Here is a 54,344-nt window from a genome sequence, read left to right on the forward strand (position 1 = left end):
CCCCCATCCCCGACCCTTCCCCCATCGAGGGGGAAGGGAGGGCGATCTTTCATGGGCAGGGGTTCTGCCGCTGTCGCGCGACGTGCCTGCTTCGACATTAGCGGCGAACTTGTTGTGCGCGGGCGGAGGCGCGACGCCGCCGAGGGGCGAGCGGTTGGCGGCCCTTCAGTCGCGGCTGGCGGCGGGAGAAGACTTCACCGCCGTCCTGTGCGGCGCTCGCGTCGAGGCGTCCGGCGTCCGCATTCAGGCCATGCGCGAACCGGGAGAGTGGAAACGCCGCCCGCCTGCGTCTCTGGCTCTGGCGCCGGGACGGCCCGCCGTCTGGGACGGGCGGTTCGAGATCGTGACCGATCAGCCGGACCTGCGCGTCGAGGCCGCCGCCGGGCGTCTGGCGCAACTCTCCGAGGCTGAGCGCGCCGTTTTGGCCCCGCTTCCGCCCGCCGCGCGCGCGGCCGCGCCTGTGCTGGTCGACCCGGCGGGGCGCCCCGTTTTGGCCTGGCGCGCGGCCGGTGTCCGGGCGCTGGCGCCGCGCCGTCTGGCGCTGGCTCTGGCGGCTTTCGGGGACGAAACGACGCAGGAAGACGGACTCTTTCAAACCCTTCATGGCGAAATGCCGCCGTCTGACCTATTTTCAGGGGAAGACTGCTGATCGACAGGCCGGGCACGGCCCTGTCGAGGAACCGAGGACCGAATGAACCTGCGCAATTTCGCCATCTGGGGCGTCATCCTTCTGGGACTGGTGACGGTCTACGCCGCGATCAGCCAGAACGGCGGCGCGCCCGCCATGCCGGGCGCCAAGGGCGCGGCCGCCGCCGGTCGCCCCGACCCCATCACCTATTCCCAACTGATGACCGCTGTTGAGCGTCAGGAGATCAAGTCGATTGTCGCGCGCGGCGAGACGATCACCGGCGTCTTCAAGAACGACGGCAAATTCACCGCCGTGACCCCGGTGCCCAACGCCGAGCTGGTCGAGCAGATCCGCAAGTCCGGCGTCGAGGTCGAGACCAAGAGCACGCGCCAGCCGTGGTGGTCGGGCCTGTTGGGCCTGCTGCTGCCGGTGGCGCTGATCATCGCCTTCTGGTTCTTCATCATGAACCGGATGCAGGGCGGGGCGAAGGGCGCCATGGGCTTCGGCAAGTCCAAGGCCAAGCTGCTGACCGAGCACAAGGGCCGCAAGACCTTTGACGACGTCGCCGGCGTGGACGAGGCCAAGGACGAGCTGCAGGAGGTCGTCGACTTCCTGAAGGACCCGGCCAAGTTCCAGCGTCTGGGCGGCAAGATCCCCAAGGGCGCCCTGCTGGTGGGCCCTCCGGGTACGGGTAAAACCCTGCTGGCGCGCGCGGTGGCGGGCGAGGCGGGCGTGCCCTTCTTCTCGATCTCGGGTTCGGACTTCGTCGAGATGTTCGTCGGCGTCGGCGCCAGCCGCGTGCGCGACATGTTCGAACAGGCCAAGAAGAACGCGCCGTGCATCATCTTCATCGATGAAATCGACGCGGTCGGCCGTCATCGCGGCGCAGGCCTTGGCGGCGGCAACGACGAGCGCGAGCAGACGCTGAACCAGCTGCTGGTCGAGATGGACGGCTTCGAGGCGTCTGAGAACATCATCCTGATCGCCGCGACCAACCGTCCCGACGTGCTGGACCCGGCCCTGCTGCGTCCGGGCCGCTTCGACCGTCAGGTCGTGGTGCCGAACCCCGACGTCTCGGGCCGCGAGCGCATCCTGCGCGTTCACATGAAGGACGTGCCGCTGGCCGCCGATGTGAATGTGAAGACCCTGGCGCGCGGCACGCCGGGCTTCTCGGGCGCGGACCTGGCTAACCTGGTCAACGAAGCGGCCCTGATGGCGGCCCGCAAGGACCGTCGGATGGTCACGCACCGCGACTTCGAGGACGCCAAGGACAAGGTCATGATGGGCTCCGAACGGAAGTCCATGGCTATGAACGAGGAAGAGCGCCGCCTGACCGCCTATCACGAGGCCGGTCACGCCATCGTCGCCATCAACGTCAAGATGGCCGATCCGGTGCACAAGGCGACCATCGTTCCGCGCGGCCGCGCCCTGGGCATGGTGATGCAACTGCCGGAAGGCGACCGCTATTCCATGAAGTTCCAGCAGATGATCGACCGGATCGCCATCATGGCGGGCGGCCGGGTCGCCGAGGAGCTGATCTTCGGGCCGGAGAGCATCACCTCGGGCGCCAGCTCGGATATCGAGCAGGCGACCAAGTTGGCGCGGGCCATGGTCACGCGCTGGGGCTTCTCCGAAAAGCTGGGCACGGTGGCCTATGGCGAGAACCAGGAGGAGGTCTTCCTGGGCCACTCGGTGTCGCGCAGCCAGAACGTCTCGGAAGAGACGGCCCGCATCATCGACGAAGAGGTCCGCCGCATCGTCACCGAAGGCTGGGAAGAGGCGCGCCGTATCCTGACCGACAAGGCGGGCGATCACGAGAAGCTGTCTCAGGCCCTGCTGGAATACGAAACCCTGTCGGGCGACGAGATCCGGGACCTGCTGGAGAACGACCAGCCGCCCAAGCGCGACGATGAGAACGACACTGTCGTCGGCCCGTCGCTGTCAGTCCCGGCCACGCCGGAAGACGAGGCGACGCCGCAGGCTGAGCCTGCGACCCAGCCCGCGACCAGCGTGCCTGCGTCCGGCGTCTAAGGGCGATCCGGCAAGCGTAAACGAGAAGGGGCGCGTCCGACGGACGCGCCCCTTTTTGTTTCTTTCATCCCCATTTGACGGGGAGGCGGCGCGGCGCAATCGCGCCGTGGCTCAGTTCGTCGCTTCGGTTTCGGCGTCCTCGACCTTGACCAGCGTCAGCTTGCGCGCGGCGCCCGAGGTGTCGGGCCAGTTGATCGACTGGCCTTCCTTTAGGCCGATCAGACCGGCGCCGACATAGGACAGTATGGAGACGCGCCCGGCATCGATGTCGGCGTCCTTGGGCAGGACCAACTGGACGCGGCGCACGTCGGGGCTGTGATCGTCGGCGTACTGAAGCCAGCGGTTCAGGGTGACGATGCCTTTGGGCATGGCCTTGGGTTCGCACACCTTGGCGCGGTCCAGTTCCTGTTGCAGCAGCCCGGCGGGGCCGGCGCCGGGCAGGTCGCCGACCAGGCGGTCCAGGGCGTCGAAGTCGTCGCTGCGAAGCGTGATGGCGGGCAGGGCGCTCTTGCGGGGGGTGGTCATGGGTAAAACTCTCTGGAAAAATCGGGCGACGTCAGGCGGCCGAGGGGCCGTCGTCGTCGGGATGTTCGGGGTCGGTCTGCTCCAGCGGCGCCTCGGGCGCGGCGGGCCGACGAAAAGGAATGATGTCGGCGCTGCGCGGCGCCTCGCCGGCGCGACCGTCGTCTGGGGTGTCTGATCGGCGTGTCATGATGCAAACCTTCGCGAACGGCCCGTGGCCGACGCGGTCCTGCAGAATGAAGAAAGGGAAACGGAAAGCTTATACAACCGGGACCCGTAGCGGGCGCCCGGCGCAGGGCGCACGGCGAACCGCTACGGGTTAAATGCCTTCGACGCGGCGTCCCGCGTGGGTGAGGCGTCGAGCCTGGCTGACGAAGCGTTTCATTGCCTTTAGAGGCTGGACCCGGGCGCGCTGAAAGTCAAACCGCCCCTTCAGGAGTCGATGTCGCATGACCCATCAATCCCTTGTGAAGCCGCCGCTGGTCATGGGCATCGTCAATGTGACGCCCGACAGTTTTTCCGACGGCGGACGGCATGCTTCGGTTGAGGCCGCCGTCGCCCATGGCCTGACGCTGATCGCACAGGAGGCTGACGTGCTGGATGTGGGCGGAGAGAGCACGCGGCCGGGCTCGGACCCCGTGGATGAAGCCGGTGAGATCGCACGGGTCGTCCCTGTGATTGCGGCCTTGCGCGCGCAGTGGAGTGGTCCGATCAGCATCGACACCATGAAGCCCGCCGTGGCCCGCGCCGCCGTGGCGGCCGGCGCGACGATGTGGAACGACGTCACCGCGCTGCGCCACGCGCCCGACAGCCTGTCGACCGCCGCCGAACTGGGCTGCGAAGTGGTGCTGATGCATATGAAGGGTGCGCCCAAGACGATGCAGGACGACCCCCGCTATGACGATGTCGTGGCCGAGGTCGCCGCCTTCCTGAATGCGCGGACCGAAGCGGCGATGGCGGCGGGTGTTGCGCGCGGCCGGATCTGGCTGGACCCCGGCATCGGCTTCGCCAAGACGACGGCGCATAATCTGAGGCTGACGGCGCAATTGGACGCCGTAGTCGATCTGGGCTTTCCGGTCCTTTACGCCGCCAGCCGCAAGCGTCTCATCCAGGGCGTGGATGAGACGGCGACGCAGTCGGACGACCGTCTGGGCGGCTCGCTGGCGCTGGCGCTGGAAGGCGCACGGCGCGGCGCCCGCATGGTGCGGGTTCACGACGTGCGCGAGACGGTTCAGGCGCTGAAGCTTCAGACGGCGGTGGGCGCCGCGCACTGAATCATCAACGCTTCCAGCCGGGCAGGACCCTGTCCGGAAAGCGGTCGGCGATGAAGGTTGGCTCGATCGCCCGCTCCAGCCACAGCTTGGCCCCGGCAAGGACCAGGGTGAAGCCTTCCATGGCGTCCAGGGCGGCTTTCACCCCTTCGTCGGTGGCGGGGAAGCCGCGGTTGAAGATTTCGATCCAGGTCGACTTGCCGCGTTCTTCAAAACGCCATTCAATTTCTGTCGGCTGATCTTCGAGGTTCCAGTCGATCAGGATGCGCCGATTGACCTGAACGTCCTTCACAGCGACCTGGGTCGAGACACCGTACATACCCCAGGTCCATTTCACCCGCGCCCCAGGCGACAAACGGCGATCACCATGAGTGAACCAGAACCATGATGTTACGCCTGGTTCAGTAAAGGCCTGATAAACCTCATCAACCGGGCGATGAATAAGCGTTCCAGTGTGAACCTGAGGGGTCAGCATTCAGTCCCATCTCCAAAGGGAAGCGAGGCGGCAACGCTTATCTTCTCAGAATTGTTGCACACATGGAAACTAAACCGCAAAAAATTCATTTCTTAAAATAATGAACGTTATTTTTTACAGTTAATAATGAAGATCTTTGTTATTTTAATCTTTGCATGTTTGTAAAACTTATGCGCGGTCATCGCGTTTCGATGAGACGTGCGGCTCTTGTCTCCAGCGGTTCGATCAGCCATTCAGCCGCCATGGCGTGGCTGTTGTCTCTTAATCCCTGGTTGGTGCTTGTCGTTGCGGGGCTGTTTGAAGTCGGCTGGGCGTCGGGCGTCAAATATGTCGGGGTGCAGCGGCCGCTGATCTCCCTGGCCGTGGCGGTGGCGTTGGCGGCCAGCATGATCGGCCTGTGGGCGGCGACGCAGCGCCTGCCGGTCGGCACGGCCTACGCCATCTGGACCGGCATCGGCGCCGTGGGCGCGGCGGTGATCGGCGTCGCTGTCTATGGGGAGCCGGCGACGGCGGTGCGGGCCGTCTGCATTCTGCTGATCGTTTCGGGCATTGTCGGATTGAAGCTGTTTTCCGGAGTTTCGGCATGAACACCCTCCCTGAAGCCGCTGACCGCCGCGCGGACGGCGATAGGGACATTAGAAAAGGCCGCGTTCTCATCCTGGCGGGGTCAGACTCGGGCGGCGGAGCGGGCATTCAGGCCGATATCAAGGCGGTGACCATGCTGGGCGGTTTCGCCGCCACGGCCATCACCGCCATCACCATTCAGAACACGCTGGGGGTTCATGGCGTCCACGCCGTGCCGCTGGAGGTCATCGAGGCGCAGGCGCGGGTGGTGCTGGACGACATCGGCGCCGACGCCCTGAAAACCGGAATGCTCGGCTCGGTCGAGGTGGTCGAGACGGTGGCGGGGCTGATCGACTATGCGGCCGGAATTCCGGCGGTGGTCGATCCGGTCATGATCGCCAAGGGCGGCTCGCCCCTGCTGGCTGAAACGGCGGTTGAGGCGGTGCGCAGCCTGATGATCCCGCGCGCCTTCCTGCTGACCCCCAATGCGCCCGAGGCCGAGGCCCTGACCGGGCTGGAGGTCGCCGATCTGGACGGCCAGCGCCGCGCGGGCGAGGCGCTGCTGAATATGGGCGCGCACGCGGTGCTGATGAAGGGCGGCCATGTGCCGGGTGCGATGGTCATCGACCTTCTGCTGACGGCTGACGGCGAGACCGTGCTGGAGAGCGAGCGGGTCATGTCGCGCCATACCCACGGCACCGGCTGCACCTTGGCCAGCGCCTGCGCGGCGGGCATCGCCAAGGGCCTGCCCCTGCCGATCGCGGTCGCGGAAGGCTGGGCCTATGTCGCAGAGGCCATCCGTCGCGCGCCGGGACTGGGCCAGGGGCATGGTCCGCTGGATCACGCCTGGCCGGTGCGCCGATAGGCGGCTTGGCGTGACGCCGGAATCGCGCTCTCAGGATAGCATGACTCTCGAAAATCGCCTGACCGACATCATCCGCGCCGATGCGGGGCTGATGCATGTGCTGACCGTGATGCGCAGCCTCGATCTGCCGGACTGGCGGCTGTTTTCAGGCGCGGTCTATCAGGCGGTGTGGAATGTCCAGACGAGCCGCCCAGTTGGCTATGGGATCAAGGACTACGACATCGGTTATTTCGACGCCGACACGTCCTGGGACGCTGAGGACGCCGTCATCAAGCGCGTCGCCGCCGCCTTTGAGCCGCCGCTGCGCGATCAGGTCGAGGTTCGCAATCAGGCGCGGGTGCATCTGTGGTTCGGCCAGCGGTTCGGCGAGCCCTATGAGCCTCTGAACAGCACAGACGAGGCGCCCGCCCGTTTCGTCGCCCCGGCCTTCGCCGTCGGGGTGCGGCTGGAGGCGGACGACAGCCTCAGCGTCATCGCCCCCTTCGGGCTTGAGGATGTGTTCGACATGGTCATTCGGCCCAATCCGACGCGCCCGCGCGCAGGCGGTTGGGACCGGGTCATCGCCAAAGCCCGCAGTCGCTGGCCCGAACTCACCGTGGTCGAGGACGATCAGGCCACGGCGTAGCGCGCCGTTATGCCGTCTGGCTGGAAATCGTGCGCCGCCAGCCTGTCCAGCGAGGCGAAGACGCGCGCGGCGAAGTCTTCAGCGTCGCCTTCTTCGACAGCAGGTCGCAGCCAGTCTGTGACAACGGCGCGCGCCGGATAGGTTCCGACCGGGCCGGGCACGCTCAGCGCCACCTCGATCCCTTCGGCGATCCAGCCCGCCACGGTGATGAAAAACGCCATCCCGGTCAGAAAGTCCGAACGGCGCAGGACATAGAGGGTGATGATCCCGTCCTCGACCCCGTCGGGTCGCACGATCACGCCGCTGCGGTCGGGGCGCCAGTCTTCTGACAGTTCGACCGCCCGCCACAGGCAGAACCAGATGCGACAGGTCTGCGGTCGGATTTCGTGGACGGAACAACCCGCGCCATCGACGCAATAGCCGCACAGTTCGCCCGTCGGCTTGGCCAGCTCAGGCAGGTCCAGCGGGATCACGCGGCAGCATTCGACGCAGCCGCCGCAGGTGCGATCAGGAAGAAGGGGCAGGGACATGGCCGCCGTCTAGCGCAGGTCTGTCGCAAATGCGCGGGCTTTGACACACGGCGGCGGCGTCAGGGCTGACGTCCCTCCGACCCGTCGGGCCGGAGGGGCGCAGCACATCAGGCGCGCGCGGCCTGGGTGCGGGTCGAGGGCAGGCGCAGATAGGCTTCCAGCGAGTCGTCGAACGCCTTCATCCACGGCACATGGTGACGCGCCGCCAGCGTGCCGGTCAGGACCGAGCGATAGCATTTGTCGCGATAGCCCATGATGTCGGCCTTCTTGTCCTTCTTCCACTGCAGGAAGATCCGGTTGATATTGTCGATATCAAGATCCGGATAGTCGGTCTGGGCGATCAGGCGCTTGATGTATTCGCCCTGATATTCAAAGGCCTGGGCATCCGTGCGGATTTCGACCTCCTTCTCGCGCCACAGGTCGTTGGCGGCTTCCATGTCCGCGCGGGACGGCAGCTGGATGCGGTCCATGATGATGTCGCGCGTCAGCCAAGCCTGGGCGTCGAACATGTTGAAGCTGTACCAGAGGTCCTGCATCCCCAGATAGAACAGCTTGGGATTGGGCGTGAAGGCCACGCCTTCATACAGGTTCAGCGGCCATAGACGGTTGCTGGTCTTCAGGCGCAGTTCGTCCGGCAGGAAGGGGAAGTGGTGCTTGTAGCCGGTGCACAGGATAATGGCGTCGACGTCGCGGCGCGTGCCGTCGCTGAAATGGGCGGTCTTGCCGTCCACGCGCGTCAGGCAGGGTTTCTCCTCCCAGCCCTTGGGCCATTCATAGCCCATCGGCTGGCTGCGATAGCTGGTCGTGACCGACTTCGCGCCGTATTTGTAGCACTGTGAGCCGATGTCCTCGGCCGAATAGCTGGAGCCGATCAGCAGCACGTCCTTGCCCTTGAACTCGGCCGCGTCGCGGAAGTCGTGGGCGTGCAGGATCCGGCCCGGGAACAGGTCGAAGCCCGGATAGGACGGCGCGTTCGGCGTCGAGAAGTGGCCGGTGGCGACGATGACGTGGTCGAACGTCTCGGTGGTGCGACGCCCGCCCGAATAATCCTTGGCCGTCACGGTGAACTGGCCCGACGCCTTGTCGAAGCTCACGTCCCTCACCGCGGTGTTGAAGCGGATGTACTGGCGGATGTTCGCCTTCTTCACCCGGCCCTGAATATAGTCCCACAGGACTTCACGCGGCGGATACGAAGAGATCGTCTTCTTGAAATGCTCGTCGAAGGTGTAGTCGGCGAACTCAAGGCATTCCTTGGGACCATTCGACCACAGATAGCGGTACATGCTGCCGTGAACGGGCTCGCCATTCTCATCGATGCCGGTGCGCCAGCTGTAATTCCACATGCCGCCCCAGTCCTTCTGCTTTTCGTAACAGACGATCTGGGGGATGTCCGCGCCCTTGTCGCGGGCCGACTGGAAGGCGCGGAGCAGGGCCAGTCCCGAAGGGCCGGCGCCGATAATGGCGATACGTTTTTGCTTGGGCATATTCACTCTGGGCTGATGGGTCAGAAGCCCCGGCGCAGGGCGGCGCGACGGCCGCAAATCACACGGGGCAAACGAAGGGCCGGACCGCCAGCACTCCCAATATATGGAATGAGGCAATGGAATCGGCGCGCGAAAATATAAAATCGTCCTAATATCTTAGAGTTCATGCTTATTGGCTTGAATGATTATCTTTCTAATTCTTGGATTGATCGACAACATCAGAACAAATTGCATTGAGACGAATATGAAGAAATATTCGCCAAGTCGCTCTCATATTGTCATTTCAATCCGCCGATTATGAAGCAATGTTGGCTGGGCTGCAAATTTCGTTCTTGGAGACAAGATTTTCCGACGCCGCCGAAAAGGCGTTTCTTCCCGCTGTCAGGGCGTTTGAAGGGGGCCGCAGAGGGGGCGCTCGCGCTCGGCCTGATGAAGCCGCGGCCGTTCGCATGGAACAGGGGCCGTCGCCCTGCATTCCCGCTGAATTCAGAAGAGAATCCGGCTAGACTCACCCCATGCATGGTCGCTTTCCGATCCTCTACATCGCCGAGGCGGACGCCGAGGAGGCCGTCCTGTCGTCCGGGGCGCTAGCCCAGCTGGTCGAGGCCATCCCGCAGGCGACCTTCACCGTGGTCGGCTCGCCGGCCAGCGCGCCGCTGTTCGCCGACCTGCCGCGCCTTCAGCGCCTGATCACGCTGGATCGCGACGGGCGTTGGGACTGGATCGCCCTGTGGAATCAGGTGCGCGAGACGAACTGGGGGCTGGTGGTCGACATGCGCGGCTCGACCCTGTCGGGCAAGCTGCGGCGCCAGCGGCGCGCGGTGCGAGGCAAGACCCTGCCGGGCGTGCATCTGGTTGAACAGGCGGCGCGGACCCTGCAACTGGACGAGATTCCGGCGCCGAAACTGTTCATCGAGCGGGATACCCAGGAAGCCGCCGACGCCCTGATCCCGCCCGGCGAAGGGCCGATCCTGGCCATCGGGCCGGGCGCCGACTGGATCGGCAAGCGCTGGCCCGCCGACCGCTACGCCAAGATCGCCATCTCCCTGCTGGGCGAAGGCGGGCCGCTGGCGGACGGACGGCTGATGATCGTGGGCGAAGAGGCGGATCGCGACGCGGCCCGCACCATCCGCTCGGCGGTGAAGCGCGACCGGGTGATCGAACTGCAGGGGCGGCTGACGCGGCTGCAGACGGCGGCGGCCCTGACCCACGCCGACCTTTATCTGGGCGGCGACTCCCTGTGGACCCAGCTGGCCGTGGCGGCGGGCGTTCCGGCGGTGGCGGTGTTCGGCCCCTCGGACGAGACGCTGAAACGCCCGTGGACCGGCGTCGCTGTGCGCGGCCCGCGCACGCTGGACGAGTTCCGCGAACTGGACCCGCGCCTGAACCAGCACATCCAGCACATGATGGACCTGCCCTATGAGCGGGTGCTGAAGGCGGCGAAGAAACTGCTGGCCGAACGGACGGCCTGAACGCCCCTCGGGTTGCGCCCCTGTGCCTTCGGCGCGCATAAGCGCCGGAGTTTCAGGAGATGCGCACGATGACCCAGACCTATGACCTGATCGTTCGGGGCGGCGAGGTGGCCAACCACGCTGGGCGGGGCAAGGCGGATGTCGGCGTCATCGACGGCCGCATCGCCTTCATCGGCGACCTGAGCCAAGCCTCGGCCGGAGAGGTGTTCGACGCCACCGGCCTGACCGTCCTGCCGGGCGTCATCGACACCCAGGTCCACTTCCGCGAGCCGGGGCTGGAGTGGAAGGAAGACCTCGAAACCGGCAGCCGCGCGGCGGCTCTGGGCGGCGTCGTCGCCGTGTTCGAGATGCCGAACACCAACCCCAATACGACCGACCCCGACACCATGGCCGACAAGCTGGCGCGGGCGAAGGACCGGATGTGGACGGACCACGCCTTCTACGTCGGCGGCACCCATGAGAACGCCGAGCATCTGGCCGATCTGGAGCGCCTGCCCGGCTGCTGCGGGGTCAAGGTCTTCATGGGCGCCTCGACCGGCGACTTGCTGATCGCCGACGACGAGGGCGTGCGCAAGGTGCTGTCGAACGTGCGCCGCCGCGCCACCTTCCACTCGGAAGACGAATACCGTCTGGTCGAGCGCCGCAACCTGGCCCGCACCGGCGACTGGACCAGCCACCCCGAGGTCCGCGACGCCGAAAGCGCCATCATGTCCACCCGCCGTCTGGTCGGGCTGGCGAAAGAGACCGGCGCCCGCATCCACGTCCTGCACGTCACGACGCGCGACGAGATGGAGTTCCTGCGTTTCCACAAGGACGTCGCCACCGTCGAGATCACGCCCCAGCACCTGACGCTGGTCGCGCCGGAAGCCTATGAGCGCCTCGGCGCCTACGCCCAGATGAACCCGCCGATCCGGTCGCATGAGCATGTCGACGCCCTGTGGCTGTGGGGCATGCAGCAGGGCGTGGCCGACGTGCTGGGCTCGGACCACGCGCCGCACACCAAGGAAGAAAAGTCCAAGCCCTATCCGGCCTCGCCGTCGGGGATGCCGGGGGTGCAGACGCTGGTGCCGCTGATGCTGACGCACGTGGCGAACGGCCGCCTGTCGCTGGAGCGCTTCATCGACCTGACCTCGGGCGGGGCGCAGCGCGTGTTCGGCACGGCCAACAAGGGGCGGATGGCCGTCAGCTATGACGCCGACCTGACCATCGTGGACCTGAAGGCGAAGAAGACCATCACCCACGACCAGCAGGCCACGCGCTGCGGCTGGACGCCCTTCGACGGATTCGAGACGACGGGCTGGCCGGTCGCCACCATCGTGCGCGGTCGCGTCGTGATGAAGGACGGCGAACTGATCGGCCAGGCGCACGGCCGCCCGGTGCGGTTCCAGGAGACGCTGGCGGGGTGAACAGCGCCAAGCCTCAACTCGGCCTGATCGGTTTCGGCGCCTTCGGGCGGCTGACGGCGAAACATCTGTCGCCATGGTTCGACATCGTCGCCCATGACCCGGCTGTCAGCGACGGCGAGGGGCTGGCGCGCATGACCACGCTGGAAGAGGCGGCAGCCTGTCCGGCGGTGGTGCTGGCCGTGCCGGTCGGCGTGCTGGCGGAAACGGTCGCAGCGATCGCGCCGCATGTGACGCCCGGCGCCCTGATCCTCGACGTCGGATCGGTGAAGGTGAAGCCGGCGCAGGTCATGCTGGACGGCCTGCCCGAGGGCGTCGCCATCGTCGGCTCCCACCCTCTGTTCGGCCCCCAAAGCGGCAAGGACGGCATCACCGGCCTGCGCATCGCCATCTGCCCGGTGCGCGGCGACAAGGCGGCGTGGCGCGTCGCCGCCTTCTGCCGTAAGGCTCTGGGGCTGAAGGTCTTCGTCGTCACGCCCGAGGATCACGACCGCGAGGCGGCGACGGTTCAGGGCCTGACCCATCTGATCGCCAAGGTCCTGCTGGCGATGGAGCCCCTGCCCACGCGCATGACCACGACCAGCTTCGAGCGCGTCATGCAGGGCGTCGACATGGTCCGCCACGACAGCGCAGCGGTGTTCCGCGCCATCGAACACGACAACCCCTTCGCCGCCGAAGTCCGCCGCCGCTTCTTTGACCTGGCCGAACAGGCGCGGGCGGAACTGGACGACTGACTTAGACGCCGCCCTCTCCCTCCCCTTTATGGGGAGGGAGAGGCGTGGCGGCTGTATCTACTTCAGCATGAAGTCCGCCACGGCCTCGACCACGCCGGGCGCCAACGGCAGGGCGGGGTCCATATAGGTCGTGACATTGGCGGCGCGTTCGGCGGGCGCGACCTTCAGGACGTGGTTCACGCCGTCCCAGATCGCCAGTTCGGCGCGCGGCTGGGCGGCCTTCAGCGTCTCGGCGTCGGCGAGCGTCACCTGAATGTCCGTCGTCCCCTGGCCGATCATCATCGGGCCGTCATAGGCCGCCGCCAGCTTCGCCGGGTCCAGCGCCAGCCACGAGATCAGATAGGGCTGGACCGACGGCCGGAACAGCGCCGCCAGCGATGCAGGCGGATCGGCGACCGTGCGGCCCGCTTCCAGTTCGTCGACGGCGGCATAGGCCTCGCCCTTCAGCGGTTCGGGCAGGGCGGCCAGTTGTTCGCGCAGAACCACGCCCGCAGGACGCCCGGCGCCGGACAGCAGAACCAGACCACAGACCTTGTCGTCACCGTTCGCAACGGCAGCCAGGGCGACCAGCGCGCCCTCGCTGTGGCCGATCAGCCAGGCGCCTGGGCGGCCTGTCTTCGTCGCCGTCTCGGCCGCCCAGGCGCGGGCGTCCTCGGCATAGGCTGAAAAGCGCAGGTCGGCTTCGGAGGCGCCTGCGGCGGCGCTCGCGCCGATGCCGCGTTTGTCGATACGGATGGTGGCGACGCCGCGCTCGGCCAGCCCTTCGGCCAGCAGGCGATAGGTCGCCGCCTGAATGCCGAACTGGGGACTGTTCCCGTCGCGATCGGTCGGTCCCGAGCCGGGCAGGATGACGGCGGCGGCGCGCGTCTGGCCTTCGGGCGACAGCAGGGTTCCGTGCAGCGGTGCGGGGCTGGACGGCAGCTCGACCGGCGTCGAAACCGGTGAGAGCAGCAGGGCGGCGGCGAGGTCAGCATGCTTGTCTCCGTCGTTGGATGGGCAAGGGTCAGAAGGGCTGTCGGTCGGGATCGGCGCGCCACACGCGCCAGCTTTCAAACACCGACCAAGCGGTCGCGATCAGCACGCCGATGATCAGGGCGATCACGCCGAAAGGCTGAAGGATGAAGGGGCTGGCGATCAGCCCGGCTGCGCCCAGCCAGAACATCAGGCGGCCCGCAAGGCGATTAGAGCGATCCCACGCCAGTCGCGACTTATAGGCCCAGGGCGTTTTCACTCCGATGAAGGGGTTGGGGCTGACGCGCCCCAACAGCGCGCCCGTGATCAGGAAAATCAGGCTGAGGAAGGCCATGGCTCCGCTGGGCGCAGTGAAGCCGGACGCAGCGTCCGGACCCAGGCTGGACCACACGATGAAGACGGTGACGATCCCCAGAATGAGGCTCGACAACCATTGTCCCCCTCTCAAGCCCTTGCGGCGGACCGGCTCCGGCGTGGCTGCGGCCTGACGTCCGGTTATCCAGTTCACCAGGAGATTCAAAAGCCCCAGGCCCGCCAGGGTGGCTGAGAGTTCGTATTTGCTGCCGTACCGGTTTGCCTGTCCGGCGGCGTCGAAATGCACTGGGATCGGAGTCTCGGGGCCATAGATTGCGATCCACGCCGCGACGGTCAGGATTAGGAGAGAAACGACGATGGCGACCGTGTCGGCCAGGGCAGGGCGTTTCATAGGGTCTCCTCCTCAGTTTTGCCCGCCCCGCTCAGATCCATCAGGAAGGCGAGGGCTTCTTCGACTGCCGAAATTTCCAGCCGATAGCGGATCGACTGGCCGTCGCGCTCGGTGCTGACCAGTTCGGCCTCCTTCAGCGCATTCAGATGGCCGGTGATGGTCGGCCAGCTCATGTCGAAGGCGGCGGCGATGTCGCCGGACGCTAGCGGTCCCTTGCGCAGCATGGCGATGATGCGCCGTCGCACCGGATGGGACAGGGCCTTGAACAGGCTGTTCATAGGCAGGAAGCTAATTAGGATGTTCGCTAAATGCAACCGCTGTTCTTCAGGCCCGGCTGGCCTTCATCACGGCCAAGGCCTATGGCAGAGGTTGGTTCAGAAGTTGCGAGTTGTTCTCATGGAAATCCGCGATCAGATCGTTCTCATCACCGGCGGGGCGCGCGGCGTAGGCGCAGCGGCGGCGCGGGCCTTTGCGGGACAGGGCGCGCGGGTGGCGATCAACTGGCGCAACAGCGGCGAACAGGCTGAGGCGCTGGCGGCGGAACTGGGCGAGCGGGCGCTCGCCGTTCAAGCCGATGTGACGGACCGCGCAGGCGTTGACGCCATGATCGCGAAGGTTCAGGCCCATTTCGGCGGGGCGGTCTGCACCGTGGTCAACAATGCGCTGGATTACAGCTTCAACGGCGACGCCCGCGCCCAGATGGCGAACATCCCGTGGGAAGACATGGAGCGCCAGTTCTCGACCGTGATCCGCGGCGCTCTGAACGTCATTCAGGCGACGGTGCCGGGCATGACGGCGCAGAAGTTCGGCCGGGTGGTCAACATCGGCACGAACCTGTTCCAGAATCCGGTCGTGCCCTATCACGACTACACTGCCGCCAAGGCCGCTCTGCTCAGCCTGACGCGGACGGCGGCGGGCGATCTGGGGCCGTCGGGCATCACCGTCAACATGATCTCGGGCGGGCTGCTTCGTACGACCGACGCCAGCGCCGCGACGCCCGAAGCGGTGTTCGACCTGATCGCCAGCATGACGCCGCTGCGGTCGGTGACGACGCCGGAAGAGTTCGCTGATGCAGCCCTCTTCTTCGCCTCGCCGTGGAGCCGGGCGGTGACGGGACAGAATCTGGTGGTCGACGGCGGGCTGGTGCGGGATTAAGTCGGCTGGGCAGTAAAGCCTCAAGGACGGACATCATGAGCGGCGTCATTCTGATCACCGGAGCCACCTCGGGCATCGGCCGGGCGGCGGCGCGCCGTTTCGCAGGCGCGGGCTGGAAGGTGATCGCCACCGGCCGCCGTCAGGAGCGTCTGGACGAACTGGTCGCCGAACTGGGCGCGGATCGGGTCCATGCCGCGCCCTTCGACATGAGGGACGAGGCCGCCATCGACGCGGCGCTGGACGCCTTGCCCGAAGGTTTCCGCGACATCGACGTGCTGATCAACAACGCCGGTCTGGCGCTGGGCACGGCGACGGCGCAGGAGGCCGATCTGGCCCAGTGGCGCCAGATGATCGACACCAACATCACCGGTCTGGTTACGCTGACCCACCGCCTGCTGCCGCGCCTGATCGCGCGCAAGGGAGCGATCCTGAACATCAGTTCGGTGGCTGCGACCTATCCCTACAAGGGCGGCAACGCCTATGGCGGGACCAAGGCCTTCGTGCGCCAGTTCTCGCTGGGCCTGCGCTCGGACCTGCACGGGACGGGGGTGCGCGTCACCTCCATCGAGCCGGGCATGGCCGAGACGGAGTTCACCTTGGTCCGAACCGGCGGCGATCAGGCGGCCTCCGACGCCCTCTACGGCGGGGCGGCGCCGATGACCGGCGAGGACATCGCCGAGACCCTGTTCTGGGTCGCAACCCTGCCGGCGCACCTGAACATCAATGCGCTGGAGCTGATGCCGGTCAGCCAGTCCTTCGCGGGCTTTCAGGTGGCGCGCGGCTGATCAGTAGCGGCGGGCGATGATGACGCCGTGAGGGCGATCGACCCGCGACGGCAGATAGCGGATGTCCACCTTCTGGCCAATGACCAGGTGGCCGCTGATAACATCGCGAGCTAGGCGTTGGCGGCCGCACTGATCGTTGAACGCGACGGTCACGCGGCTCATGGCTTCTTCGTTGATGCGGAAACGATCGACGCCTGTGATACGACCTTCGGTTCGGACACCGTCGCGCATCACCTCATACATATGCAGGGCGATGCGGCGGCGGCGGCGATGGACCCCTTCGGTGATCAGCAGACATAGGCCCGCGCTGTAGAGAGCGATCAGGGCTTCCGGCTCGGCGGGGCGATCATGGATGAGGGCAGAACTCAGTCCGCCCAACCCCAGGCTGATGAAGAAGGCGATCAGCGGCACATAGAAGATCCGGATCGGAGGCCCTTCGTCCGCCCAGACGCCTGACGCATAGGCCGGGCCGCCTGCCAGAAGCAGGCCGATGCCGATAGAGAGTCCTATGCCTGATGCGTCTTGTAGACTCAGGAAGTCGACATCGCCTGGAATCGCCCCCTGTGCGCCTGACCAACCGGTTATGAAGGCCGTCACAACAGCCGCGCTCCAGCAGACCCATCCGAACTGGCGACGTAATGAAGGACGATTCCACCATGGGGATGTGGGGTCGATCATGCTCAACGCGTTCATCTCCTGCAGAGCTGCCGGATCGTGCGGACATGGGGGAGGGAACACGCCCTGCGCTGACTTGATTAGCCGCCGGTCGCGACATCCGCGCGACAGGCTGATGACACGCAGTCGCCAATCGGCCCCCTTTTCTCTATAGGGGCGGGCCATGAGCCAGCATCCGCCGCACCGGTTTTCCGTCGCTCCCATGATGGACTGGACCGACCGCAATTGTCGGGCGTTTCACCGCGCGCTGAGCACGCGCGCCCTGCTCTATACGGAGATGGTGACGGCCCCGGCGGTGATCCACGGCGATCGGGATCGCTTGCTGGGCTTTGATGCGGTCGAGCATCCGGTGGCGCTGCAACTGGGCGGCTCGGACCCGGCGCAGCTGGCCGAGGCGGCGAAGATCGGCGAGGCCTATGGCTATGATGAGATCAATCTGAATGTGGGCTGTCCGTCGGACCGGGTGCAGTCGGGCCGGTTCGGCGCCTGTCTGATGCGCGAGCCGGAGCTGGTGGCCGACTGTATGGCGGCGATCAAGGAGGCGGTCAGTGTTCCGGCGACCGTCAAATGCCGCATCGGGGTCGATGATCAGGACCCCGAGGTCAGCCTGTTCGCCACGGTCGACGCCTCGGCCGCGGTGGGGATCGACAGCTTTGTCGTTCATGCGCGCAAGGCCTGGCTGAAGGGGTTGTCGCCCAAGGAGAACCGGGATGTGCCGCCGCTGGACTATGCGCTGGTGCGGCGGTTGAAGCGCGAGCGGCCGCATCTGACCATCTGCATCAACGGCGGCATCGGCGATCTGGATCAGGCCGAGGCGCATCTGAGGGCCGACGACGGAGTGCAGCTGGACGGCGTCATGCTGGGCCGCACCGCCTATCATGAGCCTGCGCTGATGGGGCAGGTGGATCGGCGCATCTTCGGCGAGGCGACGCCGGACGTGGACGTGTTCGAGGCGCTGGAGCGCTACCGCCCCTATATGGCGGCGCGGCTGGAGGAGGGGGCCAATCTGGCCAGCATGACCCGGCACATGCTGGGCCTGATGCACGGACGGGCAGGGGCGCGCGCCTTCCGCCGCATCCTGACCGTCGAAGGCGTCAAGTCGGGCGCCGGGCTGGAGGTCGTGGACCGCGCGGTCGAGGCCGTGCGCGAGGCAGAGGCGCGCAAGGCGGCTTAAGGTTTCGCCTTTCCAGGTAGGAGGTGGATTGGCGGCGCAGCCGACGGGACGGAGGGGCGGGGTTCCGCTGTCCTGTCTGACGCGATCGGGATTCGGGTGCGCTGTGGCTGTCCCCTCCACCACTTCGTGGTCCCTCTCCCCATTTCATGGGGAGGAAAAGGCTGACGGGGGGCGGAAGGACGGTTAAGCCTGTCGGGATGAATCTGCCCCTGTCTGAACTCGCCCTGATGCTTGTCGCCCTTGCGGGGGCCGGGGCGATCGCCGGGGTGATCGGCGGCCTGTTCGGGGTCGGCGGCGGGACGGTGCTGGTGCCCGCCCTCTTCTATGCCTTTTCAGTGCTGGGCGTGGGAGGCGAGAGCAATCTGCACGTCGCCATCGGCACGTCCCTGCTGACCATCGTCGCCACCTCGCTGCGGTCGCTGGCCACGCACCGGGCGCATGGGGCGGTGGACGAACAGGTTTTGAAGACCTGGACACCGTGGGTGGCGTTCGGCGGTCTGGTCGGGGCGGCGGTTGCGGGCTTCACCTCGATGGAGGGACTGGCCGTGGTCTATGGCGGCTGCCTGTTGCTGGTGGCGGCGCAGATGGGGTTGATGCCCGAGCGGTTCACCCTGCGCAAAGACCTGCCGACGGGCTGGGGGCGGCGCGGCGTCGGCACGGGGATCGGCCTGTTGTCGGCCATGATGGGCGTGGGCGGCGGCAGTCTGGGCGGCATGACCATGACCCTGTGCGGGCGGCCGATCCATCAGGCTGTGGCGACGGCCTCGGGGTTCGGTCTGGCCATCGGCGCGGCGGCGGCGCTGGGTTTCGCCGTCTTCGGCTGGGACGCGCCGGGGCGGCCGCCGCTGTCGCTGGGCTATGTCAATGTGCCGGCGGCGGTGATCATGGGGCTGCTGACAGCGCTGACGGCGCCCTATGGCGCGCGGCTGGCGCACCGGCTGGATCGCATGATGCTGCGCCGCGCTTTCGCTATCTATCTGCTGATCACGGCGGCGACGGTGGTGCTGAAGGCGCTGTGATCACGAATAAATCGGCGCCTTCGGTCGGGCGCTAACACTTTGGCGAAGAAGGTGGCGCTAGGAGGAAGGCAGACCCCTCTTCCAGAGCCTTGGCCATGCTGCAGAACCTGTCTGTCCCGAAGAAGTTGATCCTGTCCTTTCTGGCGGTGATCGCGGCGTGCGGGGCGGCGACCCTGATCGTGCTGTGGTGCGTGGCCTCGCTTCAGCGGGCCGATGCGGCGGACATGACCTCGCGCGAAGTCATGAAGGCGTCCGACCGCCTTCTGGCCGCCGCCGTCGAGCAGCAGAACGCCATGCGCGGCTATGTCGCCAGCCGCGACCCCGTCTTCATCGAAGCCTTCAATCAGGGCGGCGCGGATGTGAAGGCGCGCCTGGCTGATCTGGCCGCCTCTGACGCCGAGGGCGCCTATGTCGCCGAGCAGAAGGCGCTGATCGACGCCTCGGCCGCCTATGAAAAGGGCGCCGCGGACATCATGGCGCTGGCCCGCGATCCGGAGACGCATGAGGTCGCGCTGGCCCAGTTGGCTACGGCCGCGCGTCTGACCGATATCCGCGCCGCCGTCGGCGCGATCCGCGACAGGGAAGGGGCGCAGGCCGCGACCCGCGCGGCGGACAAGGCGTCGGCCTTTACTCAAGCCTATGTCGCCTTCGCTATCGGCGGCGTGCTGGCGCTGGGCATCGCCCTGGCGGCGGCGCTGTGGCTGATCGGCGCCCTCAGCCGTCCGGTCGAGGCGATGACGCGCGCCATGGGCCGTCTGGCTGACGGCGACCTGAATGTCGCCATCCCGGCGGTCGGCCGCCGCGACGAGATCGGCCGCATGGCCGACGCCGTCCTGACCTTCAAACAGAATGCGGAAGAGAAGGTGCGGCTGGAAGCCGACGCAGAAACCGCCCGCCTCGCCGCCGAGGCGGAACAGCAGGCGCAGGCCGCCCGCGACGCCGAGGCCGCCCGTCAGCAGGCTCAGGTCGTCGACGGCGTGGCCAGGGGGCTGGAGCGCCTGTCGGGCGGCCAGCTGGCCTTCCGTCTGAACGATCCGTTCGCGCCGGAATATGAAGCCCTGCGCACTGACTTCAACGCGGCGATGGACCGGCTGCAGGGCGTGATGCGGGTCATCGTCGAACGCGCCGCCGCCATCGGGGCCAGCGCGCGCGAGATCAGCCACGCCTCCGACGACCTGTCGCGCCGCACCGAACAGCAGGCGGCCAGTCTGGAAGAGACGGCGGCGGCTCTGGAACAGATCACCGCCACCGTGGCGCGCTCGGCCGAGGGCGCGACCGAGGCGGGCGGCGTGGTGCGCGGCGCCCGGTCCGAAGCCGTCGAGGGACAGGCCGTGGTCGGCCGCGCCATCGCCGCCATGGGCGCCATCGAACAGTCCTCGAACCAGATCGGCGCCATCATCGGCGTGATCGACGAGATCGCCTTCCAGACCAACCTGCTGGCGCTGAACGCGGGGGTCGAGGCGGCGCGGGCGGGCGACGCCGGGCGCGGCTTTGCGGTCGTGGCGTCCGAAGTGCGGGCGCTGGCCCAGCGCTCGGCTTCTGCGGCCAAGGAGATCAAGACGCTGATTTCGGAATCGGGGCGTCAGGTCGGGGCGGGGGTCGCTTTGGTCGGGGACACGGGGCAGGCGCTGGAACGGATCGCCGGTCAGATCGAACGCCTGACTCTGATCGCCGAAGAGATCGCCGCCTCGTCGCAGGAACAGTCCAGCGGCCTGCAACAGGTCAATATCGCCGTGAACCAGATGGATCAGGTGACGCAGCAGAACGCGGCCATGGTCGAACAGTCGACCGCCGCCAGCCATGCTCTGGCGTCAGATGCGGTCGAACTGGACCGGATGATGGGGCAGTTCACTCTGGACGATGCGCGCGATCTGGACGCGCGCGGGCGGATGGAGGCCCTGGCGCGGGCCGTAGCCTAAGAGCGCCGACCTTCTCCCTCCCCGTCCCGGGGAGGGTGGTCGCGCAGCGACCGGGTGGGGAGGGCGAGGTGATCCTGAGCGCCCCACACCGCACACGCGCCGCACCCACACCGCACCCCGCCGTCATTCTCGAGCTTGACCCGAGAATCCAGCAAACACGACGGGGCCATATCCGCCCTCACGACGGGTCAGGCGTGGCCGGGCTGGATTCTCGGGTCAAGCCCGAATGAAGGCAAAATGGAAGGCGCACGCATCATAGAGGGCGCGCACTCATCGCCCAGCCGCCCCCACCCGGCTTCGCCTTGCAGGCTCAGCCACCCTCCCCGGGACGGGGAGGGAGAGGCGCGCGTTGGGATCAGGCCGCGGCCTTCAGCGTCACCGCATCCAGCGCCTGAATCAGTTCGGCCAGAATGTCGTCCTGATGCTCCAGCCCGACCGACAGGCGCAGCAGGCCGTCGGTGATGCCCGCTGTCGCGCGCGCTTCGGGCGTCATGGCGGCGTGGGTCATGGTGGCGGGATGGGCGATCAGGCTTTCGACCCCGCCCAGAGACTCCGCCAGAGTGAACAGGTCCAGACGTTCGATCACCTGACAGACCGCCTCGGTCCCGCCGTCCAGTTCAAAGCTGAGCATGGCGCCCGGCCCGGACTGTTGGCGCGAGGCCAGTTCATGGCCGGGGTGGCTGGTCAGGCCCGGATAGTGGACGGCCTTGACCGCCGGGTGCTGTTCCAGCGCCGCCGCGACGGCGCCCGCCGTCGCCTGCTGCCGCTCGATGCGGGTGAACAGGGTCCGCAGGCCGCGCAGGGTCTGATAGGCGTCGAACGGCGAGCCGGTGACGCCCAGACAGTTGGCCCACCAGGCCAGCTTTTCATGATCGGCCGGATCGGCCGCGACCACGGCGCCGCCGACCACGTCGGAATGGCCGTTGATGTATTTGGTGGTCGAGTGGACCACGATGTCGGCGCCCAGCTCCAGCGGCCGTTGCAGGGCGGGCGACAGGAAGGTGTTGTCGCACACCACCTTGGCCCCCACGGCGTGGGCGCGGCGACAGACGTCAGCGATGTCGGTGACGCGCAGCAGGGGGTTGGACGGCGTCTCGACCAGCACCAGCCTGCACCCGTCGGCCAGGGCGGCGTCCAGCGCGGCGCTGTCGTTCTGATCGACGAAGGCGACGCGGAAATGGCCCTTTTTCGCGCGGGCGGTCAGCAGGCGGTGGGTGCCGCCATAACAGTCATGCGGCGCGATCAGCAGGTCGTCCGGCTCCAGCAGGGACAGGGGCAGGTCGACCGCCGCCATGCCGGTGGCGGTGATGACGGCGCCCGCGCCGCCTTCCAGCTCGGCCAGCGTCTCGGCCAGCACGTCGCGGGTCGGATTGCCCGAGCGCGAATAGTCGTATTTGCGCGGCTGGCCGAAGGCGGCGAAGGAATAGTTGGACGACAGATACAGCGCCGGCATGACCGCGCCGTGGGCCGTGTCCGTATCGACGCCCGAGCGGGCGGCGATGGTGCGGGGATCGGCGGGACGGGCGCGGCTCATTGGTCGATGTCCTTCAGTACGGAAGTCAGGATGTCGGCGACCAGCTTGTCTTCCTTCAGGAAGGCGTCGTGGCCGTAGACGGAGGCGTGTTGTTCAAAGCGCCAGAGGTTGGGCAGGCGGTCGGCCAGCTCTCTCATGTCTTCGATCGGGCACAGGCGGTCGGTGGTGAAACCGATCAGGGTGACGGGGGCGCTGATGGCTTCAGGCTCGACGCGGTGGCGGTCGATGGAATCCGACAGGCTGAGCCAGCGGGCAGGGGTGGTGCGGTCGCGATAGGCCCGGCCGCGCGCCTGCAGATAGTCGCAGACGGGATAGGCCTGACCGGCATGGCTGGGGGCCTCGGAATCGAAGCGGTCGCCGAACTCTTCCTGGGTGCGATAGGTGGTCATGGCCAGTTCGCGCGCCAGACCGACGGCCTGATCCACGCGGCCGGTCTCAAGGCCCAGTTGCAGGATGCGGCGCTGGATGCCGCGCCACGCCGTGGCCAGCGGGTGCGGACGGTGGGCGGCGGACACCACCACCAGCTGTTCGGCCCAGTCGGGGAACAGTTCGCCGAAGGCCAGGGCGATCATGCCGCCGTAGGAACAGCCGATGAAGGCGGCGACCTTGTCCACGCCCAGATGGTCCAGCAGCAGGGCCAGAAGCCGCGCCTGATCCTGGGTGGTGATGGTCAGCGGTGTCTTGGGTTCGGTGACGCCGTCGCCGAATTCCGGCGCGAAATCAAAGGCCAGAACGCGGAAGCGGGTCAGGTCGATCGGGGCGCGCACGCCGACGGCGCCGGACCACCAGCCCAGCCCCTTCGTCTCGGTGCGGTGGACGTAGCGGTCTGCGGAAATGCCGCCTGCGACCACGATCAGCGGGGCGTTGGCCTTGCCGTGCAGGCGGCCGATGACCTGTTTCTGGTTCAGGGTTCCGCCGAAATCCAGTTCGAAGTCGTCCGGGATCAGGACCGCGACGTCATGGGCGCCGTCGCGTTGCAGCAGTTCGGACGGACGGCGCGCCGCCTTCACGCCGCCCTTGGGCGCAGGCGCAGCGGCGGAGGCCTTACAGGAAGGCTCTTCGGGGGTGTCGGTGGGAATCAGGGCCAGGGTCATTCGCTTCACTCAAAGGTTCGGCTCACCAGCGAAACCCATGCAGTGACAGACCTGTGGCGCGTCGCCTTGCCGACGCTCCACCCATCTCTCGCGGTCCATTCAGGCAAGCCCGAAGAACCCCGCAGGAGTTGGCACCGTTTCGGGCGGAACCCGATGGTTGCCCCGGCGTCAAAGGGCCTAATCCCTCAGCCGGTCTTGATGAGTGAGCTTACGGTGCGGTTGCGAAAGGCGCCGGTCAAGCGAAAAATTTCACCCCGTTTCGACAGGGTTCGCCAAAACGGGCGGCCAAAACAGCGCTTCGGGGCGGTCGTGTGAAAAAATCTTTCGGACGGGCTTGACGCAGCGCAGGGCCTTGCCGCACCCTAGGGCACGATTTCAACCGGACGCCGCCTGTGCCTTACCGCCTCGCCAGCACGAAGATGACGACGATCGCCGCCTCGGCGACGGGTCTCTTCGCGTCCGTGATTACCACCACCGGTACCACCACCACCATGCCCTTGCGGGCGGGGACCGGATGATGCGCGCCGTCTAGGCGAGAAAACGCAAAAACCGATCACCCGCCCGGACCCCCGGGCGGGTTTTTTATTGGCCCGAACCCACCACTCTTCTTCTCGACATCCTCCCTGATCCAGCCTTCGGAAAACCTCTCATGTCCGCCTCTCTCGCCCTCGTCGCCGATCAACAGAAACCCGCCGCCGCCGCCGCGCCCGGCGCCGAAGTGGTGGTGCTGAAGTTCGGCTCCTCCGTCCTGCGCGACGCCGCCCAGGCGCCGGCGGTGGCCAGCGAAATCTATGGCCACGTTCGCGCCGGCCGTAAGGTGGTGGCGGTGGTTTCGGCTCTGGCCGGACAGACGGATCAACTGCTGGCCGACGCGCGCAGCCTGGGCCTGGATCACGAGAACGAACTGCTGCCCGCCTATGTCGTGCTGGGCGAGGAAAAGGCCGCCGCCCTGGTCGCCGTCGCCTGCGACCGGGTGGGGCTGGACGCCATCGGCCTGTCGGTGCGCGAACTGGGCATAGTGGCGGAAGGCCCGGCCCAGCACGCCCGTCCGGTCGGCGTGAAGAGCGAGCGTCTGCATCAGGCGCTGGCCGAGCATGAGGTCGTCGTGGTGCCGGGCTTCGGCGCCGTGCGTCCGAACGGCCGGGTGGCCCTGCTGGGACGCGGCGGATCGGACCTGACGGCGGTGGTTCTGGCCGCCGAACTGGGCCTGAAGCGGGTGCGTCTGGTGAAGGATGTCGACGGCCTCTACGACCGCGATCCGGCCTCGGAGACGGGCACGCCCCTGCGCTATCGCCGCGCCAGCTGGGATACGGCGCGTCAGGTCGGCGGCGCCCTGGTCCAACACGACGCCATTGATCTGGCCCAGGCGCGCGGCGTCGACATCGAAGTCGCCGCGCTCGGCCGCGCCGAGGGCACGATCGTCGGCGAACGCGGCGCCCCTCCGGGCCCGGTTCAGGCCGAGGCGCCGCTGAAGGTGGTGGTGGCCGGTTGCGGCGTCGTCGGCGGCGGTCTGCTCAGCCGCCTGCTGCCGGACGACCGCTTTGAAGTGGTCGGCGTTCTGGTACGCAACCCCTTGAAAAAACGTGATGTATCGGCGCCTGCCGAACTGTTCACCAACGACGTCGAAGCCCTGCTGGCCAAGAAGCCCGATCTGGTGCTGGAGGCCCTGTCCGAGGGCGAGGCGGGTCATGCCCTGATCCGCCGCGCGCTGGAGGCGGGCTGCGACGTGGTCAGCGCCAATAAACAGGCCGTGGCCCGCGATCCGAAGGGGCTGCAGGCCCTGGCCGACGTCAACGGCTGCCGCGTCGCCTGGTCGGCGTCGGTCGGCGGCGGCTCGCCGATGATCGAGACGCTGCGCGCCGCCCGCGCCGCCGGTCCGGTGGCCGGTTTCGAGGCGGTGCTGAACGGTACGGTCAACTTCATGCTGCAACGTCTGGGCGAGGGGGCGACCTTCTCGGACGCCCTGGCCGACGCCCGCGCCGCCGGCTTCGCCGAGGAAGACCCCTCGTCCGATCTGGAAGGCTTCGACGCCGCGGCCAAGGTCAAGCTGCTGTCGTTCGAGGCGTTCGGCCGCTCGCCCGACGATCTGCCGCGCGACGTGCTGGCGGCGGAGACGGTGCTGGGCGACCGCCCGGTGCGTCAGATCGGCGCCTGTTTCGAGCGCGACGGCGAACTGGATCCCTATGTGCGTCTTGACGGCGAGCTGGAAGACGCGCTCTTCCTGTCGCTGAACGGAGAGCGCAACGCCTTGAAGGTCTATGGTCAGGACGGCCGGGTGTGGACGTGCAAGGGGCGCGGCGCCGGGCGCTGGGCCACGACCGAGAGCGTGCTGGCCGATGTCGCCGATGTCATGCGCGCCCGACGCGCCGCTGCGGAGCTTGTCTAGTCTATGGCCGTCTTCACGCCCGTCACGCCGCAACAGGCCGACGACTATCTCATGCGCTACCCTCTCGGCGGGCTGGTCGAACTGACCCCGATCGCCGAGGGGGTCGAGAACACCAACTATCGTCTGGTGACAGAGCAGGGCGCCTATGTCCTGACCCTGTTCGAGGGGCGGACCGAGGCCTCGGCCCTGCCGTTCTGCCTCGGCCTGACGGGGCGGCTGGCGGCGCAGGGCTTTCCGACGCCCGCGCCCGTGGCCGATCGTGAGGGGCAGGTGATCGGTCGTCTGAACGACCGCGCCGCCGCCATCGTCGAATGGACGCCCGGCGCCTGGAAGCGCCAGCCGACGGACAAGGATCAGTATCGCGCCGGTCAGGTGCTGGCCCTGCTGCATCTGGACGCCGCCGACTATGACGGGGTGCGCGAAAACCCGGTCGGGCCGCGCGCCTGGGCCGATCTGGCCGCGCGCTGCGATACGGTGGCCGCGGGCGAGGACCGCCGGATGCTGGAGCAGATGCAGCGTCTGCTGCCCGATCTGGCCCGGCCGTGGAGCGATCCGTCGCTGCCGCGCGGCCCGATCCATGCGGACTACTTCCCCGACAACGTCCTGTTCGCGACGAATGAGCATGGGGCGACGGACGTGGGGGGCGTGATCGACTTCTATTTCGCCTGCGTCGACGTGCTGGCCTATGACCTCGCCATCGCGCTCAGCGCCTGGGGGTTCGACGCCGAGGGGCGCCCCATGCCCTCGGCCCTGCGCGCCTTCCAGAAGGGTTATGAGTCGGTGCGGCCCCTGTCCGGCGCCGAGCGCAAGGCCCTGCCTGAACTGGGCGCGGCGGCGGCGGTGCGCTTCACCCTGACGCGCCTGCATGACCGCCTGTTCCACGACCCGGCCAATCTGGTCACGCCCAAGGATCCGTCGCCCTTCTTCCGGCGGCTCGACTACTGGAAGGCGGCGGAACCGGCCTGAACAAGGTTGACCCCGGTAAGATCAAGGCGGCCTCTTCGCGCGAAGGGGCCGCCTTTTTTCTGGGCGATTGTTCATTCTGAATGTTCGCTGGGCCCCCTTCATTCCCGCTCATCCCGGCGGACGCCGGGACCCAGTGAGTAAGCCAAACTCGGTCCTGATCGTTAAGGCGGCCAGTTGAGGCCAAAGCACTGGATCCCGGCGTCCGCCGGGATGAGCGGGGGAAGAAAGTACGGTCCCACGTTAAAGGGAATCCCTCCTCTTCTTCGCCCTCAACTCCGCCCGGATCGGACAAGGCGCCGCAATCGGGGAACAAGCTTGGCGGCTCATGCGCTCCCCTAATGTGCCAGAATGGAGGACAGCATGACCGCAGCCGACAAGAACCGCGCCCTTGATCGCAATGAGACGGAATGGGTCGAGATGAGCCGTTCGGCGTCCCATCTGACCGACGCCCAGCTGACCGACCTGTTGCGGCGACTGCGCGAGCGGCGCGACCGCGCCCAGCGCCTGATCCGCACCCGCACCCGTCAGGCCAACCGCGAGGGTCAGGCCAACGTCGACGCGGGCGCGCGTGAAAAGAAGGCGCAGCTGGCCGAGGCGATCGAACGCGCGGTCGAGGAGCAGAAGCGCCGCCGGGGATCGACCTCGGCGACCCGCAATCTGAAGGCCGCCGTCGCGCGCAAGGCGGAGGAAACCCATGAGGGCATCCCGGAGAACCGGACCGCCAACACCGGTCCGGCGGACACGCCCAATGAAGGGATCGCCCCGTCCGGCGCCCTGCACGCCGAGGGCATGCGCGCCGCGATCATGCGCTCGACCGGCGACCGCTGAGTTTCAGCGTTTGAGAGCGGGCGTCAGCCCGCCTTCGCAAATCCCCTGACCGCCGCCAGCGCTGCTTCGGGCGTGTTCTCGATCACCGTCAGGCGTTCGGGGCGGTCGCCCAGGGCGCGGATGACGGGGGCCGGTTCCGGCTCGACGCCGATGACGTCAGAGACGAAGGTGCCGAACTTGGACGGGTGGGCGGTGGACAGGGCGACGATCGGCGCGCCGTTGCGGTCCAGACGACGCGCGGCGGACAGGGCCACGGCCGTGTGCGGGCAGACGATGCGGCCCCACGCGGCGTGGGCGTGGGCGATCTCGGCCTTGGTCGTCGCCTCGTCGACCGAGACGGCGGATACCTCGGCGCGCAGGGCGGCCAGCAGGTCGGCGGGCAGAGTCACGGAACCCTCGCGCGCAAAGGTTTCGAACACGGCGCGGGTCGTTTCGGCGTCGCGGCCGGAGGCCTCGAACACCAGACGTTCAAAGTTGGACGGCGCCTGCACGTCCATCGAGACGCTGCCGCTCTCGACCGCCGGGCGACGGGCGTAGACGCCGTCGTTGATGGCGCGGGCCAGGGCGTCGTTCTGGTTGACGGCGGCGACGAAACCGGCGGCGGGCAGGCCCATCTTGCGGGCGGCGATCCCGGCGAAGGCGTCGCCGAAATTGCCGGTCGGCACCACGAAGGTCGCCGCCTGACCCAGCTGGGCCGTGGCCGAGACGTAATAGGGAATCTGCCCCGCCAGACGGCCCCAGTTGATCGAGTTGACCGAGGACAGACGGCCCTGTTCGCGTAAGGATTCCTCGGCTAGCAGCCCCTTCACCAGACGCTGGCAGTCGTCGAAATCGCCGCGCACGGCCAGGTTCAGGACGTTGTCGGCCTGGACCGTCGTCATCTGTTTGCGCTGCACCGGCGAGACGCGGTCCAGCGGGTGCAGGACGATCAGCTTGATGCGCTCGGCGCCTGCAAAGGCGCGCACGGCGGCGGCGCCGGTGTCGCCGCTTGTGGCGGTCAGCAGGGTCAGGGTCTCGCCCGTCGCGGCCAAGGCCTCGTCCGACAGGGCGGCGACCAGCTGCATGGCCAGATCCTTGAACGCCGCCGTGGGGCCGTGGAACAGCTCCAGCACGAACAGGCCCGGCTCCAGCTCGACCAGCGGCGTCACCAGCGGGTGGTCGAAGCCCTTGGTCAGACGGTCCAGCGCGCGGTCCAAGGCGCCTGCGGGCAGGGCGTCGCCGATGAAGGGCGCCATTGAGGCCCGGGCGATCTCGGCGTAGCTGCGGCCGGGGCGGGCGGCGTCGCCGGGCAGGGTCGGCCACGCCTGCGGCATATAGAGGCCGCCGTCGGGCGCAATGCCGCGCAGCAGGGCGTCGCTGAAGCGGGTCGGAGCGGCGTCGCCGCGCGTGGAGATATATTGATCAGGTGAAGCTGGCATGGCGGGTCGTTTCTAGCCTCTGCCCTGCGTTTCGTCATGATTATTTTGCGTGTGCGAAGTCGAAACCGGCTTTTCGCGCAAAAGCCTCGCCCGGTTCGGGCGTCGGCAGGAGGTCGCGACGTCGCAGAGGCTGGCGCATCGGCGCGCGCCGGTTCATGGAGGGGGCGATGAGACGTCGTTCCTTCCTGATCCGGGCCGCAGCCGCGGCGGCTGCTGTCGGCGGCGGACTGTGGCTGAAGGACCATGTGCTGTGGCGCCGCCCGGCGTTGACGTTCGGCGCGGACGGAACCAGCGGCTGGATGCCTTTTGCGGCGCCGCGCACCCTGTTGCCGACGACGCGGGTGCGGCTGGCGGGGCGTGAGTTCACCGCCCTGATCGACAGCGGGGCGCAGTATTCGGTGATCGATCGGCGGCTGGTGGCCGAGCTGGGGCTGGACGACGTCTTCGACATGCCGCTGATCGCCTATGGGGTCGACGGCCGGGCGCAGGTCGGGCGGGGCGTGACGCTGGACCTGACGCTGGGCGAGGCGAAGATCGGGCGGTTGCGCGCAGGCATACTGGATCTGGGGCCTCTGTCGGAAGACGAGGGGCTGGGCGCGCCGCTGATCCTGGGGCAGGACCTGTTGATGCAGGCGGCGCTGGAGATGGACCTGCGCCAGCGGCGGCTGAGGCTGCTGTCAAAGGCGGAGCAGGGTCTGACCCCGGCCTATCGCGCCCTGCCGGTCCGACGTGCGGGCACCGCCCTGATGGCGGACGTGACGGTGGAGGGGACGCCGGTGCGGGCGCTGGTGGACACCGGCTCGTCCAGTCTTCTGGCGCTCAGCGAAGGCGTCGCCGGCTCGACCGGCCTGCTGGACGGGCGGCCCGAACAGCCGGGCTCCAGCATTGTTCTGGGCGGGGTGGCGCGGGCGCGGATGATCCGGGCGCAGAGCGTGGCGCTGGGCGGCGAAGGGTGGCGCAATGTCGTCACCGCCGTCTATGCCGACCGGACCCTGCCCAACTATCCGGACGCCCTGCTGGGCATGGAGGCGTTCGCGGGGCGGGACGTTATTTTGGCGCTGAGCGACGGAGCCCTGCACATGGCGCCTTTAATGGATGTGACCATTGTTTAGTCATGTTGATTTTCCAATGGACGAATCCACTTTGTCTGCGTGCTGAGGGGCGATAAGCGGCCGAACATGTCCGTCCAGCCAACCGCCAACATGTCCGTGCAGCCTGCCCGCCGTCTGGAGAGTCTCGACCTCCTGCGCGGGTTCGCCTTGTGCGGCATCCTGCTCGTCAACATCATGCTCATGGGCGGATCGTGGGAGCAATTCCATCCGGTGCTGCCCGCGACGCTCGCCAATCCCAACTGGGTGGTGTGGATCGTCCAGCACCTGTTCGTGCAGGGATCGATGCGGGGGATGTTCACCCTGCTGTTCGGTGCAGGGATGCTGTTGATCACCCTGCGCGGGGAAGACGGGCGCGGCACGATTCAGTCGGCCGACGTCTATTTCCGACGCTGCATGGTCCTGTTGGCCCTGGGGATCTTCAACGCCACGGTCCTGCTGTTTCCGGGGGACATTCTGTATGTCTACGGCCTGTCGGGCTTTCTGCTGTTCGTCTTCCGCATGGCGCGGCCGCGCACCCTGATCGCCATTTCAGCGGCCATGCTGCTGATGCTGACCGTCGAGTCGGCGGTGGTCGGCGCCCATCAGGCGGTTGAGGCGCGTCGTGGCGCCGAGCTGGCTGTTCAGGTGCACGGCGGCGCCGTCCTGACGGGCGACGACGCCGAAGCCCTCAAGGCCTATACGCGCGCTCGCGAAGCTCAGGTCGTGTCGCCCGAGGTTCTGGCCGAGGAAAGGGCGGCGCGCACAGGCGGGCCGGTCAGCCTGTTGAAGTGGAGCGTGCGGACGTGGCTGGACTACGCCGCCTCAAGCTACACCATCACCCTGGTGATCGAGACGGTGGCCTTCATGCTGCTGGGCATGGCGTTGTTCAAGCTGGGGGTGCTGAGCGGCGCGCGCTCGCTGCGCTTTTATCTGGCGCTGGCGGCGGGCGGTTACGCCGTCGGTTTGGCGGTCAACGGCGCACAGGCGCTGGTGCTGTGGAGCAGCCAGTTTTCGTCAGAGTCTTTTGCCACCCAGGCCAGCTATGAATTGGGGCGCTGCGCCATGACGCTGGGCCACGTCGGTCTGCTGCTGTCGCTGTGGAAGATGAACGCGCTCGGCTTCGTCGGGCGGGCCTTGCGCAATCTGGGGCGGATGGCCCTGACCAACTATCTGGGCCAGTCGGCGATCGCGGCGGTGCTGTTCTACGGCTTCGGCCTGTGGGGCAGGCTGGACTGGGGAGGCCTGTGGGCCCTGGCGGCGGGCATCTGGGTGTTCCAGATGATCTTCAGCACCCTGTGGCTGAAGCGGTTCAACATGGGGCCGCTGGAATGGGCGCTGCGCTGGTTCGCCTATGGGCGGCCCTCGCCGCTGAAACGCGAGAAGGCCGCCTGATCCTTCAGGCCTGAAGCCGCAATCCTAAAGCTGGGAAAAGGTGTCGCAGGCGGCCGGATCGCCGGTCTGATAGCCGCGCTGCAGCCATTCGACCCGTTGGGCCGCCGAGCCGTGGGTGAAGCTTTCGGGCGAGACGCGCCCGCCGCCGCGCCGTTGCAGCGTATCGTCGCCGATGGCCTGGGCCGTCTTCATGCCCTCTTCCAGATCGCCCGGCTCCAGCGCCACTTCGCCGTTGGAGACGACGGCGGCGTTGCGCGCCCAGACCCCGGCGTAGCAGTCGGCCTGAAGCTCCAGCGCGACGGAATAGCGGTTGCCCTCGGCCTGTGAGCGCGCCGACTGCTGGGCGCGCTGGACCTGCTGGCTGGCGCCGGTCAGGGTCTGGACGTGGTGGCCGAATTCGTGGGCGATCACATAGGCCTTGGCGAAGTCGGCGCCCGACGCGCCCAGCTTGGTCTCCATCTCGCGCCAGAAGCTGAGGTCCAGATAGACCTTCTGATCCGCCGGACAGTAGAATGGCCCCATCGCCGCCTGACCATAGCCGCAGCCCGTCTGGGTGCCCTGTTCGTAAAGGACGGTGGTGGGCGGGGTGTAGCCCTTCAGCTTGGTGCGCCACACGTCGTTGATGTTGGAGCCGATGACCTCGACGAACTGGCCGTCCTGATCCTCCGGCGAGGCCATGCGGCCCTGCTGTTCCGCCTGACCGGCGCCGCCGAACTGGCTGGCCAGCTGCTGGGTGGTGTTGGGGTCGATGCCGAAGACGAAATAGCCGACCGCCGCCAGCACCAGCACCCCGATGCCGCCGCCCGCGACCGCGCCGCCGCCCATGCCGCGCCGATCCTCGATCCCGCCGCCGCGCCGTCCGCCCTGCCAACGCATCTGTTGTTCTCCACTCTGGTCGTTCGGCCTGAAGCTAGGCTGAAACGCAGGGGCAGGTGAAGGGATGCAAATGTAACGCTGACGCTCAGTGCGGCGCGCGGTTCAGCCAGACGTTGATCTCGGCCACGCCCGGCGCGGACGGATCGGGTGGCGGGCTCAGGGTCGCAGGCGCGGGCAGGGCGGTCGGGCGCGGCGACCACGCCGTTGGCGGCGGCGCCGCAGGGGCGGGGCATCGCGCGGCTTCCAGCCGGCGCAGGGTCTGGTCGGTCTGAAGCCGCATCCGCGCGGCGTCGGCCTCGCGCTGGTCGGCCTGCAGGCGCAGGCTTTCCATGGCCTGACGATGCTGTTCAGCCTGTGCGACGTAAGGATCGTAACCAGGCGGCGGCGGACCGGGCCAACCCGGCCACGTCTGGGCGCCCGCCGCCACGGGCAGGGCGCTGAACAGCAGGATCAGGGCGGCCAGACGCTTCATGCCCTTGCAGATGGGCGTCCCGCGCCTCGCCGCCAAGCGAGGCCGTGCGTGATGATCAGATCGAGAAGCTGACGCCGCAGCCGCAGCTGGAAGCCGCGTTGGGATTGCGGATCACGAACTGGGCGCCTGCCAACTCGTCCACGAAGGCGATCTCGGAATCCTTCAGGAAGGGAATCGAGACGGGGTCGATCACCACGGCCTGACCGTCGCGACGCACCACCAGATCGTCCGCCTCGGGACCGTCGACCAGCTCAAACCGATACTGGAAGCCCGAGCAGCCGCCGCCGTCGACGGCGACGCGCAGCAGGACCGGCTTGCCTTCCGCCTCGGACAGCTTGGCCAGACGGCGCGCGCCGCTTTCGGCCAGAGTGATGCCCTCGGGCGACCGGGTTGCGACCGACAGCGACAGGTCGCGGGCTGATTCTGTAGGTTGGACGGTGCTCACGGCCCTCTATATGAGGGTCTGACAGGCGTTCGCAAAGGCCTGTCGCCATCACGAAGTGCTGCCGCCTTGAGCCTGCCCCGCGCCCCCTACGCTGAAAACCACGCCGCCAGCCGCGGCCGCCATGTTTTCGAGCCCGCCAGCCGCACCCGCACCGCCTTCGCCCGCGACCGCGACCGCATCATCCACGCCACCGCCTTCCGTCGCCTGAAGGAGAAGACGCAGGTCTTCGTGGCGCATGAGGGCGACCACTACCGCACCCGGCTGACGCACAGCCTTGAGGTGGCGCAGATCGCCCGCTCGCTGGCCCACGCCCTGCGGCTGGACGACGATCTGGCCGAGACGGTGGCCCTGGCCCACGATCTGGGCCACCCGCCGTTCAGCCACGCGGGCGAGGACGAACTGCACGAACAGATGAAGGCGTTCGGCGGCTTTGATCACAACGTCCAGAGCTTCCGCGTCGTGACCGAGCTGGAGACGCGCTATCCCGGCTTCACCGGCCTGAACCTCAGCTGGGAGACGGTCGAGGGCGTGGTCAAGCACAACGGCCCGGTGGCGCACCTGCTGTCGGATCCGGCATGGAAGGCGGTCGCCGCCTATGCGCCGGGCGGGGCGGCCGACTGGGATCTGCGCCTCGGCACCTTCGCCTCGCTGGAGGCCCAGTGCGCGGCCATCGCCGACGACATCGCCTATAACAACCACGACGTGGACGACGGGGTGCAGGCGGGGCTGTTCAGCCTGTCCGACCTGGCCGATGTGCCGCTGATCGGGCGCTGCATCGCCAGCGCGCGCGCCGACTGGCCCGACATCGACGAGCGGATGCTGCGGCTGGAGGCCGTGCGCCGCATGATCGGCGTCATGGTCGATGATGTTCTGGCTGAGACAGAGGCCCGTCTGGTCAAGCACGGCATCGAGACGGTCGAGGACGTCCGCATGGCGCCCGAGACGCTGGTGCAGTTCTCTAGCGGCATGATGGCGGAACTGGCGGTGCTGCGCCGCTTCCTGTTCGAGCGGATGTATCGCCATTACCGCGTCAACCGCACCCGCAGTCAGGCGCGCCGGGTGCTGGCCCAGCTGTTCCAGCTGTTCATGGCCGAGCCGGAGGTGATGCCGCCCGAATGGCAGGCCTCTGCCCTGACCGACGACCGGGACGCGCGGGCGCGGGCGGTGTGCGACTACATCGCCGGTATGACAGATCGTTACGCTATCGAGGTGCATCGCAAGCTGTTCAGCCTCGACCTCGCCCTCGATCTGTGATTCGAGAAGGCGTTCACGGCGCGTTAGACTGAGCGCCGACGCGCGCCGATTCGCGCGCGTGTCCCACGACCATCAAGGCGCGACCCATGTCCTACGACGACGATCACCGAGGCAATCCCAACGGCGGGCCGAATGCAGGCCGCGACCGCGGCGCCTATACCCCGCCGACCGACGACGACCTGCCCTTCACGCGCGGCGGCTATGACCCGCGCCGGGCGCCGTCGGCCAAGTCGCCGCCGATCACCCTGATCGTCAGCGCGGTGGTGCTGCTGCTGCTGATCGTGGCGGTGGTGGTCTTCTATCGCTCGGGCGTTCGCTCCTCGACGGATGCGCCGCCCGCTGTCGGCACGCCGGTCGAGAGCATGAAGGTCGAGGCCCCGCTGGACGCCCAGCCGGTCGACCCGGAAGCCGACATCCGCGTCTATCGCGACGGCGGCGCCCCGAGCGACGCCGCGCCGACCTTCACCCCCGGCCCGGAGGAGGTGCTGCCGCGCCCCGCGCCGACGACCCCCGCCGCGCCGGTCGAATCCTCGACGCCGCCGCCCGCCGCGCCCGCGCCGGCGACCAAGGCTCCGGCCGCGCCTGCGCCCGCAGCGCCCGCTCCGGCGACGAAGGCCCCCGCCTCCGCGCCCGCTCCGGCTCCGGCTGCGACGGGCGGAACGTCGGGCGTGCAGATCGGCGCCTTCTCCTCGACCGCCATCGCCGATCGCGAATACGCCGCTGTCGCCGCCCGCTTCAGCCAATACGCCTCGGGCGCCGAGAAGCGCGTGCAGGAAGTCACCGCCGCCAACGGCTCGACCCTGTACCGCACCACCTTCACCGGCATGAGCCGTGACCGCGCCGTCGCCTTCTGCAATGCGCTGAAGGCCGCGGGCCGCGACTGCATCGTGCGCTAAGGATCGCGCAAACATGACCTCCGCCGCCATCTACGGCTGTTCGGGCCACCGGCTGACGGCGGAGGAGCGCGCCTTCTACGCTGAGGCCAAGCCTTGGGGCTTCATCCTGTTCCGCCGCAATGTGGACAGTCCCGAGCAGGTTAAGGCGCTGGTGTCCGAACTGCGCGACAGCGTGGGCCGCGACGACGCCCCGGTGCTGATCGATCAGGAGGGCGGCCGGGTTCAACGCCTTGGCCCGCCGCACTGGCCGAAATACCCGCCGGGGGCCGCCTATCTGAAGGCGACTGGCGATCCAGCGGCGGCGCGTGAACTGGTGCGTCTGGGCGCGCGGCTGATCGCTCATGACCTGCGCGAACTGGGCATCACCGTCGACTGCGTCCCGGTGCTGGACGTGCCGGTGCCGGGCGCCCACGACATCATCGGCGACCGCGCCTATGCTCAGGATCCGGCGACCGTGACCCAGCTGGGCCGGGCCGCCGCCGAAGGTCTGCTGGCGGGCGGCGTCCTGCCGATCATCAAGCATATTCCCGGCCACGGCCGCGCCTTCTCGGACAGCCACCACGACCTGCCGGTGGTCGAGACGGCGATCGAGGAACTGGACGCCTGGGACTTCGCCCCGTTCAAGGCGCTGTCGGACATGCCTATGGCGATGACGGCCCACGTCGTCTTCACCGCCGTCGACGCCAAGCGCCCGGCCACGACGTCCAAGAAGGCGATCCGCCTGATGCGCGAGCGGCTGGGTTTCTCCGGCCTGATCCTGTCGGACGACCTGTCGATGCAGGCCCTGTCGGGCACGCTGACCGAGCGCGCCGAGCAGTCGTTGAAGGCAGGCTGCGACGTCGTGCTTCACTGCAACGGCGACCTGAAGGAGATGGCCGCCGTCGCCGACGGAACGAAGAAGCTGAAGGGCGACGCCAAACGCCGCGCCGAGGCTGCGCTGAACCGCATCGTCCGAGCGCCCGAGCCGCTGGACGTCGCCGAGGGGCGCGCCCGGTTGGAGGCGACTCTGACCGGCCGCTTCGACGCCGCTAAGGGGCCTGACGTGGGCGAGGCGCAAGCCTAGATGGCGGGTGAGGGCGCATGAGCGAGGCCTTCCAGCCGAACCTCGACTTCACCGCCGTCGAACAGGTCGAGGCGCAGGAGGCCTTCGTCGTCGACCTGGAGGGGTATGAAGGCCCTCTGCACGTCCTTCTGGCGCTGGCGAGGACGCAGAAGGTGGACCTGCTGAAGCTGTCCATCACCCGTCTGGCCGAACAGTATCTGGCCTTCGTGCATGAGGCGCGGCGGCGCAACTTCGCGCTGGCGGCCGACTATCTCGTGATGGCGTCGTGGCTGGCCTATCTGAAGTCGCGCCTGCTGATCCCACGCAACGAAAAGGACAAGCCGGAGGAGCCGCCGGCCGAAGAGATCGCCGCCGCCCTGGCCTTTCGTCTGCAGAAGCTGGAAGCCATGCGCACGGCGGTGGAGGCCATCACTGGCCGCCCGCAGTTGAAGCGCGACGTCTTCACGCGCGGCGACCCTCAGGCGACGGTCATCATCCCGTCCGACCGTGTGGACGCCAGTCTCTATGAGTTGATGAGCGCCTATGTCGCCCAGCGCCGCCGCGAGGAGCGCCGCAAATACGCCCCCGGCCAGCGGGTCGAGGCTTTCCAGCTGGAGGCCGCCCGCGACTGGCTGCGCGAGATCATGCCGCGTCTGGCCGAATGGACGCCGCTGGAGCGCGTGGCGCCACAGAAGCCGGAAGGGCAGGAAGGCCCGAGCCAGGCCAGCTATACCGCCTCCACACTGTCGGCCAGTCTTGAGCTGGTGAAGGAGGGCGGCATGGATATCCGGCAGGAGCGGCCATTCGACGCGGTGTGGCTGAAGCGACGCGGGTTGGGGCAGCCCTTGGAGCTGACGCCGTGACCCGTTCTCAACCGCTCATCCCGGCGAAGGCCGGGACCCAGATTGTAAGATTCGACAGTGGCGCGTTCAGACGTGGCCCATCTTACAGGCCGGGCGTTTGCATCTGGATCCCGGCCTTCGCCGGGATGAGCGGAGAGGAGGGGGTTCATGTCTGACCTCGACTTCACCCCCGACCATCTCGAGATCGAACGCCGGGTCGAGGCCCTGCTGTTCGCCGCCGCCGCGCCGCTGTCGCTGGCCGAGATCGCGCGCCGCCTGCCCGAAGGCGCCGACGTCGGCGGAGCGCTGACCGCCCTGCAAGCGCGCTATCAGGGGCGCGGGGTCGAGTTGGATTGCGTGGCCGAGCGCTGGCGCTTCCGCACGGCGCCCGATCTCGGCTTCCTGATGACCGAGGAGCGCGAGGAGCCGCGCCGCCTGTCCAAGGCCGCGCTCGAGACCCTGGCCATCATCGCCTACCACCAGCCCTGCACCCGCGCCGAAGTCGAGAGCGTGCGCGGCGTCTCCCTGTCCAAGGGCACGCTGGACCTGCTGCTGGAGATGGACTTCGTGCGGCTGCGCGGACGGCGTCGCACGCCGGGGCGGCCCGTTACCTACGCCACGACCGACCGCTTTCTGGAGCACTTCAGTCTGGCCAGCCTCTATGATCTGCCGGGCGTGCAGGAGATGAAGGCGGCGGGTCTGCTGGACCTGTCCATGCCGGTCGGTTTTGAGGTGCCGGACCCCTCGCGCGCAGGCGATGACGAGGGCGAGGATCTGCTGACCGGGCTGGACGACGGCGCGCCGGAATTCGCCCAGGATTTCGTCAGTGAGGACGAAGAGTCGCAACCTTGACGGGGCGGATCGTCGCGACTGCAGGAAGTTCCGAAAAGTCATGGACTTAAGTCCAAGGCGCGCCGCCTTGACCTGAGGCCGTCTCGCCTATAGGTTCCGCGCCGAAATTCAGACCCGTTCCGGTCATGCGCCGGATGCTGAGCGAACAGGCCATGTCCCCGACGAAGGAATCGCGCGAAGAGGCGATCAAACGCCTCCACAGAAGCGCATCCGCACTTGAGGCGAAGGTTCAGGCGGACAAGTCCGTCGATGTTGCTGCGCAGAAGGTCGTCGGCCAGGCCTATCGCATCATCGCCGAGCTTCTCGGCGGGGTGTTGATCGGCCTCGCAATCGGGTTTGGCGTCGACCGGCTGTTCGGGACGGCGCCGATGGGCGTTTTGGGCGGGGTCCTTATGGGCTTCGCCTTATCGATTTATATGGCGCGTCGCACAGCCCACCGGCTGATGGCGCAGGCCAAGGCGGCGGGTTTGCCTCAGCAGGGCGAACCCATCATCGAGGCTGATGAAGAAAACAGGGAACGATAGGCTTAATGGCCGGTCCGATTGAACAATTTGAGGTCAAGCCGCTCGTAGAGTTCGGCACGGTCAATGTTCCCGTCCTGGGCGAACAGGTGATCGCGATCACCAATTCGCACGTGGCCATGACCATCGCCTTCGTCGGCGTGGTGGGCTTCCTGTCGTTGGCGACCTCGGGCGCCAAGGTGGTGCCGGGCCGGATGCAGGCGGCGGGTGAAAGCCTGTTCGGCATGGTCGACAACCTGGCCAACTCCATCATCGGTCACGAGGGCCGGAAGTATTTCCCCTTCGCCTTCACCATGTTCCTGATGGTTCTGTCGATGAACCTGCTGGGCATGTTCCTGACCTTCACCGCCACGTCGCAGCTGGCCGTGACCGTCACCCTGGGCCTGATCTCCTTCCTGACCGTGGTCGTGGTCGGCATCGTCAAGAACGGCGTCGGCTTCCTAAAACTGTTCTGGCCCGCGGGCGCGCCGCTGCTGCTGCGTCCGGTCGTCGGCCTGATCGAGTTCGTGTCCTTCCTGCTGCGCCCGGCCACCCTGGCCCTGCGTCTGTTCGGCAACATGCTGGGCGGTCACGTGGCGCTGAAGATCTTCGCCCAGTTCGTCGTTCAACTGGGCGCGGTGGCCCTGGTCACCGGCGGTCTGGCCTATGCCTTCATCCCGGTGGCGGCCCTGTCGCTGGGCATGGTCGTGGCGATGACGGCGCTCGAGTTCCTGGTGGCCTTCCTTCAGGCCTTCGTTTTCACCGTTCTGACCTGCATCTACCTCAACGATGTGGTCAACCTGGGCGATGGCCACTAAGGCTTGAGTTCAGTTCGTAACCCTACCCTCCAACGCTCCAAGAAATTAGGAAATCATCATGGACGCTGAAGCCGCTAAGTACATCGGCGCTGGTCTGGCCACCCTCGGCATGATCGGCTCGGCCCTGGCCGTCGGCAACATCTTCGGCAACTTCCTGGCCGGCGCCCTGCGCAACCCGGCTGCTGCCGCCTCGCAAGTCGGCAACCTGTTCGTCGGCGCGGCCCTGGCCGAAGCCCTGGGCATCCTGGCCTTCGTGCTGGGCGTCCTGATGATCTTCGGCTGATCCCAGCCCACGATCTCTCAGAATTGGCGGCGCGCGGGCCTGTCCTGCGCGCCGCTGTCCTGATCTAGCGAAGACGGTTCATGGCCAGCACACCCACACTTGACGTTCAGACCCCGGCGCCGGGCGATCTCCACGCGGAGACGCAGGCGGCGGCCGAGCATGGCTCGGGCGGTCTGCCCCAGTTCGAATTCCAGCACTGGGCGGGCCAGATCGGCTATCTGCTGATCCTGTTCGTCCTTCTGTACGTCCTGGTCGCCAAGGTCTTCGCCCCGCGGCTGCGCAAGGTGATGGACGAGCGCGCCGACACGATCGACAGCGCCATCGCCGCCGCCCGCTCGGTCCAGACCGAAGCCGCTGCTCAGGCCGAGGCCGCCCGCGCCGAGGTCGAAAAGGCCCGCGCCGACGCCCGCGCGACCGCCGTGGCCGCCAAGCAGCGCGTCACCGAAGAATTCAACGCCCGTCTGGCGGCGGACGAAGCCGTGGTCAACGCGCGCATCGCCGAGGCCGAGGGCGCCATCGCCAAGACCCGCGACGCCGCCATGACGAACGTCACGACGATCGCTTCGGACGCAGCGGCCGCCATGCTCGAGCGTCTGACCGGCAAGGCCGCGACCGACGCTGAACTGGCCGCCGCCATCAAGGGAGCCGCCTGATGCCCGCCTTCCTGACCGGTCATTTCTATGATTTCGCCAACCCTGAGCTGTGGGTCGCCTTCGGCCTGCTGATCTTCATCGCCATCGTGGTGATGGCGGGCGTGCCCAAGCTGGTCGCCGCCAACCTGGACGCCAAGGCCGCCAAGATTCAGGGCGACCTGGACGAAGCCGCACGCCTGCGCGCCGAAGCCGAAGCCATGCTGGCCCAGATCCGTCAGGAGAAGGCCGAGGCCGAGGCTCAGGCCGCCGACCTGCTGGCGACGGCCGAAGCCGACGCCAAGCGTATGGAAGCCGAAGCCAAGGCGCGTATCGAGGAATCGACCGCTCGCCGTCAGGCGCTGGCCGAGCGCCGCATCGCCCAGGCCGAGGCCGAGGCCACGCAAGAGGTCAAGGCTGCGGCCGCCGACCTGGCCGCCAAGGCTGCGCAACAGATCCTGGCCGCCCGCATCGCCGGGGCCAAGACGGACGCCCTGATCGATCAGGCCATCGCCCAGATCGGCGGCAAGCTGAACTGATCGTTCAGCGGCGCAAAAAACATCAGGCCCCGCCGGTGACGGCGGGGCCTTTTTGTTTGCCCGCGATCCTGTTGTCGGGGTCGCGGAAGCGTCAGTGAGCCGGTGCGGCTCCGATCGGAGCGACGCCGCGCCGCTCACGCTCAACCAGTCGGGCATAGACATTGCCCATGACGGCGCCGAAGACCATGTGCAGCGCCAGCATCCAGCCGAAGGTGCCGAAGCCGGATGAACCGGTGAAGGTCCGGTAATCGCCCGCCATGGTGATGTAGAGCATCATCAGCACCCAGGCGCCGACGGCGAAGACAATGCCCTTGGTGATGGGCGTGGCGCTGGGCAGGCGCGGATAAAGCACGCCGAACAGCGACCCCAGCACCACGGTGCCGATCACCAGATGCAGACCCCATCCAGCGGCCATATTGCCCGGCATGCCGAACAGCTTGGCCACGACGCCGGGGAAGGGGTCGAACAGGTGATTGAGGAAGAGGTTGGCTATCTCAAGCACGGAAACCGCGACGGTCCCTACGAAACCGGCGATGATTCCCTTTTTTACGCGTGACATCATGTGAACAGCGCCTCCCAACGCTTTCAACCTCGAGACTACGCAAGTGGGAGCATACGCCGTTCCGCGCGAAACCGGCATGAAGGGCGTTCACATTCGTGTGTTTGCCTTAGCTTGGCCTTATTGTCCGGACTTGCGCCACATCCCGCGCAGGCGGCGGCGCAGTCGGACCAGAGGACGCTGGCGACGGCGCAGCACCATCTTTTCGGCGCGCAGGGTCTGCTGCCAGAAGACGGGGGCGATTTCGGGCTTCTTCCGCATCAGGCGGCGGAACGGATAGACCCATTTGGGCCGGGCGCGCTGGGCGCGGATGAACTGCCGCTTGGCCCACCATGAGTTGCGCAGGACGATCACCAGACCCAGGGCGATAACGGGCACGCCGCCGGGACCGGGCAGGGGCGCGATCACTATGCCCAGCAGGATGATGAAGAAGCCCACGGCCATCAGCGCCAGACGACGCAGACGCCGCGCCACGCCCGGACGGGGCGGCGGAGGCGGGCTCAGCGAAGGCAGGACCAGGGTCACGGCGGCAGGGTCTCGGGCAGGGGACGGCCGGGAAGCATGGCCGACAGACACACAACGTATGAGACAAGGCCGAAAGGCGGCGTCGGCATGACGCTTTCGTAAGTCGCCGCCGAAATGCAGAACGCCGTGTCCCGAAAGACACGGCGTTCCCTGAAGTCAGGCTTGCAGAGCCGATCAACCGGCGCGGTTTGAGCCTTCCGGCGCGGCCCAGCGCAGACGCGGCGAGCGCGCGGCGCGGGTCTCGTCCAGACGCCGCAGGGGCGCATGGAAGGGCGCGCCCTTGAAGCGTTCGACGTCTCCAGCTTTCGCTGCGCCCGCCAGCAGACGCATGGCCTCGATGAAGCGATCCAGTTCGGCCTTGGATTCCGTCTCGGTCGGCTCGATCAGCATGGCGCCGTGGACGACCAGCGGGAAATACATGGTCATCGGGTGGAAGCCCTCGTCGATCATCGCCTTGGCGAAGTCGAGCGTGGTGATGTCCGTGCCCTTCAGCCATTCGTCGTCGAACAGGGCTTCGTGCATGCACGGGCCGTCGGGGAAGGCCGGGCTCATCAGGTCTTCGAGGCGGACCTTGATGTAGTTGGCGTTCAGCACGGCGTCCTCGGCCACCTGACGCAGGCCGTCAGAGCCGTGGGACATCATGTAGCTGAGGGCGCGCACATACATGCCCATCTGGCCCTGGAAGGCGCACAGGCGGCCGAAGGCCTGTTCGGCCTCGTCTTCCTCACGCTCGACCAGCTTGTAGCCGTCACCGGTGTTTACCACCCACGGGGCGGGGGCGAAGGGGGCCAGAGCCTCCGACAGCACGACCGGACCCGCGCCCGGTCCGCCGCCGCCGTGCGGCGTCGAGAAGGTCTTGTGCAGGTTGATGTGCATGGCGTCGACGCCCAGGTCGCCCGGGCGCACCCGGCCGACGATGGCGTTGAAGTTGGCGCCGTCGCAGTAGAAATAGGCGCCCGCTTCGTGGGTCAGGCGGCTGATCTCCAGAATGTCGCGCTCGAACAGGCCGCAGGTGTTCGGGTTGGTGACCATGATGGCCGCCACGTCCGGACCCAGCTTGGACGCCAGATCGGCCACGTCCACGCGGCCGTCGTCGGTCTGGGCCACTTCGACCACCGAATAGCCGACGAAGGCGGCCGTGGCCGGGTTGGTGCCGTGGGCCGAGGTCGGGACTAGCACCTTGCGGCGCTGCTCATGCTCGCCCTTGGCCTCGTGGGCGGCGCGGATGGCCATCAGGCCGCACAGCTCGCCGTGCGCGCCGGCCTTGGGCGACAGGGCGACGGCGGGCATGCCCGTCAGCGTCGTCAGCCAGTGGGCCAGCTGGTCCATCAGTTCCAGCGCGCCCTGCACCGTCGACTGTGGTTGCAGCGGGTGGATGTCCGAGAAGCCCGGCAGGCGCGCCATCTTTTCGTTCAGGCGCGGATTGTGCTTCATCGTGCACGAGCCCAGCGGATACAGCGCCAGATCGATGGCGTGGTTTTTCTGACTCAGGCGCACATAGTGGCGCATGGCCTCGGGCTCAGACAGGCCGGGCAGGCCGATCGGGTCCTTGCGGACCAGATCGCCGAGGTCCGAGCCGTTGGTGGCGGGTTTCGGCAGGTCGACGCCGGTCTTGCCCCAGCCTTCGCCTTCGAAGATCAGCGGCTCGTCCTGCAGCAGGCCGCGCCCGCCGGTCAGGGTGGCGGGCTTGTAGGACGCGTCCGAGGCGGCGTTCGGGGCGGTCGGGCGGCCGACAGTGTTCATCGTGCTCATGGTTCCAATCTCCCCTTAGACGGCCAGAACCTTGGCGAGCGCACCCGCCAGGATCTTGATGTCGGCGTCCAGCGTCGTCTCGGTGGCGGCGACCAGCAGGACGTCGTCGAGGCCCGCATCGGGCGCCAGACGGCTGTAGGGCACGCCGCACAGGATGCCGTTGTCGGCCATGGTCTGCACGACCTCAGCAGCGTTCTTCGGCAGCTTGACCGCGAACTCGTTGAAGAAGCGCGGGGTCAGGATCTCGACGCCCGGAATGGCGGCCAGGGCGTCGCGGGTGGCGAGCGCCTTTTCGTGGTTCAGCAGGGCCAGCTGGCGCAGGCCCGTCTCGCCCAGCAGGCTCATGTGGATGCTGAACGCCAGGCAGCAGAGGCCCGAATTGGTGCAGATGTTCGAGGTCGCCTTGTCGCGGCGGATGTGCTGCTCGCGCGTCGACAGGGTCAGGACGAAGCCGCGCTTGCCCTCGGCGTCCACCGTCTCGCCGCAGTAGCGGCCGGGCGTCTGGCGCAGCAGCTTCTCGCGGGTGGCGAACAGGCCGATGTAGGGGCCGCCGAAGTTCAGGGCGTTGCCGATCGACTGGCCCTCGGCCGCGACGATGTCGGCGCCCATTTCGCCGGGCGATTTCAGCAGGCCCATCGACACGGCTTCGGTGACGACGACGATCAGCAGGGCGCCCGCGGCGTGAGCGGCCTCGGCGATCTTCGTCACGTCGGTGGCGGTGCCGAAGACGTTGGGGGTCTGGACGACGACGCAGGCCGTGTCCTTGTCGATGGCGGCGATGACGGCGTCTTCGGCATCGACAGCGGGCGTCAGAGCCTGGGTCTCGACGCCGACGGCGTGAACCACGGTCTCGGTCGCCTTGACGTAGTGGGGGTGCACGCCGCCCGAGATGACGGCCTTGTTGCGGCGGGTGACGCGGGTGGCCATCAGCACGCCCTCGGCCATGGCGGTCGAGCCGTCATAGAGCGAGGCGTTGGCGACTTCCATGCCGGTCAGGTTCGCCACCTGGGTCTGGAATTCGTACAGGTACTGCAGGGTGCCCTGTGCGATTTCCGGCTGGTAGGGGGTGTAGCTGGTCAGGAACTCCGACCGCTGGATCACATGGTCCACCGTGGCCGGGATGTGGTGCTTGTAGGCCCCGGCGCCGCAGAAGAAGGGCACGGTTCCGGCCGTGGCGTTCTTGCCCGCCATGGCGCCGAGGGCGCGTTCGACCTCCAGCTCGCCCGCCACGCGGGGCAGGTCGACGAAGCCGGCGCGGCGCGCGGCCTGCGGCACGTCGATGAACAGGTCGTCGATGGATTTGGCGCCGATGGCGGCCAGCATGGCCTCGCGATCGTCGGGCGTCAGGGGGAGGTAGCGCATGATCTTCTCCAAAGCCCTTCTCCGCGATGGGGAAGGGTTGGGATGGGGTGGTGGCGGGACGGCGCCCGGCGCACTGGAGAGACGCCCGTCGAAGGCGTCTCCCTCGGACCCATGGAGAGGGCGGTGCGCGCACCCCCACCCAGCCTCCCCCATCGAGGGGGAGGGGCCTGTCGTGATCTTACAGGGTGGTCAGGTATTCGTCGTAGGCGGCGCGGTCCATCAGGCCGTCCAGAACCGAGGCGTCGGACACCTTGATCCTGGCGAACCAGCCTTCGCCCTCGGCGTCGGCGTTGACGGTTTCGGGGGCGTCGGCCAGGGCGGCGTTGCCCTCGATCACTTCGCCCGCGATGGGGGCGTAGACGTCCGAGGCGGCCTTGACCGATTCCACGACGGCGAAGCTGTCGCCGACCGAGACAGTCTTGCCCGCTTCCGGCGTCTCGACGAACACCACGTCGCCCAGGGCGTCAGCGGCGTGCTTGGAGATGCCGACCGTGGCGACGTCGCCGTCCAGGCGAACCCACTCGTGATCCTTGGTGAACTTCATCTTGGTTTTCCTCATGGAGCCTGTCGAGACAGGTCTGATTTCACTCGTCATCCTCGGCCCTGTTCCGGGGACCCAGACCTGCCAGCGTGGGAAGGTCGTGATCCGACGGCGGGCGTCGGCAGTTCTGGATCCTCCGGTCAAGCCGGAGGATGACGGAAGGGGGAGGGCCTTACGCCTTCGGCTTCCGGTAGTAGCGGGTCGGCACGAAGGGCGTGGCGACGACTTCGGCGGCGGCGGGACGGCCGCGCACCAGAACCTTCAGCTCCGTGCCGACTTCAGCGAAGGCGGGCGGCACATAGCCCATGGCGATGTTGCGCCCCTGCGACGGCGAGGGGCCGCCCGAAGTGACGTTGCCGATGACGGCGCCGTCCATGTCGGCGATCTCGGCGCCTTCGCGGGCGGGGGCGCCTTCCTTGACGTGCAGGCCGATGCGGACGCGAGCCGGGCCGTCGGCCAGTTGTTTCAGGATCACGTCGGCCCCGGCGAAGTCGGCGCGTTCCTTGCGCGACTTGGACAGGGCGAAGGTCAGGGCGGCCTCGACCGGGGTGGTTTCGGCGTCGACGTCGTGGCCGTGCAGCGGCAGACCGGCCTCCAGACGCAAGCTGTCGCGCGCGCCCAGACCGACCGGCTTCACCCGCTCGTCCGACAGCAGCAGGCCCCACACGCGCTCGGCGGCGGCGCTGGGCAGTGAAATCTCATAGCCGTCTTCGCCGGTATAGCCCGAGCGCGAAACGATGCAGTCTTCGTCGAACAGGCGCACGGTGCGGCAGTCCATGAAGCCCATGTCAGCCAGTTCTGCCGAATGGGCGGCCATGACGGCGGCGGCTTCCGGGCCCTGAATGGCCAGCAGGGCGCGGTCCAGCACCTCCAGCTTGGCGTCGCCCGACAGATGAGCGTTCAGAAAGGCGAAGTCCGCATCCTTATTGCCCGCGTTGACGACGATGTAGAGGCCGTCCTCGAACGGCTTGCCCGCCATCAGGTCGTCCATGACGCCGCCCTGTTCGTTCAGCAGCAGGGTGTATTTCTGCTTGCCGGGCTTCACGATCCCATAGTCGCCGGGGACGAAACGCTCGAACTGGGCGATGGCGTCGGCGCCGGTGATGCGCGCCTGGCCCATGTGGGAGACGTCGAACAGTCCGACGTGCTCGCGGGTCCAGCGGTGCTCGGCCAGCACGCCTTCATACTGGACCGGCATGTCATAGCCGCCGAAGCCGACCATGCGGGCGCCCAGCGCGCGGTGCGCGGCGTTGAGGGGGGTAGTCTTAAGGGCCTGATCGCTCATGGCGTCGCCTCCGGGTCGCAGGTTGCGGCGATAGCTTCGCCGTCGTTGCGCCCCCGCTGTCCTGAAGCCTGAGAGATTCCGACCGTTCCCGATTAAAGGGTTCGGCCTTGCTCCGTCGGCGCGCGTCGGGACCCTCCGTCCTTCGGCGACTTTCCAGCGTCCGTGCGCTTTCGCGGTCCTTTTGCCTGAGCGTTTCCGGGGCGGTTGCGCCTTCGGCTCCGGGCGCCGCGAACGGACCCGATCTCTCCCGCGAGAGCGTCCGACGTAAGGCCCCGACTCCGGCGCGAAGTCAAGCGGCGCCGCACTTGCCGCCGTCGATCCGAAGGGCCATGAGGGGGTGGAACCGCGCTTCGCCCACAGGATTTCAAGGACGTCATGACCGCCCGCACCGATCTCGCCGCCCACCTCGCCTCCCTCGACCTGCCGCAGGGACTGGTTGCGACGCTGACGACGGCGGCCGCCGCCTGCGTCGAGATCCGACAGGTGGTGGCGGGCGGCGCTCTGGTCGGGGCGCTGGGGGCGTCGGGCGCCGTCAATGTGCAGGACGAGGAACAGAAGAAGCTGGACGTCATCGCCGACGACCTGCTGACCGACGCCCTGCTGGCCTGCCCGGCCGTGGCGGGCGTGGCGTCCGAGGAAAAGGACACGATGCAGCCCTCTGCCAATCCGGCGGGCGAATATCTGGTGCTGTTCGACCCGCTGGACGGCTCGTCCAACATCGACATCAATGCGCCGGTCGGCACCATCGTCTCGGTGCTGAAGGCGCCGTCGGCACAGCCGAGCGAGGCCGACTTCCTGCAATCGGGCCGCCATCAGGTCGCGGCGCTGTACGCCGTCTACGCCGGTCAGGCCATGCTGGTGCTGACGACGGGCAAGGGGGTGGCGGGCTTCACCCTGGCGCCCGATGGTCGCTGGCTGATGACGCATGAGGACGTGCGCATTCCGGCCGACACGAAAGAGTTCGCCATCAACATGTCGAACCAGCGCCACTGGGCCGAAAGCGTCCAGCGCTATGTCGACGGTTGCCTGAAGGGCGCCGAGGGACCGCGCGGAAAGAACTTCAACATGCGCTGGGTCGCCGCCATGGTGGCCGATGTGCACCGCATCCTTATGCGCGGCGGCGTCTTCCTCTATCCGTGGGACAAGCGCGAGCCGAACAAGCCGGGCAAGCTGCGCCTGATGTACGAAGGCAACCCCATGTCCTTCCTCGTGGAACAGGCGGGCGGCAAGTCCACCACGGACGGCAAACAGGCCATCATGGACGTGACCCCGACCGAACTGCACCAGCGGGTGCCGGTCGTCCTCGGCTCGGCCAACGAAGTCGATCAGATCGCGGCGGCCTGACGCCATGCAGATCGCCGCTTCTGACGCCCTTCTGGTCATCGACGCCCAGAACGATTTCTGCGAGGGCGGCGCTCTGGCGGTTCAGGGCGGGGCGGCGATCATGCCCCTGATCAACCGGCTGGCCGAGCGGTTCGCGACTGTCATCGCCACGCAGGACTGGCACACGCCGGACCAGATCAGCTTCGCCTCCAACCATGCGGGCGCGGCGCCCTTCACGCAGATCGAGGTCGCCTACGGCCCCCAGATGCTGTGGCCGGATCACTGCGTGCAGGGGACGCCGGGGGCGGACTTCCACCCCGACGCGGCGACTGCCGTGACCAAGGCGCTGGCCGTGGTCCGCAAGGGCTATAATCCGGCGGTCGATAGCTACTCCGGCTTTTATGAGAACGACCACAGGACGGCGACGGGTCTGGCGGGCCTGCTGCGCGATCTGGGCGTGAAGCGGCTGTTCCTGTGCGGTCTGGCCTATGACTACTGCGTCCGCTTCACCGCCGAGGATGCGGTGCGCGAAGGCTTCGAGGCCGTGGTCATCGCGGACGCCTGCCGCGCCATCGCCCCGGACACGGCGGCCGCCGCCAAGGCCAGCTTCAGCGCGCTGAAGATCGCCGAGATCGCGGCTGCAGACCTGATCTCTCACTCATAGAAGTCCGCCTCGTCGGGGATGCGGGTGAAGGCGATCTTGGCGCCGATATAGTCGGGCAGGCCCGCCTTGGGGCCGATGCTGACCGTGTCCTTGCCATAGCGTTTGTTCAGCGCATCCAGCGCCTGCGACAGGCGTAAGGACGGCGCGTCGCCGCCCTGATCCGGGCCGATGTCGAACAGGTCGGCCTCAAAGGCGTCGCGCGCCTTCAGGCCATGGACGCCGACGCCGACATAGCTCAACCGCCCGGCCTCCAGTTCCGGCTCGACCCGGCGCCACAGCGCGTCCAGCGCGGCCAGCAGGGCGAAGGTGTCCTGCGTCGGGGCGACGGCGCGGGTCAGGCCCGTGGTGTCCCAGCCGCGCCTGGCGCCCTTCGGCCCCATGTCGAGATGCAGGCTGATCCCGGCGCCGGTCAGCCCCATCCGCCGCAGCCGCGCCCCGCATTTGACCATCAGGCGCCGCGCGACCGCCCGCGCCTTGTCCGGGTTGCGCATGGCCTGCGCCAGCACATGGCTGTGGCTGATGAAGGCGGGCGGCTTTTCCGGCGTCGGCTCGCTGTCGAGGCCGTGCAGGCCGCGCCAGATGCGCTCGCCCTCGATGCTGTTCCAGACCGCCCGCGCCTCCCTGGCGGTCATGTTCCACAGGCCCGCCGTGTCCGTGACGCCCGCCGCCGCCAGCCGTTCGCGCATCCGCGAGCCGACGCCCGGATACTGCGACAGCGGCAGGTGCAGGATGGCGCCGGGCAGTTCATGGGCGCGCAGTATCGTCAGCCCGGCGGGCTTCTTCATGCCGCAAGCCGTCTTGGCCAGAAACCGTGAGGGCGCCAGTCCGATGGATGATCGCAGGCATTCGCCCACATTCTCCATGATCCCCGCCTGAATGCGCCGGGCCAGGGCGACGGCGTTGGCTTCCTGCCGCTCCGGCCCGATCAGCTGGCACGAACATTCGTCGATGGAGCCGACCTTCCACACCGGCACGTGCTGGTCGATCTCGTGCATGATCTGCTTGTGGACCTGAACGTAAAGGTCGGGTCGCGCCTCGGCGACGATCAGGTCCGGGCACAGGCGGCGGGCCTCGGCCACCTGCATCCCGGTGCGGACGCCGAAGGCCTTGCTCTCATAGCTGGCGGCGATGGCGCCGGAATATTCACTTTCGGCGGGGCGGACGATGACGGGCTTGCCGCGCCAGTCGGGGTTTTGCTGCTGCTCGACGCTGGCGAAGAAGGCGTTCAGGTCGATGAACAGCCAGCGCAGCCCGGCGGCGTCTTCATCGGGCTGTCGGCCGGGGTGCTCCATGATGCGAACATATCAGGAACATTGTGCGCGTGGGAGTCGGATGTCGGATGACCGGCCTGCTCCCCACTGCCGTCATCCTCGGGCTTGACCCGAGGATCCAGAACCGCTCCGGCCGAATGCGTGCTGGCGCCGGTGTTTCATGCCGCGGCTGCCGGCTTGGCTGGATCCTCGGGTCAAGCCCGAGGATGACGGCGGGTAGGTAAGGGAGGGGAGCGGCAGGCCGGGCCGAGAAGCTCAGTTCGCCGCCGCGTAGGCCTCCACCTCGGCGATCCGCTTCGCCTTGTCGGCGTCGTTCAGGAAGCTGCCTTCGAAGCTGTTCTTGGCCAGTTGCGTCACCTGCTCCCGCGTCAGGCCGACCGCCTCGGCCAACTGGCTGTAGTTCGCGTTCACATAGCCGCCGAAATAGGACGGATCGTCCGAGTTCAGGGTGACGTGCAGGCCCCGGCGCAGCATCTCGGGGACCGGATGGTCCTTCAGATCCTTGACCACGCACAGCTTCAGGTTCGACAGGGGGCAGACGGTCAGCGTCATCTGCTCGGCGGCCAGACGGGCGATCAGGACCTCGTCCTCCATCGAGCGGTTGCCGTGGTCCATGCGGTCGATGTGCAGCAGGTCCAGCGCCTCGCGCACGTATTCGGGCGGACCTTCCTCGCCCGCGTGGGCGCACAGCTTCAGGCCCAGTTCGCGGGCGGCGGCGAAGACACGCTGGAACTTCGACGGCGGGTGGCCGACTTCGGAGGAATCCAGTCCGACGCCGATGAAGTGATGCAGATAGGGCTTGGCGGCTTCCAGCGTGGCGAAGGCTTCGTCTTCGGACAGGTGGCGCAGGAAGCTGAGGATCAGGCCGCTGGTGACGCCGAGTTCCGACTTGGCGCGATCCATGCCTGCGATCAGGCCCTCGACCACGACGGCGAAGGGCACGCCCCGGTCGGTGTGGGTCTGGGGATCGAAGAAGATCTCGGCGTGGCGGACGTTGTCGGCGGCGGCGCGTTGGAAATAGGCGAAGGCCAGATCCTCGAAATCCTGACGCGTCAGCAGCACGGCGGCGCCCGCGTAATAGATGTCGAGGAAGTCCTGCAGGTTCGAGAAGTCATAGGCCGCGCGCACGGCCTCGACGCTGTCGTAGGGGATGGCGACGCCGTTCCTCTGCGCCAGTTCGAACATCAGTTCGGGCTCAAGCGAGCCCTCGATGTGCAGGTGCAGCTCCGCCTTGGGCAGGCCGGCGATGAAGGCGTCGAGGGACATGGGGAGGCTCCGTAACTTGAGCGCAGCCTAGCGGTCCCGGCCTTTGCCGTCATCTCCTGACCCTCTCCCGGCGGGAGAGGGCTTGAGCCTCCAAGAGCGAAGCGATTGGAACAGGCAAAAGGGTGAGGGGCTGACGCCTCAGTCGGCGTCAGCCGTCGCGCGGCGGCTTGCGCCGACTTCTGCCGGGAACCCTCATCCAGCCCTTCGGGCCACCTTCTCCCATCGGGAGAAGGAACCTGAATCTTACATCCGCTCGGGCGTCTCGATGCCCAGCAGGCGCAGGGCCGTCTCCAACTGGTGCAGGGTCGCGGCGGCCAGGGCCAGGCGCGAACCCTTGGTCGCCTCGTTCGGCGCCACCAGGATCGGGCAGGCGGCGTAGAATTTGGAGAAGCTCTGCGCCAGCCGATAGGCGTGCTCAGCGATCAGATTGGGCGAACGCTTGTCATAGGCGTCGGCCGTGGCCGCGTCGAAGGCGTCCAGCGTCAGGGCCAGGTCGCGTTCGGCGGCTTCCTCGATGACGATGGGGGCCAAGGCCACGCCCTGTTCCGCCGCCTTGCGCAGCAGGGATTTCACCCGCACGGCCTGATACAGCAGATAGGGGCCGGTCTTGCCCTCGAAGCTCATGAAGCGGTCGAGGTCGAAGACGTAGCTGGTCGTGCGGTTGTTCGACAGGTCCGAGAATTTCAGCGCGGCGACCGCCACCTTATGGGCGATGTCCTCGAACTCTTCGGCGGGCAGGTCGTCGCCCAGCTTGGCCTCGTGCAGACGCTCGCGCGCCTTTTCTGTCGCCTGATCGATCAGATCGCGCAGCTTCAGGACGCCGCCCGCGCGGGTCTTGAACGGCTTGCCGTCGGCGCCGTTCATGGTGCCGAAGCCGAGGTGCTCCAGCGACTTTTCGGGCGCGTAGCCGGCCAGATAGGCGGCGCGGAACACCTGTTCGAAATGCTCGGCTTGACGCTCGTCCACGACGTAGAGGATCAGGTCGGGGCCGATCGATTTCTTGCGGTCCAGGATCGTGGCCAGGTCGGTCGTGCCGTACATGGCCGAGCCTTCCGAGCTGATGACCAGCAGGGGCGGGGGCGAGGGGCCCTCGATCACCGAGCCGTCGGCCAGCTTCTTCTTGCGGGTCTCGCCGTCGCGGGCGACGTGGACCACCTGGGCGCCGTCGTCCTCGACCAGCAGGCCCTTGGCCTTCAGGTCGGCGATCATCTCGTCCATCAGGGGATCGGCGTCGCTCTCGCCGTTCCACAGGTCGAAGTCGACCGACAGGTCGTCGTATTCGCGCTTCAGCGCCGCGCGGCTGACGGCGACGAAATGCTGCCAAAGCGCGCGATAGCCGGGACGGCCGCCCTGCAGTTCGGCCGTCGCCTTACGGGCGCGGTCGCGGAAGGCGGGGTCTTCCTTGGCCTTGCCCGCCGCCAGCGGATAGAGGCGGTCCAGATCGGCCAGCGTCACCGGCGTCTGCGCCGGGAAGGGGCCGTCGCCCTCGGCCATGAAGGCGTCGGCCAGACCCTCGTCGCCGCAGGCGGTGATCAGCAGGCCCATCTGGAAGCCCCAGTCGCCGAAGTGGGCGTCGCCGGTCACATGGTCGCCGCGCAGGCGGAACAGCCGCTTCAGGCTCTCGCCGATGATGGCGCTGCGCAAATGGCCGACGTGCATGGGCTTGGCCACGTTCGGGCCGCCGTAGTCGATGACCACCTTGCGCGGCTCGACGCGCGAGGCGCCGGCCAGTTCATCGTCCGCCGCGACCTCGGCCGCACGCTGGGCCAGGGCCGCGTTCGACAGCTTCATGTTGATGAAGCCGGGACCGGCGACCTCGACCGAGGACAGGCGCGGATCGGCGGCCAGACGCTCGGCCACCCTGGCGGCCAGTTCGCGCGGATTGGCCTTCAGCGCCTTGGCGGCGGCCAGGGCGCCGTTCGACTGGAAGTCGGCCAGATCGGGACGGTCGGAGGCGGTGACGCGGGCCAGGGCCTTGTCCACGCCTTCGGCGGCGAAGGCGGACCCGACCGCTTCGCTGAGAGAAGTCTTGAGGTCGGTCATGTCTTAGTTGGTCTGTTGGCCCGCAGTCGGGCGGAATCGGCTGCCGGATCGGTTGAACTCGGCCATCTGGGGCGTGACGTCGAAGCCGATCAGGACTTCGAAGTGGCCGCCGCTGGTGGTGGCCTCGGCGCGGGGGATGACGATGGTCTGGCTGGCCTCGGCCTGGGTGCGGTCGGCGCCGCCGAAGGTCACGGGCAGGTCGAAATATTCCTTGGCCAGAACGGCGGAGTTCCGCTCGGTCACGGCGATCCAGTAGCGATAGGTGCGGGCGTCGCCCTCAGCCTGCGGACCCTTGCCCAGGCTGAACAGCAGATTCATGTCCAGACGGATCGGATCGGATTCGCGATAGACGCAGTCAGAGCTGACGCCCTCGATCTCGCCGGTGAAGCCGACGCCGCCGGTCGACGGCTGGGCGTAGTCGGACAGTTCGACATAGCGGGCGGCGTCGTACAGGATCTTTACATAGGGGCACGGACCCGCATTGGCGCGGCGGCTGAGAGGCGCGAAGCGCATCGGGCGCGAGGGCGCCTCCTGGGCCTTCTTGCCGCCGCCGCCCTGCGGACGCCCGCTCTGGGCTTCGGCGGCGA

General features: G+C 67.7%; 56 protein-coding genes and 2 riboswitches (1 of these 58 running past the window's edge). Of the genes, 31 read left to right on the plus strand and 25 right to left on the minus strand.

The genetic code is table 11. The annotated features are described in order from the left end of the window. Positions 1-154: 154 nt before the first annotated feature. Both ABE454_RS01965 and ftsH read left to right on the plus strand, forming a co-directional pair. A complete protein-coding gene (locus tag ABE454_RS01965; protein WP_346528527.1) occupies positions 155-649 on the plus strand; it encodes a hypothetical protein in 495 nt (164 codons plus the stop codon). Between the two features lie 42 nt (positions 650-691). Next, positions 692-2,659 carry an ATP-dependent zinc metalloprotease FtsH gene (gene ftsH / locus ABE454_RS01970; RefSeq protein WP_346528529.1) on the plus strand — a complete coding sequence of 656 codons (1,968 nt, stop codon included), beginning with the start codon at positions 692-694 and terminating at the stop codon, positions 2,657-2,659. 111 nt (positions 2,660-2,770) lie between these two features. Here ftsH and ABE454_RS01975 read toward each other — a convergent pair whose 3' ends face one another. Together ABE454_RS01975 and ABE454_RS01980 are read right to left on the minus strand one after the other, a co-directional pair. Then, a complete protein-coding gene (locus tag ABE454_RS01975; protein WP_346528530.1) occupies positions 2,771-3,184 on the minus strand; it encodes a GreA/GreB family elongation factor in 414 nt (137 codons plus the stop codon). A 31-nt stretch (positions 3,185-3,215) separates the two neighbouring features. Next, positions 3,216-3,371 carry a hypothetical protein gene (locus tag ABE454_RS01980; RefSeq protein ID WP_346528533.1) on the minus strand — a complete coding sequence of 52 codons (156 nt, stop codon included), beginning with the start codon at positions 3,369-3,371 and terminating at the stop codon, positions 3,216-3,218. Positions 3,372-3,630: 259 nt separating this feature from the next. On the opposite strand from ABE454_RS01980, the gene folP reads away from it, so the two are divergent. Continuing rightward, positions 3,631-4,455, plus strand: a complete 825-nt coding sequence (gene folP, locus ABE454_RS01985) for a dihydropteroate synthase (RefSeq protein WP_346528535.1) — start codon at positions 3,631-3,633, stop codon at positions 4,453-4,455. A 4-nt stretch (positions 4,456-4,459) separates the two neighbouring features. Here folP and ABE454_RS01990 read toward each other — a convergent pair whose 3' ends face one another. Beyond that, complete coding sequence (locus ABE454_RS01990; protein ID WP_346528537.1) at positions 4,460-4,927, minus strand: SRPBCC domain-containing protein; 468 nt, start codon at positions 4,925-4,927, stop codon at positions 4,460-4,462. Between the two features lie 242 nt (positions 4,928-5,169). Between ABE454_RS01990 and ABE454_RS01995 the strand changes: the two genes are divergently transcribed. The 3 genes from ABE454_RS01995 to ABE454_RS02005 are packed head-to-tail and all read left to right on the plus strand — an operon-like array spanning position 5,170 to position 6,981. Continuing rightward, a complete protein-coding gene (locus ABE454_RS01995) occupies positions 5,170-5,514 on the plus strand; it encodes a DMT family transporter (protein ID WP_346529078.1) in 345 nt (114 codons plus the stop codon). Next, complete coding sequence (thiD, locus tag ABE454_RS02000) at positions 5,511-6,356, plus strand: bifunctional hydroxymethylpyrimidine kinase/phosphomethylpyrimidine kinase (protein ID WP_346528540.1); 846 nt, start codon at positions 5,511-5,513, stop codon at positions 6,354-6,356. Before ABE454_RS01995 ends, thiD begins: the two co-directional genes overlap by 4 nt. A 40-nt stretch (positions 6,357-6,396) precedes the next feature. Beyond that, on the plus strand, positions 6,397-6,981 hold the full coding sequence (locus ABE454_RS02005; protein WP_346528542.1) for a nucleotidyltransferase family protein: 585 nt from the start codon (positions 6,397-6,399) through the stop codon (positions 6,979-6,981). Here the strand turns inward: ABE454_RS02005 and ABE454_RS02010 are convergent. Next, positions 6,966-7,511 (minus strand): hypothetical protein, encoded by a 546-nt coding sequence (locus ABE454_RS02010; protein ID WP_346528543.1) that lies wholly within the window; start codon positions 7,509-7,511, stop codon positions 6,966-6,968. The genes ABE454_RS02005 and ABE454_RS02010 overlap by 16 nt on opposite strands. 107 nt (positions 7,512-7,618) lie before the next feature. Further along, on the minus strand, positions 7,619-8,995 hold the full coding sequence (locus tag ABE454_RS02015; protein WP_346528546.1) for a flavin-containing monooxygenase: 1,377 nt from the start codon (positions 8,993-8,995) through the stop codon (positions 7,619-7,621). A gap of 515 nt (positions 8,996-9,510) precedes the next feature. Between ABE454_RS02015 and ABE454_RS02020 the strand changes: the two genes are divergently transcribed. From ABE454_RS02020 to ABE454_RS02030, 3 genes are all read left to right on the plus strand, one after another. Next, positions 9,511-10,467, plus strand: a complete 957-nt coding sequence (locus ABE454_RS02020) for a glycosyltransferase family 9 protein (protein WP_346528548.1) — start codon at positions 9,511-9,513, stop codon at positions 10,465-10,467. A gap of 68 nt (positions 10,468-10,535) precedes the next feature. Further along, positions 10,536-11,873, plus strand: coding sequence for a dihydroorotase (locus ABE454_RS02025; protein ID WP_346528550.1), 1,338 nt, complete (start codon positions 10,536-10,538; stop codon positions 11,871-11,873). Next, complete coding sequence (locus ABE454_RS02030) at positions 11,870-12,604, plus strand: prephenate dehydrogenase (RefSeq protein ID WP_346528552.1); 735 nt, start codon at positions 11,870-11,872, stop codon at positions 12,602-12,604. The genes ABE454_RS02025 and ABE454_RS02030 overlap by 4 nt, the downstream gene beginning before the upstream one ends. Positions 12,605-12,661: 57 nt before the next feature. Here ABE454_RS02030 and ABE454_RS02035 read toward each other — a convergent pair whose 3' ends face one another. Genes ABE454_RS02035 through ABE454_RS02045 form a run of 3 tightly spaced genes read right to left on the minus strand, consistent with a single transcriptional unit; the run spans position 12,662 to position 14,560 of the window. Further along, positions 12,662-13,657, minus strand: coding sequence for an alpha/beta hydrolase (locus tag ABE454_RS02035; RefSeq protein ID WP_346528554.1), 996 nt, complete (start codon positions 13,655-13,657; stop codon positions 12,662-12,664). Then, positions 13,608-14,282: an SdpI family protein gene (locus tag ABE454_RS02040; RefSeq protein WP_346528555.1), complete on the minus strand. Its 675-nt coding sequence runs from the start codon at positions 14,280-14,282 to the stop codon at positions 13,608-13,610. The genes ABE454_RS02035 and ABE454_RS02040 overlap by 50 nt, the downstream gene beginning before the upstream one ends. After that, positions 14,279-14,560, minus strand: a complete 282-nt coding sequence (locus ABE454_RS02045) for a metalloregulator ArsR/SmtB family transcription factor (RefSeq protein ID WP_346528557.1) — start codon at positions 14,558-14,560, stop codon at positions 14,279-14,281. Before ABE454_RS02045 ends, ABE454_RS02040 begins: the two co-directional genes overlap by 4 nt. A 118-nt stretch (positions 14,561-14,678) precedes the next feature. Between ABE454_RS02045 and ABE454_RS02050 the strand changes: the two genes are divergently transcribed. Together ABE454_RS02050 and ABE454_RS02055 are read left to right on the plus strand one after the other, a co-directional pair. Then, positions 14,679-15,437, plus strand: coding sequence for a 3-oxoacyl-ACP reductase (locus ABE454_RS02050; RefSeq protein ID WP_346528558.1), 759 nt, complete (start codon positions 14,679-14,681; stop codon positions 15,435-15,437). Between the two features lie 35 nt (positions 15,438-15,472). Then, a complete protein-coding gene (locus ABE454_RS02055; RefSeq protein ID WP_125899937.1) occupies positions 15,473-16,222 on the plus strand; it encodes an SDR family NAD(P)-dependent oxidoreductase in 750 nt (249 codons plus the stop codon). Here the strand turns inward: ABE454_RS02055 and ABE454_RS02060 are convergent, their stop codons facing one another. Continuing rightward, positions 16,223-16,906 carry a hypothetical protein gene (locus tag ABE454_RS02060; RefSeq protein WP_430825437.1) on the minus strand — a complete coding sequence of 228 codons (684 nt, stop codon included), beginning with the start codon at positions 16,904-16,906 and terminating at the stop codon, positions 16,223-16,225. A 154-nt stretch (positions 16,907-17,060) separates the two neighbouring features. On the opposite strand from ABE454_RS02060, the gene dusA reads away from it, so the two are divergent. The 3 genes from dusA (at position 17,061) to ABE454_RS02075 (ending at position 21,009) form a co-directional block, all read left to right on the plus strand. Continuing rightward, positions 17,061-18,071, plus strand: a complete 1,011-nt coding sequence (gene dusA, locus ABE454_RS02065; RefSeq protein ID WP_346528560.1) for a tRNA dihydrouridine(20/20a) synthase DusA — start codon at positions 17,061-17,063, stop codon at positions 18,069-18,071. Between the two features lie 227 nt (positions 18,072-18,298). Beyond that, entirely contained in the window at positions 18,299-19,090 is a 792-nt protein-coding gene (locus ABE454_RS02070) for a sulfite exporter TauE/SafE family protein (RefSeq protein WP_346528562.1), read from the plus strand. A 95-nt stretch (positions 19,091-19,185) separates the two neighbouring features. Next, on the plus strand, positions 19,186-21,009 hold the full coding sequence (locus ABE454_RS02075) for a methyl-accepting chemotaxis protein (RefSeq protein ID WP_346528563.1): 1,824 nt from the start codon (positions 19,186-19,188) through the stop codon (positions 21,007-21,009). A gap of 355 nt (positions 21,010-21,364) precedes the next feature. On the opposite strand, the gene metB is transcribed toward ABE454_RS02075, so the two are convergent. Beyond that, on the minus strand, positions 21,365-22,543 hold the full coding sequence (gene metB, locus ABE454_RS02080; RefSeq protein WP_346528565.1) for a cystathionine gamma-synthase: 1,179 nt from the start codon (positions 22,541-22,543) through the stop codon (positions 21,365-21,367). Then, on the minus strand, positions 22,540-23,637 hold the full coding sequence (gene metX, locus ABE454_RS02085; RefSeq protein ID WP_346528566.1) for a homoserine O-succinyltransferase MetX: 1,098 nt from the start codon (positions 23,635-23,637) through the stop codon (positions 22,540-22,542). Before metX ends, metB begins: the two co-directional genes overlap by 4 nt. A gap of 78 nt (positions 23,638-23,715) precedes the next feature. Next, positions 23,716-23,842, minus strand: a riboswitch (SAM riboswitch). Between the two features lie 444 nt (positions 23,843-24,286). Between metX and ABE454_RS02090 the strand changes: the two genes are divergently transcribed. From ABE454_RS02090 to ABE454_RS02100, 3 genes are all read left to right on the plus strand, one after another. Continuing rightward, positions 24,287-26,023, plus strand: a complete 1,737-nt coding sequence (locus ABE454_RS02090; RefSeq protein WP_346528568.1) for a homoserine dehydrogenase — start codon at positions 24,287-24,289, stop codon at positions 26,021-26,023. Positions 26,024-26,026: 3 nt separating this feature from the next. Further along, a complete protein-coding gene (locus tag ABE454_RS02095; protein ID WP_346528570.1) occupies positions 26,027-26,989 on the plus strand; it encodes a homoserine kinase in 963 nt (320 codons plus the stop codon). Between the two features lie 360 nt (positions 26,990-27,349). Further along, entirely contained in the window at positions 27,350-27,817 is a 468-nt protein-coding gene (locus tag ABE454_RS02100) for a hypothetical protein (RefSeq protein WP_346528572.1), read from the plus strand. A gap of 23 nt (positions 27,818-27,840) precedes the next feature. On the opposite strand, the gene thrC is transcribed toward ABE454_RS02100, so the two are convergent. Continuing rightward, on the minus strand, positions 27,841-29,235 hold the full coding sequence (gene thrC, locus ABE454_RS02105) for a threonine synthase (protein ID WP_346528574.1): 1,395 nt from the start codon (positions 29,233-29,235) through the stop codon (positions 27,841-27,843). A gap of 167 nt (positions 29,236-29,402) precedes the next feature. Between thrC and ABE454_RS02110 the strand changes: the two genes are divergently transcribed. Together ABE454_RS02110 and ABE454_RS02115 are read left to right on the plus strand one after the other, a co-directional pair. Continuing rightward, complete coding sequence (locus ABE454_RS02110) at positions 29,403-30,347, plus strand: aspartyl protease family protein (RefSeq protein WP_346528576.1); 945 nt, start codon at positions 29,403-29,405, stop codon at positions 30,345-30,347. A gap of 66 nt (positions 30,348-30,413) precedes the next feature. Further along, positions 30,414-31,718, plus strand: a complete 1,305-nt coding sequence (locus ABE454_RS02115) for a DUF418 domain-containing protein (protein WP_346528578.1) — start codon at positions 30,414-30,416, stop codon at positions 31,716-31,718. A gap of 24 nt (positions 31,719-31,742) precedes the next feature. Here ABE454_RS02115 and ypfJ read toward each other — a convergent pair whose 3' ends face one another. The 3 genes from ypfJ to erpA all read right to left on the minus strand — a co-directional run bounded on the left by ypfJ (position 31,743) and on the right by erpA (position 33,469). Next, entirely contained in the window at positions 31,743-32,594 is an 852-nt protein-coding gene (ypfJ, locus tag ABE454_RS02120; protein WP_346528581.1) for a KPN_02809 family neutral zinc metallopeptidase, read from the minus strand. Between the two features lie 85 nt (positions 32,595-32,679). Then, positions 32,680-33,066, minus strand: coding sequence for a hypothetical protein (locus ABE454_RS02125; protein WP_346528583.1), 387 nt, complete (start codon positions 33,064-33,066; stop codon positions 32,680-32,682). 55 nt (positions 33,067-33,121) lie between these two features. After that, positions 33,122-33,469: an iron-sulfur cluster insertion protein ErpA gene (gene erpA / locus ABE454_RS02130; protein WP_346529082.1), complete on the minus strand. Its 348-nt coding sequence runs from the start codon at positions 33,467-33,469 to the stop codon at positions 33,122-33,124. A gap of 81 nt (positions 33,470-33,550) precedes the next feature. Here erpA and ABE454_RS02135 point away from each other — a divergent pair, with 81 nt between their 5' ends. From ABE454_RS02135 to ABE454_RS02180, 10 genes are all read left to right on the plus strand, one after another. Next, positions 33,551-34,765: a deoxyguanosinetriphosphate triphosphohydrolase gene (locus tag ABE454_RS02135; RefSeq protein WP_430825558.1), complete on the plus strand. Its 1,215-nt coding sequence runs from the start codon at positions 33,551-33,553 to the stop codon at positions 34,763-34,765. Positions 34,766-34,851: 86 nt separating this feature from the next. Beyond that, positions 34,852-35,661, plus strand: a complete 810-nt coding sequence (locus tag ABE454_RS02140) for an SPOR domain-containing protein (protein WP_346528588.1) — start codon at positions 34,852-34,854, stop codon at positions 35,659-35,661. A gap of 13 nt (positions 35,662-35,674) precedes the next feature. Continuing rightward, entirely contained in the window at positions 35,675-36,724 is a 1,050-nt protein-coding gene (gene nagZ, locus ABE454_RS02145; protein ID WP_346528590.1) for a beta-N-acetylhexosaminidase, read from the plus strand. Between the two features lie 17 nt (positions 36,725-36,741). Continuing rightward, positions 36,742-37,566 carry a segregation and condensation protein A gene (locus tag ABE454_RS02150; RefSeq protein ID WP_003163745.1) on the plus strand — a complete coding sequence of 275 codons (825 nt, stop codon included), beginning with the start codon at positions 36,742-36,744 and terminating at the stop codon, positions 37,564-37,566. 147 nt (positions 37,567-37,713) lie between these two features. After that, positions 37,714-38,397, plus strand: a complete 684-nt coding sequence (gene scpB / locus ABE454_RS02155) for an SMC-Scp complex subunit ScpB (RefSeq protein ID WP_346528592.1) — start codon at positions 37,714-37,716, stop codon at positions 38,395-38,397. A gap of 125 nt (positions 38,398-38,522) precedes the next feature. Beyond that, positions 38,523-38,921: an AtpZ/AtpI family protein gene (locus tag ABE454_RS02160; RefSeq protein ID WP_346528594.1), complete on the plus strand. Its 399-nt coding sequence runs from the start codon at positions 38,523-38,525 to the stop codon at positions 38,919-38,921. A gap of 5 nt (positions 38,922-38,926) precedes the next feature. Continuing rightward, on the plus strand, positions 38,927-39,715 hold the full coding sequence (locus tag ABE454_RS02165; RefSeq protein ID WP_346528595.1) for a F0F1 ATP synthase subunit A: 789 nt from the start codon (positions 38,927-38,929) through the stop codon (positions 39,713-39,715). A gap of 58 nt (positions 39,716-39,773) precedes the next feature. Beyond that, complete coding sequence (locus ABE454_RS02170) at positions 39,774-39,998, plus strand: F0F1 ATP synthase subunit C (protein WP_003168985.1); 225 nt, start codon at positions 39,774-39,776, stop codon at positions 39,996-39,998. An 80-nt stretch (positions 39,999-40,078) separates the two neighbouring features. After that, the gene (locus ABE454_RS02175; protein WP_346528597.1) at positions 40,079-40,651 is read left to right on the plus strand and encodes a hypothetical protein; all 573 of its coding nucleotides are present in this window, start codon (positions 40,079-40,081) and stop codon (positions 40,649-40,651) included. Further along, positions 40,651-41,166: a F0F1 ATP synthase subunit B gene (locus ABE454_RS02180; RefSeq protein ID WP_346528598.1), complete on the plus strand. Its 516-nt coding sequence runs from the start codon at positions 40,651-40,653 to the stop codon at positions 41,164-41,166. Before ABE454_RS02175 ends, ABE454_RS02180 begins: the two co-directional genes overlap by 1 nt. Before the next feature lie 91 nt (positions 41,167-41,257). Here the strand turns inward: ABE454_RS02180 and ABE454_RS02185 are convergent, their stop codons facing one another. From ABE454_RS02185 to gcvT, 6 genes are all read right to left on the minus strand, one after another. Continuing rightward, positions 41,258-41,728 (minus strand): DUF6789 family protein, encoded by a 471-nt coding sequence (locus ABE454_RS02185; RefSeq protein WP_346528600.1) that lies wholly within the window; start codon positions 41,726-41,728, stop codon positions 41,258-41,260. Between the two features lie 117 nt (positions 41,729-41,845). Further along, positions 41,846-42,250, minus strand: a complete 405-nt coding sequence (locus ABE454_RS02190; protein ID WP_346528603.1) for a PGPGW domain-containing protein — start codon at positions 42,248-42,250, stop codon at positions 41,846-41,848. Between the two features lie 174 nt (positions 42,251-42,424). Next, the gene (gene gcvPB / locus ABE454_RS02195) at positions 42,425-44,002 is read right to left on the minus strand and encodes an aminomethyl-transferring glycine dehydrogenase subunit GcvPB (RefSeq protein ID WP_313574871.1); all 1,578 of its coding nucleotides are present in this window, start codon (positions 44,000-44,002) and stop codon (positions 42,425-42,427) included. 15 nt (positions 44,003-44,017) lie between these two features. Continuing rightward, positions 44,018-45,364 (minus strand): aminomethyl-transferring glycine dehydrogenase subunit GcvPA, encoded by a 1,347-nt coding sequence (gene gcvPA / locus ABE454_RS02200; RefSeq protein WP_346528605.1) that lies wholly within the window; start codon positions 45,362-45,364, stop codon positions 44,018-44,020. A 178-nt stretch (positions 45,365-45,542) separates the two neighbouring features. Then, complete coding sequence (gene gcvH, locus ABE454_RS02205) at positions 45,543-45,908, minus strand: glycine cleavage system protein GcvH (protein WP_346528607.1); 366 nt, start codon at positions 45,906-45,908, stop codon at positions 45,543-45,545. A 169-nt stretch (positions 45,909-46,077) separates the two neighbouring features. After that, positions 46,078-47,190 carry a glycine cleavage system aminomethyltransferase GcvT gene (gcvT, locus tag ABE454_RS02210; protein ID WP_346528610.1) on the minus strand — a complete coding sequence of 371 codons (1,113 nt, stop codon included), beginning with the start codon at positions 47,188-47,190 and terminating at the stop codon, positions 46,078-46,080. Positions 47,191-47,353: 163 nt separating this feature from the next. Further along, positions 47,354-47,450, minus strand: a riboswitch (glycine riboswitch). 115 nt (positions 47,451-47,565) lie between these two features. On the opposite strand from gcvT, the gene ABE454_RS02215 reads away from it, so the two are divergent. Then, positions 47,566-48,534 carry a class 1 fructose-bisphosphatase gene (locus ABE454_RS02215; protein WP_346528612.1) on the plus strand — a complete coding sequence of 323 codons (969 nt, stop codon included), beginning with the start codon at positions 47,566-47,568 and terminating at the stop codon, positions 48,532-48,534. A gap of 4 nt (positions 48,535-48,538) precedes the next feature. Further along, complete coding sequence (gene pncA, locus ABE454_RS02220) at positions 48,539-49,177, plus strand: bifunctional nicotinamidase/pyrazinamidase (protein WP_346528614.1); 639 nt, start codon at positions 48,539-48,541, stop codon at positions 49,175-49,177. Here the strand turns inward: pncA and ABE454_RS02225 are convergent. The 4 genes from ABE454_RS02225 to ABE454_RS02240 form a co-directional block, all read right to left on the minus strand. Further along, positions 49,168-50,469, minus strand: a complete 1,302-nt coding sequence (locus ABE454_RS02225) for a type VI secretion protein ImpB (protein ID WP_346528616.1) — start codon at positions 50,467-50,469, stop codon at positions 49,168-49,170. The genes pncA and ABE454_RS02225 overlap by 10 nt on opposite strands. Before the next feature lie 234 nt (positions 50,470-50,703). Next, positions 50,704-51,714 (minus strand): adenosine deaminase, encoded by a 1,011-nt coding sequence (locus ABE454_RS02230; protein ID WP_346528618.1) that lies wholly within the window; start codon positions 51,712-51,714, stop codon positions 50,704-50,706. Positions 51,715-51,957: 243 nt separating this feature from the next. Continuing rightward, a complete protein-coding gene (gene argS, locus ABE454_RS02235; RefSeq protein ID WP_346528621.1) occupies positions 51,958-53,757 on the minus strand; it encodes an arginine--tRNA ligase in 1,800 nt (599 codons plus the stop codon). A 3-nt stretch (positions 53,758-53,760) separates the two neighbouring features. Continuing rightward, positions 53,761-54,344, minus strand: partial view of a Tat pathway signal sequence domain protein gene (locus tag ABE454_RS02240; protein ID WP_346528622.1) — the 3' portion only. 58 nt of this gene lie beyond the right edge of the window; the window shows 584 of its 642 coding nt (coding positions 59-642); its start codon lies beyond the right edge, outside the window — the gene reads right to left on this strand; its stop codon occupies positions 53,761-53,763.

The sequence above is a fragment of the Brevundimonas diminuta genome, from assembly GCF_039673845.1.
Taxonomy (GTDB): Bacteria; Pseudomonadota; Alphaproteobacteria; order Caulobacterales; family Caulobacteraceae; genus Brevundimonas; species Brevundimonas diminuta_E.

Excerpts from the sequence above, each read along its gene's own strand:
- pncA (WP_346528614.1), top strand. The coding sequence starts at position 48,539 with ATGCAGATCGCCGCTTCTGACGCCCTTCTGGTCATCGACGCCCAGAAC.
- ABE454_RS02230 (WP_346528618.1), bottom strand. The coding sequence starts at position 51,714 with ATGTCCCTCGACGCCTTCATCGCCGGCCTGCCCAAGGCGGAGCTGCAC.
- thiD (WP_346528540.1), top strand. The coding sequence starts at position 5,511 with ATGAACACCCTCCCTGAAGCCGCTGACCGCCGCGCGGACGGCGATAGG.
- ABE454_RS02225 (WP_346528616.1), bottom strand. The coding sequence starts at position 50,469 with ATGGAGCACCCCGGCCGACAGCCCGATGAAGACGCCGCCGGGCTGCGC.
- ABE454_RS02160 (WP_346528594.1), top strand. The coding sequence starts at position 38,523 with ATGCGCCGGATGCTGAGCGAACAGGCCATGTCCCCGACGAAGGAATCG.
- ABE454_RS02070 (WP_346528562.1), top strand. The coding sequence starts at position 18,299 with ATGCTTGTCGCCCTTGCGGGGGCCGGGGCGATCGCCGGGGTGATCGGC.
- ABE454_RS02180 (WP_346528598.1), top strand. The coding sequence starts at position 40,651 with ATGCCCGCCTTCCTGACCGGTCATTTCTATGATTTCGCCAACCCTGAG.
- ABE454_RS01995 (WP_346529078.1), top strand. The coding sequence starts at position 5,170 with ATGGCGTGGCTGTTGTCTCTTAATCCCTGGTTGGTGCTTGTCGTTGCG.
- ABE454_RS02170 (WP_003168985.1), top strand. The coding sequence starts at position 39,774 with ATGGACGCTGAAGCCGCTAAGTACATCGGCGCTGGTCTGGCCACCCTC.
- ABE454_RS02010 (WP_346528543.1), bottom strand. The coding sequence starts at position 7,511 with ATGTCCCTGCCCCTTCTTCCTGATCGCACCTGCGGCGGCTGCGTCGAA.
- metX (WP_346528566.1), bottom strand. The coding sequence starts at position 23,637 with ATGACCCTGGCCCTGATTCCCACCGACACCCCCGAAGAGCCTTCCTGT.
- ABE454_RS01980 (WP_346528533.1), bottom strand. The coding sequence starts at position 3,371 with ATGACACGCCGATCAGACACCCCAGACGACGGTCGCGCCGGCGAGGCG.
- gcvPA (WP_346528605.1), bottom strand. The coding sequence starts at position 45,364 with ATGCGCTACCTCCCCCTGACGCCCGACGATCGCGAGGCCATGCTGGCC.
- ftsH (WP_346528529.1), top strand. The coding sequence starts at position 692 with ATGAACCTGCGCAATTTCGCCATCTGGGGCGTCATCCTTCTGGGACTG.
- ABE454_RS02175 (WP_346528597.1), top strand. The coding sequence starts at position 40,079 with ATGGCCAGCACACCCACACTTGACGTTCAGACCCCGGCGCCGGGCGAT.
- gcvT (WP_346528610.1), bottom strand. The coding sequence starts at position 47,190 with ATGAGCGATCAGGCCCTTAAGACTACCCCCCTCAACGCCGCGCACCGC.
- nagZ (WP_346528590.1), top strand. The coding sequence starts at position 35,675 with ATGACCTCCGCCGCCATCTACGGCTGTTCGGGCCACCGGCTGACGGCG.
- ABE454_RS02150 (WP_003163745.1), top strand. The coding sequence starts at position 36,742 with ATGAGCGAGGCCTTCCAGCCGAACCTCGACTTCACCGCCGTCGAACAG.
- metB (WP_346528565.1), bottom strand. The coding sequence starts at position 22,543 with ATGAGCCGCGCCCGTCCCGCCGATCCCCGCACCATCGCCGCCCGCTCG.
- gcvH (WP_346528607.1), bottom strand. The coding sequence starts at position 45,908 with ATGAAGTTCACCAAGGATCACGAGTGGGTTCGCCTGGACGGCGACGTC.
- scpB (WP_346528592.1), top strand. The coding sequence starts at position 37,714 with ATGTCTGACCTCGACTTCACCCCCGACCATCTCGAGATCGAACGCCGG.
- ABE454_RS01975 (WP_346528530.1), bottom strand. The coding sequence starts at position 3,184 with ATGACCACCCCCCGCAAGAGCGCCCTGCCCGCCATCACGCTTCGCAGC.
- ABE454_RS02140 (WP_346528588.1), top strand. The coding sequence starts at position 34,852 with ATGTCCTACGACGACGATCACCGAGGCAATCCCAACGGCGGGCCGAAT.
- thrC (WP_346528574.1), bottom strand. The coding sequence starts at position 29,235 with ATGCCAGCTTCACCTGATCAATATATCTCCACGCGCGGCGACGCCGCT.
- ABE454_RS02185 (WP_346528600.1), bottom strand. The coding sequence starts at position 41,728 with ATGATGTCACGCGTAAAAAAGGGAATCATCGCCGGTTTCGTAGGGACC.
- ABE454_RS02110 (WP_346528576.1), top strand. The coding sequence starts at position 29,403 with ATGAGACGTCGTTCCTTCCTGATCCGGGCCGCAGCCGCGGCGGCTGCT.
- ABE454_RS02125 (WP_346528583.1), bottom strand. The coding sequence starts at position 33,066 with ATGAAGCGTCTGGCCGCCCTGATCCTGCTGTTCAGCGCCCTGCCCGTG.
- ABE454_RS01990 (WP_346528537.1), bottom strand. The coding sequence starts at position 4,927 with ATGCTGACCCCTCAGGTTCACACTGGAACGCTTATTCATCGCCCGGTT.
- ABE454_RS02050 (WP_346528558.1), top strand. The coding sequence starts at position 14,679 with ATGGAAATCCGCGATCAGATCGTTCTCATCACCGGCGGGGCGCGCGGC.
- ABE454_RS02020 (WP_346528548.1), top strand. The coding sequence starts at position 9,511 with ATGCATGGTCGCTTTCCGATCCTCTACATCGCCGAGGCGGACGCCGAG.
- ABE454_RS02115 (WP_346528578.1), top strand. The coding sequence starts at position 30,414 with ATGTCCGTCCAGCCAACCGCCAACATGTCCGTGCAGCCTGCCCGCCGT.
- dusA (WP_346528560.1), top strand. The coding sequence starts at position 17,061 with ATGAGCCAGCATCCGCCGCACCGGTTTTCCGTCGCTCCCATGATGGAC.
- ABE454_RS02075 (WP_346528563.1), top strand. The coding sequence starts at position 19,186 with ATGCTGCAGAACCTGTCTGTCCCGAAGAAGTTGATCCTGTCCTTTCTG.
- ypfJ (WP_346528581.1), bottom strand. The coding sequence starts at position 32,594 with ATGCGTTGGCAGGGCGGACGGCGCGGCGGCGGGATCGAGGATCGGCGC.
- ABE454_RS02165 (WP_346528595.1), top strand. The coding sequence starts at position 38,927 with ATGGCCGGTCCGATTGAACAATTTGAGGTCAAGCCGCTCGTAGAGTTC.
- ABE454_RS02045 (WP_346528557.1), bottom strand. The coding sequence starts at position 14,560 with ATGAACAGCCTGTTCAAGGCCCTGTCCCATCCGGTGCGACGGCGCATC.
- gcvPB (WP_313574871.1), bottom strand. The coding sequence starts at position 44,002 with ATGAGCACGATGAACACTGTCGGCCGCCCGACCGCCCCGAACGCCGCC.
- ABE454_RS02025 (WP_346528550.1), top strand. The coding sequence starts at position 10,536 with ATGACCCAGACCTATGACCTGATCGTTCGGGGCGGCGAGGTGGCCAAC.
- ABE454_RS02015 (WP_346528546.1), bottom strand. The coding sequence starts at position 8,995 with ATGCCCAAGCAAAAACGTATCGCCATTATCGGCGCCGGCCCTTCGGGA.
- ABE454_RS02095 (WP_346528570.1), top strand. The coding sequence starts at position 26,027 with ATGGCCGTCTTCACGCCCGTCACGCCGCAACAGGCCGACGACTATCTC.
- ABE454_RS02090 (WP_346528568.1), top strand. The coding sequence starts at position 24,287 with ATGTCCGCCTCTCTCGCCCTCGTCGCCGATCAACAGAAACCCGCCGCC.
- ABE454_RS02040 (WP_346528555.1), bottom strand. The coding sequence starts at position 14,282 with ATGAAACGCCCTGCCCTGGCCGACACGGTCGCCATCGTCGTTTCTCTC.
- folP (WP_346528535.1), top strand. The coding sequence starts at position 3,631 with ATGACCCATCAATCCCTTGTGAAGCCGCCGCTGGTCATGGGCATCGTC.
- ABE454_RS02005 (WP_346528542.1), top strand. The coding sequence starts at position 6,397 with ATGACTCTCGAAAATCGCCTGACCGACATCATCCGCGCCGATGCGGGG.
- ABE454_RS02215 (WP_346528612.1), top strand. The coding sequence starts at position 47,566 with ATGACCGCCCGCACCGATCTCGCCGCCCACCTCGCCTCCCTCGACCTG.
- argS (WP_346528621.1), bottom strand. The coding sequence starts at position 53,757 with ATGACCGACCTCAAGACTTCTCTCAGCGAAGCGGTCGGGTCCGCCTTC.
- ABE454_RS02055 (WP_125899937.1), top strand. The coding sequence starts at position 15,473 with ATGAGCGGCGTCATTCTGATCACCGGAGCCACCTCGGGCATCGGCCGG.
- ABE454_RS02100 (WP_346528572.1), top strand. The coding sequence starts at position 27,350 with ATGACCGCAGCCGACAAGAACCGCGCCCTTGATCGCAATGAGACGGAA.